The organism is Streptomyces diastaticus subsp. diastaticus (genome assembly GCF_011170125.1).
In the GTDB taxonomy this organism is placed as follows: domain Bacteria; phylum Actinomycetota; class Actinomycetes; order Streptomycetales; family Streptomycetaceae; genus Streptomyces; species Streptomyces diastaticus.
In genome coordinates, this window is sequence record NZ_BLLN01000005.1 from 2,071,560 (window position 1) to 2,128,350 (window position 56,791).

Annotated in this window: 48 protein-coding genes, 2 tRNA genes and 1 riboswitch; of the genes, 23 read left to right on the forward strand and 27 right to left on the reverse strand. The window is 72.2% G+C overall.

Annotated features, from left to right (window positions below; genetic code table 11):
• Positions 1-1,613: 1,613 nt before the first annotated feature.
• Positions 1,614-3,020, reverse strand: coding sequence for a family 2B encapsulin nanocompartment shell protein (locus Sdia_RS26270; RefSeq protein WP_189499793.1), 1,407 nt, complete (start codon positions 3,018-3,020; stop codon positions 1,614-1,616).
• Positions 3,021-3,208: 188 nt separating this feature from the next.
• Here Sdia_RS26270 and Sdia_RS26275 point away from each other — a divergent pair, with 188 nt between their 5' ends.
• From Sdia_RS26275 to Sdia_RS26295, 5 genes are all read left to right on the forward strand, one after another.
• A complete protein-coding gene (locus Sdia_RS26275) occupies positions 3,209-3,670 on the forward strand; it encodes an RrF2 family transcriptional regulator (RefSeq protein ID WP_100454731.1) in 462 nt (153 codons plus the stop codon).
• Positions 3,671-3,848: 178 nt separating this feature from the next.
• On the forward strand, positions 3,849-5,072 hold the full coding sequence (locus tag Sdia_RS26280; protein WP_100454729.1) for a globin domain-containing protein: 1,224 nt from the start codon (positions 3,849-3,851) through the stop codon (positions 5,070-5,072).
• A 173-nt stretch (positions 5,073-5,245) separates the two neighbouring features.
• Positions 5,246-5,476, forward strand: a complete 231-nt coding sequence (locus Sdia_RS26285) for a hypothetical protein (RefSeq protein WP_115068014.1) — start codon at positions 5,246-5,248, stop codon at positions 5,474-5,476.
• A 202-nt stretch (positions 5,477-5,678) separates the two neighbouring features.
• Positions 5,679-6,272, forward strand: coding sequence for an N-acetylmuramoyl-L-alanine amidase (locus Sdia_RS26290; RefSeq protein WP_100454725.1), 594 nt, complete (start codon positions 5,679-5,681; stop codon positions 6,270-6,272).
• A gap of 31 nt (positions 6,273-6,303) precedes the next feature.
• Positions 6,304-7,284, forward strand: a complete 981-nt coding sequence (locus Sdia_RS26295) for a 1-aminocyclopropane-1-carboxylate deaminase/D-cysteine desulfhydrase (protein WP_115068013.1) — start codon at positions 6,304-6,306, stop codon at positions 7,282-7,284.
• 12 nt (positions 7,285-7,296) lie between these two features.
• Here the strand turns inward: Sdia_RS26295 and Sdia_RS26300 are convergent, their stop codons facing one another.
• Entirely contained in the window at positions 7,297-8,892 is a 1,596-nt protein-coding gene (locus Sdia_RS26300) for a Na+/H+ antiporter (RefSeq protein WP_100454721.1), read from the reverse strand.
• 79 nt (positions 8,893-8,971) lie between these two features.
• On the opposite strand from Sdia_RS26300, the gene Sdia_RS26305 reads away from it, so the two are divergent.
• The 3 genes from Sdia_RS26305 (at position 8,972) to Sdia_RS26315 (ending at position 10,961) form a co-directional block, all read left to right on the forward strand.
• Positions 8,972-9,232: a UBP-type zinc finger domain-containing protein gene (locus Sdia_RS26305; protein WP_100454719.1), complete on the forward strand. Its 261-nt coding sequence runs from the start codon at positions 8,972-8,974 to the stop codon at positions 9,230-9,232.
• A 218-nt stretch (positions 9,233-9,450) separates the two neighbouring features.
• Positions 9,451-9,864 (forward strand): ATP-binding protein, encoded by a 414-nt coding sequence (locus Sdia_RS26310; RefSeq protein WP_003950781.1) that lies wholly within the window; start codon positions 9,451-9,453, stop codon positions 9,862-9,864.
• Complete coding sequence (locus tag Sdia_RS26315; RefSeq protein WP_229830094.1) at positions 9,861-10,961, forward strand: RNA polymerase sigma factor SigF; 1,101 nt, start codon at positions 9,861-9,863, stop codon at positions 10,959-10,961. The genes Sdia_RS26310 and Sdia_RS26315 overlap by 4 nt, the downstream gene beginning before the upstream one ends.
• Before the next feature lie 13 nt (positions 10,962-10,974).
• Here the strand turns inward: Sdia_RS26315 and Sdia_RS26320 are convergent, their stop codons facing one another.
• Entirely contained in the window at positions 10,975-11,400 is a 426-nt protein-coding gene (locus tag Sdia_RS26320) for a hypothetical protein (RefSeq protein ID WP_100454718.1), read from the reverse strand.
• A gap of 101 nt (positions 11,401-11,501) precedes the next feature.
• Between Sdia_RS26320 and Sdia_RS26325 the strand changes: the two genes are divergently transcribed.
• Together Sdia_RS26325 and Sdia_RS26330 are read left to right on the forward strand one after the other, a co-directional pair.
• On the forward strand, positions 11,502-12,470 hold the full coding sequence (locus Sdia_RS26325) for a diacylglycerol/lipid kinase family protein (RefSeq protein ID WP_100455126.1): 969 nt from the start codon (positions 11,502-11,504) through the stop codon (positions 12,468-12,470).
• A 318-nt stretch (positions 12,471-12,788) separates the two neighbouring features.
• The gene (locus tag Sdia_RS26330; protein ID WP_003950777.1) at positions 12,789-13,046 is read left to right on the forward strand and encodes a WhiB family transcriptional regulator; all 258 of its coding nucleotides are present in this window, start codon (positions 12,789-12,791) and stop codon (positions 13,044-13,046) included.
• Between the two features lie 200 nt (positions 13,047-13,246).
• Here the strand turns inward: Sdia_RS26330 and Sdia_RS26335 are convergent, their stop codons facing one another.
• On the reverse strand, positions 13,247-14,713 hold the full coding sequence (locus Sdia_RS26335; protein WP_100455125.1) for a sensor histidine kinase: 1,467 nt from the start codon (positions 14,711-14,713) through the stop codon (positions 13,247-13,249).
• Between the two features lie 609 nt (positions 14,714-15,322).
• Here Sdia_RS26335 and nagB point away from each other — a divergent pair.
• On the forward strand, positions 15,323-16,105 hold the full coding sequence (gene nagB, locus Sdia_RS26340) for a glucosamine-6-phosphate deaminase (protein ID WP_100454717.1): 783 nt from the start codon (positions 15,323-15,325) through the stop codon (positions 16,103-16,105).
• A gap of 172 nt (positions 16,106-16,277) precedes the next feature.
• On the opposite strand, the gene Sdia_RS26345 is transcribed toward nagB, so the two are convergent.
• From Sdia_RS26345 to Sdia_RS26360, 4 genes are all read right to left on the reverse strand, one after another.
• Positions 16,278-17,777 carry a glycoside hydrolase family 3 protein gene (locus Sdia_RS26345; protein ID WP_100454715.1) on the reverse strand — a complete coding sequence of 500 codons (1,500 nt, stop codon included), beginning with the start codon at positions 17,775-17,777 and terminating at the stop codon, positions 16,278-16,280.
• A 5-nt stretch (positions 17,778-17,782) separates the two neighbouring features.
• Positions 17,783-18,682, reverse strand: a complete 900-nt coding sequence (locus Sdia_RS26350) for a carbohydrate ABC transporter permease (protein ID WP_100454712.1) — start codon at positions 18,680-18,682, stop codon at positions 17,783-17,785.
• A complete protein-coding gene (locus Sdia_RS26355; protein ID WP_100454708.1) occupies positions 18,679-19,686 on the reverse strand; it encodes a carbohydrate ABC transporter permease in 1,008 nt (335 codons plus the stop codon). The genes Sdia_RS26350 and Sdia_RS26355 overlap by 4 nt, the downstream gene beginning before the upstream one ends.
• A gap of 91 nt (positions 19,687-19,777) precedes the next feature.
• Positions 19,778-21,076, reverse strand: coding sequence for a sugar ABC transporter substrate-binding protein (locus Sdia_RS26360; RefSeq protein WP_100454706.1), 1,299 nt, complete (start codon positions 21,074-21,076; stop codon positions 19,778-19,780).
• Between the two features lie 286 nt (positions 21,077-21,362).
• On the opposite strand from Sdia_RS26360, the gene Sdia_RS26365 reads away from it, so the two are divergent.
• From Sdia_RS26365 to Sdia_RS26385, 5 genes are all read left to right on the forward strand, one after another.
• Entirely contained in the window at positions 21,363-22,151 is a 789-nt protein-coding gene (locus Sdia_RS26365; RefSeq protein WP_181843958.1) for a GntR family transcriptional regulator, read from the forward strand.
• A 512-nt stretch (positions 22,152-22,663) separates the two neighbouring features.
• On the forward strand, positions 22,664-24,886 hold the full coding sequence (locus Sdia_RS26370; protein ID WP_100454703.1) for a carbon starvation CstA family protein: 2,223 nt from the start codon (positions 22,664-22,666) through the stop codon (positions 24,884-24,886).
• Complete coding sequence (locus tag Sdia_RS26375; protein ID WP_100454699.1) at positions 24,883-25,125, forward strand: YbdD/YjiX family protein; 243 nt, start codon at positions 24,883-24,885, stop codon at positions 25,123-25,125. Before Sdia_RS26370 ends, Sdia_RS26375 begins: the two co-directional genes overlap by 4 nt.
• A gap of 599 nt (positions 25,126-25,724) precedes the next feature.
• A riboswitch (cobalamin riboswitch) is annotated at positions 25,725-25,847 on the forward strand.
• A 139-nt stretch (positions 25,848-25,986) separates the two neighbouring features.
• Positions 25,987-28,356 carry a ribonucleoside-diphosphate reductase subunit alpha gene (locus Sdia_RS26380; protein ID WP_100454696.1) on the forward strand — a complete coding sequence of 790 codons (2,370 nt, stop codon included), beginning with the start codon at positions 25,987-25,989 and terminating at the stop codon, positions 28,354-28,356.
• A complete protein-coding gene (locus tag Sdia_RS26385; protein ID WP_100454693.1) occupies positions 28,356-29,408 on the forward strand; it encodes a ribonucleotide-diphosphate reductase subunit beta in 1,053 nt (350 codons plus the stop codon). Before Sdia_RS26380 ends, Sdia_RS26385 begins: the two co-directional genes overlap by 1 nt.
• Before the next feature lie 91 nt (positions 29,409-29,499).
• On the opposite strand, the gene Sdia_RS26390 is transcribed toward Sdia_RS26385, so the two are convergent.
• The 10 genes from Sdia_RS26390 to Sdia_RS26435 all read right to left on the reverse strand — a co-directional run bounded on the left by Sdia_RS26390 (position 29,500) and on the right by Sdia_RS26435 (position 39,227).
• Complete coding sequence (locus Sdia_RS26390; RefSeq protein WP_115068011.1) at positions 29,500-30,867, reverse strand: bifunctional albaflavenone monooxygenase/terpene synthase; 1,368 nt, start codon at positions 30,865-30,867, stop codon at positions 29,500-29,502.
• Positions 30,864-31,961 (reverse strand): terpene synthase family protein, encoded by a 1,098-nt coding sequence (locus Sdia_RS26395; RefSeq protein ID WP_409373631.1) that lies wholly within the window; start codon positions 31,959-31,961, stop codon positions 30,864-30,866. The genes Sdia_RS26390 and Sdia_RS26395 overlap by 4 nt, the downstream gene beginning before the upstream one ends.
• Before the next feature lie 298 nt (positions 31,962-32,259).
• The gene (def, locus tag Sdia_RS26400; protein ID WP_100454685.1) at positions 32,260-32,916 is read right to left on the reverse strand and encodes a peptide deformylase; all 657 of its coding nucleotides are present in this window, start codon (positions 32,914-32,916) and stop codon (positions 32,260-32,262) included.
• Positions 32,917-33,034: 118 nt separating this feature from the next.
• Complete coding sequence (locus Sdia_RS26405; protein ID WP_100454682.1) at positions 33,035-34,027, reverse strand: tetratricopeptide repeat protein; 993 nt, start codon at positions 34,025-34,027, stop codon at positions 33,035-33,037.
• A gap of 302 nt (positions 34,028-34,329) precedes the next feature.
• Positions 34,330-34,638 (reverse strand): mycothiol system anti-sigma-R factor, encoded by a 309-nt coding sequence (rsrA, locus tag Sdia_RS26410; protein WP_100454679.1) that lies wholly within the window; start codon positions 34,636-34,638, stop codon positions 34,330-34,332.
• Positions 34,635-35,312 (reverse strand): sigma-70 family RNA polymerase sigma factor, encoded by a 678-nt coding sequence (locus Sdia_RS26415; protein ID WP_189400099.1) that lies wholly within the window; start codon positions 35,310-35,312, stop codon positions 34,635-34,637. Before Sdia_RS26415 ends, rsrA begins: the two co-directional genes overlap by 4 nt.
• 269 nt (positions 35,313-35,581) lie before the next feature.
• Positions 35,582-36,268: an alpha/beta hydrolase family protein gene (locus Sdia_RS26420; RefSeq protein WP_371874298.1), complete on the reverse strand. Its 687-nt coding sequence runs from the start codon at positions 36,266-36,268 to the stop codon at positions 35,582-35,584.
• A 114-nt stretch (positions 36,269-36,382) separates the two neighbouring features.
• A complete protein-coding gene (locus Sdia_RS26425) occupies positions 36,383-37,246 on the reverse strand; it encodes an MBL fold metallo-hydrolase (protein WP_100454674.1) in 864 nt (287 codons plus the stop codon).
• A gap of 48 nt (positions 37,247-37,294) precedes the next feature.
• Positions 37,295-37,855 (reverse strand): TraR/DksA family transcriptional regulator, encoded by a 561-nt coding sequence (locus tag Sdia_RS29815; protein WP_229830097.1) that lies wholly within the window; start codon positions 37,853-37,855, stop codon positions 37,295-37,297.
• Positions 37,856-38,363: 508 nt separating this feature from the next.
• Positions 38,364-39,227, reverse strand: a complete 864-nt coding sequence (locus Sdia_RS26435) for an SOS response-associated peptidase (protein ID WP_100454669.1) — start codon at positions 39,225-39,227, stop codon at positions 38,364-38,366.
• A 90-nt stretch (positions 39,228-39,317) separates the two neighbouring features.
• On the opposite strand from Sdia_RS26435, the gene Sdia_RS26440 reads away from it, so the two are divergent.
• From Sdia_RS26440 to hisN, 5 genes are all read left to right on the forward strand, one after another.
• Entirely contained in the window at positions 39,318-40,043 is a 726-nt protein-coding gene (locus tag Sdia_RS26440; RefSeq protein WP_189499795.1) for a M50 family metallopeptidase, read from the forward strand.
• Between the two features lie 90 nt (positions 40,044-40,133).
• Positions 40,134-41,492 carry a 3-phosphoshikimate 1-carboxyvinyltransferase gene (gene aroA, locus Sdia_RS26445; RefSeq protein ID WP_100454663.1) on the forward strand — a complete coding sequence of 453 codons (1,359 nt, stop codon included), beginning with the start codon at positions 40,134-40,136 and terminating at the stop codon, positions 41,490-41,492.
• A 16-nt stretch (positions 41,493-41,508) separates the two neighbouring features.
• Positions 41,509-42,525 carry a ribosome small subunit-dependent GTPase A gene (gene rsgA / locus Sdia_RS26450; RefSeq protein WP_100454661.1) on the forward strand — a complete coding sequence of 339 codons (1,017 nt, stop codon included), beginning with the start codon at positions 41,509-41,511 and terminating at the stop codon, positions 42,523-42,525.
• 271 nt (positions 42,526-42,796) lie between these two features.
• Positions 42,797-43,120 (forward strand): DMT family transporter, encoded by a 324-nt coding sequence (locus tag Sdia_RS26455; RefSeq protein ID WP_100454659.1) that lies wholly within the window; start codon positions 42,797-42,799, stop codon positions 43,118-43,120.
• 565 nt (positions 43,121-43,685) lie between these two features.
• Complete coding sequence (hisN, locus tag Sdia_RS26460; protein ID WP_100454657.1) at positions 43,686-44,492, forward strand: histidinol-phosphatase; 807 nt, start codon at positions 43,686-43,688, stop codon at positions 44,490-44,492.
• Positions 44,493-44,561: 69 nt separating this feature from the next.
• Here hisN and Sdia_RS26465 read toward each other — a convergent pair whose 3' ends face one another.
• Complete coding sequence (locus Sdia_RS26465) at positions 44,562-46,013, reverse strand: catalase (protein WP_100454654.1); 1,452 nt, start codon at positions 46,011-46,013, stop codon at positions 44,562-44,564.
• Positions 46,014-46,157: 144 nt separating this feature from the next.
• Between Sdia_RS26465 and Sdia_RS26470 the strand changes: the two genes are divergently transcribed.
• The gene (locus Sdia_RS26470; RefSeq protein WP_100454651.1) at positions 46,158-46,574 is read left to right on the forward strand and encodes a Fur family transcriptional regulator; all 417 of its coding nucleotides are present in this window, start codon (positions 46,158-46,160) and stop codon (positions 46,572-46,574) included.
• Positions 46,575-46,732: 158 nt separating this feature from the next.
• On the opposite strand, the gene Sdia_RS26475 is transcribed toward Sdia_RS26470, so the two are convergent.
• The 4 genes from Sdia_RS26475 to Sdia_RS26490 all read right to left on the reverse strand — a co-directional run bounded on the left by Sdia_RS26475 (position 46,733) and on the right by Sdia_RS26490 (position 52,316).
• Positions 46,733-46,806, reverse strand: a tRNA-Met gene (locus Sdia_RS26475).
• A 287-nt stretch (positions 46,807-47,093) separates the two neighbouring features.
• Positions 47,094-48,875, reverse strand: a complete 1,782-nt coding sequence (locus Sdia_RS26480) for a tetratricopeptide repeat protein (RefSeq protein WP_189499796.1) — start codon at positions 48,873-48,875, stop codon at positions 47,094-47,096.
• Positions 48,876-49,216: 341 nt separating this feature from the next.
• Positions 49,217-49,290 (reverse strand) — tRNA-Met (locus tag Sdia_RS26485).
• 41 nt (positions 49,291-49,331) lie between these two features.
• Entirely contained in the window at positions 49,332-52,316 is a 2,985-nt protein-coding gene (locus Sdia_RS26490; protein WP_100454649.1) for a UPF0182 family membrane protein, read from the reverse strand.
• 180 nt (positions 52,317-52,496) lie between these two features.
• Here Sdia_RS26490 and Sdia_RS26495 point away from each other — a divergent pair, with 180 nt between their 5' ends.
• A complete protein-coding gene (locus Sdia_RS26495) occupies positions 52,497-53,057 on the forward strand; it encodes a PPA1309 family protein (protein ID WP_100454647.1) in 561 nt (186 codons plus the stop codon).
• 89 nt (positions 53,058-53,146) lie between these two features.
• Here Sdia_RS26495 and Sdia_RS26500 read toward each other — a convergent pair whose 3' ends face one another.
• The 4 genes from Sdia_RS26500 to Sdia_RS26515 all read right to left on the reverse strand — a co-directional run bounded on the left by Sdia_RS26500 (position 53,147) and on the right by Sdia_RS26515 (position 56,604).
• A complete protein-coding gene (locus Sdia_RS26500) occupies positions 53,147-54,247 on the reverse strand; it encodes a YlbL family protein (RefSeq protein ID WP_100454645.1) in 1,101 nt (366 codons plus the stop codon).
• A gap of 25 nt (positions 54,248-54,272) precedes the next feature.
• On the reverse strand, positions 54,273-54,530 hold the full coding sequence (locus tag Sdia_RS26505) for a hypothetical protein (RefSeq protein ID WP_100454643.1): 258 nt from the start codon (positions 54,528-54,530) through the stop codon (positions 54,273-54,275).
• Positions 54,531-54,742: 212 nt separating this feature from the next.
• The gene (locus Sdia_RS26510; RefSeq protein ID WP_185393403.1) at positions 54,743-55,237 is read right to left on the reverse strand and encodes a molybdenum cofactor biosynthesis protein MoaE; all 495 of its coding nucleotides are present in this window, start codon (positions 55,235-55,237) and stop codon (positions 54,743-54,745) included.
• Between the two features lie 104 nt (positions 55,238-55,341).
• Positions 55,342-56,604, reverse strand: a complete 1,263-nt coding sequence (locus tag Sdia_RS26515; protein WP_370464550.1) for an SDR family oxidoreductase — start codon at positions 56,602-56,604, stop codon at positions 55,342-55,344.
• Positions 56,605-56,791: the final 187 nt, after the last annotated feature.

Sequence of the window (56,791 nt, forward strand, 5' to 3'; positions counted from 1 at the left end):
CCGCCGTCGAACTGCCCCTGCTGCTCCCAGGTCGCCGCACCGGCGACCGCCTCACACCCCTCCCGCTCCGGAATCCACCGGCACCGCCCGCCCCCGCCGGCCCCGGGCCGGGCGGCCGCAAGGGGCTCCCCTGCCGTACGCCCCGGCGTCCCGTGGCACGGACCGCGCGGTCCGCCCCGGAATCGAGGGCAGCCCCCACGTCCCCCGGCTCGGGGCGCGGAGCCGAGGCCGGGCCGGTGCCGTCCCGTTCCTGCCCATGAACAGCGCTCCTTACGTCCGGCCACCGCGACCCACCTTCGAGCGGGCCCTACCCCCGCTCCCGGCAGGAGCCGCGCGGCGTCGCGCCCGGCCTCCGCCGGCGCCCCGGTCCTGCCCCTGCCACCGGCACGGGTCGTGACCCCCGTTTCTCGACGGGGAGCCTGCCCTCCTCCCCCTCCCGCCGATCCACCGATCCACCGATCCACCGATCCACCGATCCACCGATCCACCGATCCACCGATCCGCCGATGCACCGATCCGCCGATCCGCCGATCCGCCGATCCGCCGGAAGATCTTCTCCGGGGCGATCGTCTTCCCCAGGTGATCGTTCTCTCCGGACGATCCCGGCCGGGGTCCGCGCCCCCCCCCGATCCCCGGACCACTCCCGCCTCCGTCTCACGGGCACTTCCGGAAACCGCCCACCACTCCACCCCTCGCCCGGTCCTCACCCCCCGCACTGGCGTACGGGCTCGCCCGGCCCGAGGGCATCCCGGCGCCCTTACCCACTCCCCGCACTTCGTCCGCACGGAGGCTGCCAGGACACTCCGGTCCGTCCTCACCCGCGCACGGCACGCGCCCTGCGCGCCCGGCCCCCACGCTCGCCCGAGGGCGTGTCTTCGAAGTCCCGTGCGGTGCCCGCTGTGGCCGGTGCGTGCTCTCGGCCTGCCGGACGAAGGGCTTGGCAGCGGAGCCACTCCGGCCTGGCCGGTGCGGCGGGAGGGCGTGCCGGGCGCCGTCGGTGCCGTGCCGGACTGTGAGTACACCCCCGTCCGCCCGCACCGCTTTCCCCCGCAGGACAGGACGGCCACGCGCGTCGGGCCCTCGGCCCGGCTCACGCGCGGCCGCCCAGCACTACCCTCGGCTCAGCCACCCCCCGCCGGAGTGCCGGCCCCCCCCCAGGGACCTGTCCGGCACGGGCCGACTCCTCTCACCTGCGGCCCAGCCTTCGCGGAGCGGGTGGCGGCCGGTGCGGGCAGCGGGCGACGCGGGGCACGTGCGGCATGGCGCAGTACGGCGAGGGGGCCGGTCTCCGCCGCGCGGAGGGCGAGGCGGAGCGTCGGCTCTTCTCCGGAGCTGACCCCCGGGGAGCGGGCAGGTCCCCGGGCCACATGCCCCCGGCGCCCCCCTCCTCCCGGCCCCCGCCCGCACGGGAGCCGGGCAGGAGGCGGGTGAGGGTGGTGCAGAGCAGCCGCAGCGGGGCGGTGAACGCCCACCTCCCGGCCCGCAGGACGGTGGCCCTGATCCCACCGCCCGGCGGGCCGGGGGTGGCGGGTGGTGCCGAGGCCCCGGGCCCGCCGCCCTGGGCGGACGGCCGGCCGGGTGGACCGTGGTGGGTGCGGTTCATCAGCGACCGCTCACTGCCAGCGGCCGATCTCGACGTTCTCCAGGACACCGAGGGCGTCCGGGACGAGGACGGCCGCCGAGTAGTAGGTCGTCACCAGGTAGGAGATGATCGCCTGCTCGCTGATGCCCATGAAGCGGACCGAGAGACTGGGCTCGATCTCGTCGGGGATGCCGCTCTGCCGCAGGCCGATGACGCCCTGGTCCTCCTCGCCCGTACGCATGCAGAGGATGGAGCTGGTGCGGGCCTCGGTGACCGGGATCTTGTTGCACGGGTAGATCGGCACGCCGCGCCAGGCCGGCAGGCGGTTCCCGGCGATCTCCACCGACTCCGGGTAGATCCCGCGCCTGCTGCACTCCCGGCCGAAGGCGGCGATGGCGCGCGGGTGGGCGAGGAAGAGCTTCGATCCCCGGCGGCGGCTGAGGAGTTCGTCCATGTCGTCGGGGCCGGGCACGCCGGCGTGCGGCTGGAGCCGCTGGTCGTACTCGCAGTTGTTGAGCAGGCCGAACTCGCGGTTGTTGATCAGCTCGTGCTCCTGGCGCTCCTTGAGCGCCTCGACGGTCAGCCGGAGCTGGTGCTCCGTCTGGTTCATCGGCTGGTTGTAGAGGTCGGCGACGCGGCTGTGGATGCGCAGGACGGTCTGGGCGACGCTCAGCTCGTACTCGCGGGGCGAGGCCTCGTAGTCGACGTAGGTGCCGGGGAGGACGGCCTCGCCGACGTGGCCGGCCGAGAGGTCGATGGGGGCTTCGCCGTACTTGTTGGTCCGCTGTTGCGGCAGGCTGCGAAGCTGCCGCAGGTGGGCGGCGAGCGGCTCGGCACGCTCGGCGACCTGCGCGACCTGGTCGCCGGGCAGGACGAGGACGGTGCAGTGGGTGGCGGCGCGTGCCGTGTACTCCCAGATGGCCTCCGGGTCGGTGAGGGCCTGCTCGCCGAAGTACGCCCCGTCGGCGAGGACGCCGAGGACGGAGTCGTCACCGTAAGGGCCCGTGCCGATCTTCTCGACGCGGCCGTGCGCCAGGAGGAAGACGGCGTCGGTACGGCTGCCGAAGGAGGCGAGCGTCTCCCCAGCCTCGAATTCGCGCTGCTCGCAGCGGGAGGCCAGCTCGGTGAGGACGTCGTGCTCCTCGAAGTCCCGCAGCGCGGGCAGTTCGCCCAGCTCGGCGGGGATGACCTGGACGCGGTCCCCGGTCTTCACGAAGGTGACCCGGCCGTCACCGACCGAGTAGCTGAGCCTGCGGTTGACCCGGTACGTACCGCCCTGCACGTCCACCCAGGGCAGCGTGCGCAGCAGCCAGCGCGAGCTGATCTCCTGCATCTGCGGCACGGATTTGGTGGTGGTGGCCAGGTTCCGCGCGGCGGAGGTGGCCAGACTCTGCTGGGGTGTGGCCTGCTCCGCGCGGATCTCTTCGCCTACCGACATGAAAATTGTCCTCCCGATCAAGCACTGAACTCGACGATCAGACTTCCATCACGCAGAGCGGCGGCGCCATTACACAAACGAGTGGGAATGATCGACTCCCCGGCGGGGGAGCTTGCTGTTTCTTTTCGAACATTCCCCTACAGGAGCCTTAAGTTGCATCACATATGCAAGTTTTCTAGGCTGTGGCCATGCGGCTCACGCGCTTCACCGATCTGGCCCTGCGCGTCCTCATGCGGCTCGCCGTCGAGGACCCGAAGGCCACCGACGACCTCCCCACCACCCGGGAGGTGGCCGCCGGTATGCGCGTTCCGTACACCCACACCGCCAAGGCGGTCGCGCGCCTCCAGCGCCTCGGCCTCATCGAGGCGCGCCGGGGCCGAGGCGGCGGGCTCGCCCTCACCGAGGCCGGGCGGTCAGCCTCCGTCGGCACCCTGGTGCGCGAACTGGAGGGCGTCGGGGACGTCGTGGAGTGCGAGGGCGCGGAGCCGTGCCCCCTGCTCTCCGCCTGCCGCCTGCGCGGAGCCCTCCGCCAGGCGCAGGAGTCCTTCTTCGCCACCCTCGACCCGTTGACCGTGGGCGGCCTCGCGGCCGCCCCGGCCGGCCCCGTCCTGCTGGACATCGCCCGGAGCCGGTCACCGGACGACACCTGACGCTCCCCCGCGACACCCGCCGCACCGCGCCGGGCGCCCGTAGACCCCTCACCCCGCCCGGCAGGACCGACCCTGCCCCGCGCACGGCGTCAAATTGGAGTCCCACATGCCAATTAAGACGCCCTCGCCAGTCACCACCAGTCACCTTCTCCACCTCGCTCCACCCGAAGGAGTCCTCATGCTCACCGAGCGATCGGCCGCCACTGTCCGCGCCACCCTGCCCGCCGTCGGCGCGGCGATCGGCGAGATCACCGGGCAGTTCTACGACCGGCTCTTCGCCGACCGCCCCGAACTGCTGCGGGACCTGTTCAACCGCGGCAACCAGGCCGCGGGCACCCAGCGGCAGGCTCTCGCCGGGTCCATAGCCGCCTTCGCCGGCCACCTGCTCGACCAGCCGGACAGCCGCCCCGACGCCATGCTCGCCCGGATCGCCCACAAGCACGCCTCACTCGGCGTCACCCGCGACCAGTACGCCCTGGTCCACCGGCACCTCTTCGCCGCCATCGCGGACGTGCTCGGCGAGGCCGCCACCCCGGAGGTCGCCGAGGCCTGGGACGAGGTGTACTGGCTGATGGCCAACGCCCTGGCCACGCACGAGGAACGCCTCATGGCCGAGCAGAACGTCCTGGCCGGCGGGACCTGGCGCCCCTGGGAGGTCGTGGCACGCCACGACGACACCGCGGAGGTCGCCGTCCTGCGGCTGCGCCCCGCCGACGGCCGCCCGGCCGCCCCCTATCGGGCCGGGCAGTACGTCTCCGTACAGGCCGAGTTGCCCGACGGCGCGCGGCAGATCCGCCAGTACTCGCTCACCGGCGCCCCCGAGGGCGACGAGCGGACCATCGCCGTCAAGCGTGTGTCCGGCGGGCCGGGCCCGGAGGGCGAGGTCTCCGGCCACCTGCACGCCCGCACCCGCGTCGGTGACGTCCTGGACCTCTCCGCGCCCTACGGCGACCTGGTCCTCGACCGCACCCCCGGCGCGGACGGCCGTCCGGCCCCGCTCCTGCTCGCCTCCGCCGGCATCGGCTGCACCCCGGTCGTCGCCATGCTCCGCGAACTGGCCGACAGCGCCTACGCGGGCCCTGTCACCGTCGTGCACGGCGACCGCACCCCCGCCACCCACCCGCTGCGCGCCCCGCACACCGAGCTGACCGGCCGCCTCGCCGACGCCGAGGCCCACTTCTGGTACGAGGAACACACCGCCGGGCCCGGCGCGCTCACCGGCCGCGTCGACCTCAAGGCCGTCCCGGTGGCCCCCGGCACCCGCGCCTACCTCTGCGGCCCGCTGCCGTTCATGCGGTCGGTCCGCGAGCAGCTCCTGGAGCAGGGAGTGCGCCCCGCCGACATCCACTACGAGGTCTTCGGGCCGGACCTGTGGCTGGCCTCGGCCCAGCCGGCCGCCTGAACCCCCTTCCCCGCCACCGGACACGCCGGGCGAACCACCGGGAACCACCCGTGCGCGCGGGCCGTTGAGCCGGACGGAAGCCGCGTCCGGCCCTCAGGCCGGGCGGCGGCCCCGCGCCTCGCCGGCACCGGGGCCCCGGGCTCGGGGCGCCCAGGACAGAAGGAGTACGGACCATGGCTGGATTCCTCGACCGCGCCAAGGAGCAGGCCCAGCGCGGCCTCGCCCAGGGCAAGCAGAAGCTCGACGAGGTGCAGGTGCAGCGGGCCGGCGCCGACCTGCTGAGGAAGCTGGGCTCCGCGTACTACGCCGAGCAGCGGCGGGGCGGCGACCCGCGCGCCACCCAGGACGCCCTGCGCGCCCTGGAGCAGCACATCGCCACCCACGGGGAGCAGGGCCTGCGCTGACGAAGGGGCGGGGCGGGGCGCCGCCCCGCCCGCGTGCCTTCAAGGGGACCGGCCGCCCGGCCGTCCGGCTGGCCGGATCGCGTCGTACACCCGTCCCGCGGACCTTTCGCGGTCTTGACGGGCCGTGATTGCGGGTACAAAGCGATCCACACGAGGTGCCCGCGCACCGGCCGGGCGCCGCTTCGCACCCGAAGGAGGCGGCATGGCCCCACCCATGTCAGCGGACAGATTCCTCAAGGCCCTCAAGGACGAGGGGGTCACCGTCGTCGAGGTGGGCAGCTGGCGCAGCCACAACCGCAACAGCAAGGGCGCCTGGGGACCGGTGAACGGCGTGATGATCCATCACACCGTCACCTCCGGCAGCGACCGCACGGTCGAGATCTGCCGGAAGGGCCACGCCTCGCTCCCCGGCCCCCTCTGCCACGGCGTCATCACCAAGGACGGCCGCGTCCACCTGGTCGGCTACGGCCGTGCCAACCACGCCGGGCTGGGCGACGACGACGTCCTGGCGGCGGTCATCGCCGAACGCGCCGGCTACCCCCCGGTCAACGAGGCCAACACCGACGGGAACGCCCGCTTCTACGGCTTCGAGTGCGAGAACCTGGGCGACGGAAAGGACCCGTGGCCCAGCGCCCAGCTCGACGCGATCGAGCGGGTCTCGGCCGCCGTCTGCCGGGTGCACGGCTGGAACGAGCGGTCCGTCATCGGCCACCTGGAGTGGCAGCCGGGCAAGGTGGACCCGCGCGGTTTCACCATGGCCTCGATGCGCGAACGCATCCGGGGCCGCCTCAAGTGAGGCCCGTACCGGCGGGGCCGACAATGGAGGGGTGAGCATCCGCCGAGATCCCGTACCGCCGTCCCCCGGGGCGTCCGAGCCCCGTGCCCGCGACGGGCGCCCGGGGCACGAGCCGGCGCGGCCCCTGCTCCCCTCTCCGGTGCGGGAACTGCGCGAACCGGCCTTCGAGCGGTACGGGGTCCGGCTGCTGCTGAAGCGGGACGACCTCATCCATCCGGACATCCCGGGGAACAAGTGGCGCAAACTCGCGCCCGTCCTCGACACGGCCGACGGCCGGACGGTGGTGACGTTCGGCGGGGCGTGGTCCAACCACCTGCGGGCGACGGCGGCGGCCGGACGGCTCCTCGGCTTCCCCACCATCGGCGTCGTCCGGGGGGAGGAACTGGCCGGCCGTCCGCTCAACGCCTCCCTCGCGCGCTGCCGCGCCGACGGCATGAGGCTGGCCTTCGTCAGCCGCGCCCGGTACCGGCGGAAGGACGACCCGGCGGTCCGGGACGAACTGGTGGCCGAGGCCGCCGGGGCGGGACAGGCGGTGCGCGTGGTGCCCGAGGGCGGTTCGGACGCCGCCGCGGTCCGGGCGTGCGCCGTGCTCGGCGGGGAACTGGCCGCGCTGCGGGAGGACGCGCCGGTGGCGGGGGTCGCCTGCGGCACCGGCGGCACCCTGGCCGGGCTGGCGGCGGGGCTCGCGCCCGAGCAGCGGGCGGTGGGCGTGGCCGTGCTGAAGGGCGGCTTCCTCGGGGCCGAGGTGGCGGCGCACCAGCGGGCGGCGTTCGGCGGGCAGCGTGGCCGGTGGAGCGTCGAGGACGGCTTCCACCACGGCGGTTACGCCCGCAGCAGCCCGGAGCTGGAGCGCTTCGCCACCGCGTTCGAGCAGCGCCACGGCCTGCCCGTGGAACGCGCCTACGTCGCCAAGCTGCTGCACGGCCTGGCCGCGCTGGCGGCGGACGGCCGCTTCCGCCGGGGCACGGCGGTGGCCGCGGTGGTCACCGGGCCGCCCTTCCCGCGGGCGTAGCGCGGCCGCGGCTCACTCGTCCTCCCGGTAGGCCGCCGCCTCCTCCAGATCGAGGCGGCGCAGCAGGTCGCGGAGCATCTCGTCGTCGATGTGGCGCTGGTCGCGCAGGGCGACGAAGACCTCCCGTTCGGAGGCGATCACGGTGCGGGCCAGCCGCCGGTAGGTGTCGTCGACGCTCTCGCCCGTCTCCGGATTGACCGTGCCGAGGCGTTCCCAGACGGCGTTGCGGCGGCGCTCCAGCACGGCCCGCAGCCGGTCGGCGAGCGGCTCCGGCAGGGCGTTGCGCGGGTCGGTGAGCAGAGCGTCGAGCCGGTGTTCGGCCGCCTCGGACGCCGCGTTCTGCGCCTGCGCCTCCAGCAGCGTCTCGGCGCGCGCGTCGCGGCCGGGCAGGCGCAGCAGCCGGATGAGGGCGGGCAGGGTCAGGCCCTGCACGACCAGGGTGCCGATGACGGTGGTGAAGGTCAGGAAGAGGATCAGGTTCCGGTACGGGAACGAGCCGCCCTCGTGGACGCCGTGCGGGATGGAGAAGGCGACGGCGAGCGAGACGACGCCGCGCATCCCGGCCCAGGCGACGACGAAGGGACCCTTCCAGGTGGGGTCGGGCTCGCGGGCGCGGACGCGGCGGGACAGCAGCCGGGGCAGGTGGACGGCCGGGTAGGTCCAGACGAACCGGGTGGCGACGACCAGCAGGAAGACGGCGAGGGCGTACCAGAGGACCTGGCCCGCGTGGTATTCGCCCAGCCCTCCGACGACGAGTGGCAGTTGGAGTCCGATCAGGGCGAAGACGGCGGACTCCAGGACGAAGGCGACCATCTTCCAGACGGCGTCCTCCTGGAGCCGGGTGGCGAAGTCGACCTGCCAGGAGTGGTGGCCGAGGTAGAGGGCGACGACCACCACGGCGAGCACCCCGGAGGCATGGGCGTACTCGGCGAGGGCGTAGGCGGCGAACGGGATGAGCAGCGAGAGGGTGTTCTGGAGCAGGGGCTCGCGCAGGTGGGTGCGGAGCCAGTGGAGCGGCACCATGAGGACCAGGCCGACCGCGACGCCGCCGAGCGAGGCGACCAGGAACTCCGCCCCGGCGTGCAGCGGCCCGGCGGACTCGCCGACGGCCGCGGCGACCGCGACCCGGTAGGCGGTGATGGCGGTGGCGTCGTTCACCAGGGACTCGCCCTGCAGGATCGTGGTGATCCGGGAGGGCAGCCCGACCCGCCGGGCCACGGCGGTGGCGGCGACCGCGTCCGGCGGCGCCACGACCGCGCCGAGGACCAGGGCGGCGGTGAGCGGCAGGTCGGGCACGACCAGGTGGACGGCCCAGCCGACGGCGAGGGTCGCGAAGAGCGTGTAGCCGACCGAGAGCAGGGCGACGGACCGGACCTGGGCGCGCAGGTCCAGGTAGGAGCTGTCCATGGCGGCCGTGTAGAGCAGCGGCGGCAGCACCATGGGCAGCACGATCTCCGGGTCGAGCGTGTAGTGCGGGACGCCGGGCACGTACGACACGAGCAGCCCCGCGGTGACCAGGAGCAGCGGGGCGGGAACGGGCGTACGCCGGGCCGCCCCGGCGACGGCGGTGCTGCCCGCGACCAGGAGCAGCAGCGGCAGTACGTCCATGGCGGGTGGTCCCGTCCTTCCCCTTCGGTGGGCGGCACACCATGACAGAAGGCACAGGAGCCGCGTTAACCTGCCCATCATGAACAAATGCGCCCATGTCGCCGAGCTGCCGCACCCCGAGCCCGCCCCGTCGGCGGACACCTGCGAGGAGTGCCTGGAGGCCGGGACGCACCCGGTCCAGTTGCGGAAGTGCCTGCACTGCGGCCACGTGGCGTGCTGCGACTCCTCCCCGCACCGGCACGCGACGGCCCACTTCGAGCGGAGCGGCCACCCGGTGATGCGCAGCGCGGAGCCGGGCGAGTCGTGGCGCTGGTGCTACGCGGACGGTTCGATCGTCTGAGCGCTGGGTACGTCAACCCGGCGCCCGGACTTTCCAATTGAGCTCCGCAGACCCCTAGCCACCCTGCGTATAAGTATGCTTACTATGAGTAAGGCACAGGGGCGGGGGTCCTGGGACACGGACCTCGACGGCGCGGTAGCGTCACGGCTGGAACGTGGCGCGTCCCGGGGACTCCTCCCCGGAGCCCCGAAAGTGCTTGTACCACCTTGGAGGTGAGGGTGTCCCCTATCGCAGGCGAGCCCGGGACCCAGGACTTCGTGGAAGTCCGGCTGCCGGCAGCGGGTGCCTACCTGTCGGTGCTGCGGACGGCCACGGCCGGCCTCGCGGCGCGTTTGGACTTCACCCTCGACGAGATCGAGGACCTGCGCATCGCCGTGGACGAGGCGTGCGCGATTCTGCTCCAGCAGGCCGTGCCGGGCTCAGTCCTCGGCTGCGTCTTCCGGCTGATCGACGACTCACTGGAGGTGACGGTGTCGGCACCCACCACCGACGGCAAGGCCCCCGAGCGGGACACGTTCGCCTGGACGGTGCTCTCCGCGCTCGCGGGCAAGGTCGACTCCTCGGTCGCCGAGGACAACACCGTCTCGATCAGCCTGCACAAGCAACGCGGCGCGGGCCCCGGTCCGGCGTGAGGGACGGGGAACCGGTGCCTGAGGAGACGCACAGCACCTGGAGTCCCCCCGCGACCGGCGGCGGGGACCGACCGGCCGCCGGCCCGGCCGCCGGCCCGGGGAACCTCCCGGGGCAGCAGCGGGCCCGGCAGCACCCCGAGGGCGCGGAGCGGGCGCCGCTCCGCGCCGGGGGCGGGAAGGACGGACGGGCTGCGCACGGCCCCTGGGAGCGGGCGGGACGGATGACCGAGGACAAGCACCAGGACGAGCGGGAAGGCCCGCGGCCGGGCGGGCAGGACGAGCAGCCGGAACACCAGCGGGACCAGTCGCCGGCGGCGGGCGCCCCCGTGGACCGCCCCGACCCGCACGACCGCAGCGGCGCCCGGGCCCTCTTCATCGAGTTGCGGACCCTGCCGGCCGGCGGCCCCGAGTACGCGGAGCTGCGCAACCGGCTGGTCCGGATGCACCTGCCGCTGGTCGAGCACCTGGCCCGCCGCTTCCGCAACCGCGGCGAGCCGCTCGACGACCTCACGCAGGTCGCCACGATCGGCCTGATCAAGTCGGTCGACCGGTTCGACCCGGAGCGCGGCGTGGAGTTCTCCACGTACGCCACTCCCACGGTGGTCGGCGAGATCAAGCGGCACTTCCGCGACAAGGGATGGGCGGTGCGCGTGCCGCGCCGCCTCCAGGAGCTGCGGCTCTCGCTCACCTCGGCCACCGCCGAGCTCTCCCAGCGGCACGGGCGCTCGCCGACCGTGCACGAGCTGGCCGAGAAGCTGGGCATCTCCGAGGAGGAGGTGCTGGAGGGCCTGGAGTCGGCCAACGCCTACTCGACGCTCTCCCTGGACGTCCCCGACACCGACGACGAGTCCCCCGCCGTGGCCGACACCCTCGGCTCGGAGGACGAGGCGCTGGAGGGCGTGGAGTACCGGGAGTCCCTCAAGCCGCTCCTCGAGGACCTGCCGCCGCGCGAGAAGCGCATCCTGCTGCTCCGCTTCTTCGGCAACATGACCCAGTCGCAGATCGCCCAGGAGGTCGGCATCTCGCAGATGCACGTCTCCCGGCTGCTCGCCAGAACGCTCGCGCAGTTGCGCGAGAAGCTCCTGGTGGAGGAGTAGGCGGAAGGAGGGGTCAGCGCTCGGCGCCGGGCGGCCGGATGCCGAGGTCGATGGTGGTCGCCGGGTTGACCAGCAGCACCAGCGCGCTGATCGCGACGGCGGCCAGCACGACGCCGCCGGGGATGAGGACGCTGTCGGCCTGGAGGAACTGCCAGGCCACCGGGAGCGCCAGGATCTGGGTGATGATCGCGGGGCCCCGGCTCCAGCTACGGCGGGCCAGCAGTCCGCGGGCGGCGGCGAGCGGGATGACGCCGAGCGCCACCAGGGTGAGGCCGCCGGTCAGGGCCGAGCGCAGCTCCCCGTCGCCGAGCAGGGCACGGACGGCGAGGACGAGGCCGACGACGACCAGCGCCAGACCCTCCACCGCCGCGAGGGCGGCGGCCACGGTGAGCCGGGTGGGCCTCGGGCCCGGGTCGGTGGGGGTCTGCTCAGTACTCACCCCAGCAGGGTAGCCCCGTCCCGCCGGCGGGCGGTTCCCCGGGGCCCCGCCCCGGCGGACCGGGATGAGCCCCTGCCCCGTCCATGGGTACGCTGCAACGCATGCGCGCACTCCTCGTGGTCAACCCGGCAGCCACCACCACAAGTGCCCGTACGCGGGACGTGCTGATCCACGCGCTGGCCAGCGAGGTCAAGCTGGAGGCGGTGACGACCGAGTACCGCGGACACGCCCGGGACATCGGACGGCTCGCCGCGGCCAGCGCCGATGTCGACATGGTGGTCGCCCTCGGCGGTGACGGCACCGTCAACGAGGTCGTCAACGGCCTCCTGCACGACGGCCCCGACCCCGGGCGGCTGCCCGGCCTCGCCGTGGTTCCCGGCGGCTCGACCAACGTCTTCGCCCGCGCGCTCGGCCTGCCCAACGATCCGGTGGAGGCGACCGGCGCCCTGCTGGACGCCCTGCGCACCGGCAGCGAGCGCACGGTGAGCCTGGGCCTGGCGAGCGGCACCCCCGGCTCCGAGGACGAGGCTGTCCCGGGCCGCTGGTTCACCTTCACCGCCGGCATGGGGTTCGACGCCGGGGTGATCGGCCGGGTCGAACAGCACCGCGAGCGCGGCCGCCGTTCCACCCACCCGCTCTACGTCCGCCAGGTGCTGCGCCAGTTCGTCGGCGAACCGCACCGCCGGCGCGGCCTGATCACCCTGGAGCAGCCGGGCCGGGAACCCGTCGACGACCTGGTCCTCTCGGTGGTCTGCAACACCGCGCCCTGGACCTACCTGGGCAACCGCCCGATATACGCCTCGCCCCGCGCCTCCTTCGACACGGGTTTGGACATCTTCGGCCTGAGCAGGCTCTCCACCATGGCGGTGGCCCGCTACGGCACACAATTGCTGGCATCGAGCCCCGAGCGCGGACCTCGCGGTCGTCACGCCCTGTCGCGGCACGACCTGACCGAGTTCACCTTGCATTCGAAGGCTCCGCTGCCCTTTCAGATGGACGGCGACCACCTGGGACTGCGTACCAGCGTGACGTTCACAGGCGTTCGCCGTGCACTGCGTGTGATTGTGTGAGTGGAAGGGGCTAAAGTCCTTTCACTCGAACGTTTAGGCCAGGATCCACCCCATAGAAGTACGGCTGTGACCTAGCCGACACCGAGGAATCCAAAAAAAGTTTCCGGAAGGGGTTGTATCCGCTGCCGAGGTTTGGGAATCTCTACATGGCACTCGGGACGGCCCGCGACACCGGCCTCCACTGAGAGCCCGAATCCCTCCTTCAAAGTCTGGACCACACCAGTCCCTCTGGTCGTCGGCCTTCACTTGTTGAGGGTTTCGTGAAAGCGTTCACATTCACAAGCAACTTGCATGTAACACCACGGAGAGGTAGCAGCCATGGACTGGCGTCACAACGCCGTTTGCCGCGAGGAAGACCCCGAGCTCTTCTTCCCCATCGGCAACACCGGTCCTGCGCTGCTGCAGATCGAGGAAGCCAAGGCCGTCTGCCGTCGCTGCCCCGTCGCTGAGCAGTGCCTGCAGTGGGCGCTCGAGTCCGGTCAGGACTCCGGCGTCTGGGGTGGCCTCAGCGAGGACGAGCGCCGCGCGATGAAGCGCCGCGCCGCCCGCAACCGGGCGCGCAACGCGAGCGCCTGACACCCAGAGCCTGGCCGGCGGCGCGTACGACGTGTACGCACATCCCGCCCTTGAAACGCAGCGCGCAGTACCCCCGGATGCGCTCGAAGACTGAAACGAGCCCCCGGACCCCACCAGGGTCCGGGGGCTCGGCGCATGTCGGGCCGCGCGACGACCGGGCGCCGCGCGGCCGTTGCGCGCCTCACGCCCCGCGCCCGCGCTCAGAGGTCGCCGCGCACCGGGATGTCCAGCAGCACGCGCGTGCCGCCCCCGGGGGCGCCGCTCATGTCGAAGGTGCCGCCCAACTCGCCCTCGACCAGGGTCCGGACGATCTGGAGGCCCAGGTTGCCCGCGGTGTGCGCGTCGAAGTCCTCGGGCAGGCCGACCCCGTTGTCCTGCACGGTGATGAGCAGCCGGGCGTCCTTGCGGGTGCCGCCGCGGACCGCCGAGACCTCGACCTCGCCGGTCTCCCCGGGCCCGAAGCCGTGCTCCAGGGCGTTCTGGAGGACTTCGGTGAGGACCATGGAGAGCGGGGTCGCCACCTCGGCGTCGAGGATGCCGAACCGGCCGGTGCGCCGGCCCTCCACCCGCCCGGGTGAGATCTCGGCGACCATCGCGAGGACCCGGTCGGCGATCTCGTCGAACTCCACGCGCTCGTCGAGGTTCTGCGAGAGCGTCTCGTGGACGATGGCGATCGAGCCGACCCGGCGGACCGCCTCGACCAGCGCCTCCCGGCCACGTTCGGACTCGATACGGCGGGCCTGGAGCCGCAGCAGTGCGGCCACTGTCTGGAGGTTGTTCTTCACCCGGTGGTGGATCTCCCGGATGGTGGCGTCCTTGGTCATCAACTCGCGCTCACGACGGCGCAGTTCCGTGACGTCCCGGAGCAGGACCAGCGAGCCGATGTGCGCGCCCTTGGGCCGCAGCGGGATGGCCCGGAGCTGGATGACGCCGCCGTTCCCCTCGACCTCCGCCTCCCGCGGCGCGTAGCCGCTGGCCAGCTTCACCATCGCCTCGTCGACCGCGCCCCGGGCCGGCGCCAGCTCCGTCGTGGTCTGGCCGAGGTGGTGCCCGACCAGGTCGGCGGCGAGCCCGAGCCGGTGGTACGCGGAGAGCGCGTTCGGGGAGGCGTACTGGACGATGCCGTCGGCGTCCAGGCGGATCAGGCCGTCCCCGGCGCGCGGGGAGACGTCGGTGTCGCCCTGCTGGTCGGCGAAGGGGAAGGCGCCCGTGGCGATCATCTGCGCCAGGTCCGAGGCGCTCTGGAGATAGGTCAGCTCCAGGCGGCTCGGGGTGCGCACGGTCAGCAGGTTGGTGTTGCGGGCGATGACGCCGAGGATGCGGTCCTCGCGGCAGACCGGGATCGACTCGACCCGGACCGGCACCTCCTCGCGCCACTCCGGGTCGCCCTCCCGCACGATGCGTCCCTCGTCGAGCGCCAGGTCGAGCATGGGGCGCCGCCCGCGCGGCACGAGGTGGCCGACCATGTCGTCCTGGTAGGAGGTGGGGCCGGTGTTGGGGCGCATCTGGGCGACCGAGACGTAGCGGGTGCCGTCCCGGGTGGGGACCCACAGGATCAGGTCGGCGAAGGAGAGGTCGGAGAGGAGCTGCCACTCCGAGACCAGCAGGTGGAGCCATTCCAGGTCGGTGTCACCTAGAGCGGTGTGCTGGCGGACGAGTTCGTTCATGGAGGGCACACCGGCGAGCGTACCCGGCACAGGCCGGGGACCGGCCGGGGCGTGCACCGGTGCGGGGCCGCGCCGCCGCACGAGGGCCTCCGCACCGGCCGGGCCGGACGGCGGCCGGTCCGCGGGGGGCCCGGGACACCCGCGGGCCGCGGCGCCTGGGAGGGACCCTCAACCCGCCCGGCACCGCAGCCCGGAGCAACCACCGGCCGTCGGGTGTGCGGTCCCGCGGGCCGGTCAGGGGGAACCGGAACAGTCAGGGCAGAGAGTGCCGGGTCCCCGGTCCGCTCTTCTGTGCGGGAAGAGCGGAGGCTCGATGGCACCATTGTGGACTAGACCATTCTCCCTGTCCATGCGCGCGGCCAAGGTTTTGCTCCGCGCCGCGTGATCCGGGTGCCTCCGGCGCCCACTCTGCCGCCTCTCCCCTCAACACGGGCCCCGCGCGGGGGTGGTTCACCCTCCCGGGACCGGGCCCGACGCGTGTGCGGACCGGCCACGCCGGGCACCGGAGGGGCGGTCGGCCCGGGGCGCGATTCGCATCCCGGAAAGATCGCCCCCTCTGTTAGATTGGTCTATACCAGTTCTGTCCCACCTCAGATCGGCAGGCCACGCGTGGAAGTTGTCATCGTTCCGGACGCCAGGGCGGGCGGCGAGCTGATCGCCGACGCCATCGCCGTCCTGCTGCGGCAGAAGCCCGACGCCCTGCTCGGGGTGGCCACGGGCTCGACCCCGCTGCCCATCTACCAGGCGCTCGCGGCCAGGGTCTCCGACGGGGCCGTGGACGCCTCGCGGGCCCGGATCTGCCAGCTCGACGAGTACGTGGGACTGCCGCCCGGGCACCCGGAGTCCTACCGCTCGGTCGTGCTGCGTGAGGTCGTCGAGCCGCTGGGGCTGCCGGCCTCGTCCTTCATGGGGCCCGACGGTTCCGCCGAGGACGTCCAGGCCGCCTGTGAGGCGTACGACGCGGCGCTCGGCGCGGCCGGGGGCGTCGACCTGCAGTTGCTGGGGATCGGCACCGACGGGCACATCGGGTTCAACGAGCCGTGCTCCTCGCTCGCCTCGCGCACCCGGATCAAGACGCTGACCGAGCAGACCCGGCGGGACAACGCCCGGTTCTTCGACAGTGTCGACGAGGTCCCCCACCACGTCATCACCCAGGGCATCGGCACCATCCTGGACGCCCGACACCTGGTGCTGCTCGCCACCGGCGAGGGCAAGGCGCAGGCCGTGGCCGACACGGTGGAGGGCCCGGTCGCCTCCGTGGTGCCCGCCTCGGCGCTCCAGCTGCACCCGCACGCCACCGTGGTCGTGGACGAGGCGGCCGCCTCCAAGCTGCGCCTCGCCCCGTACTTCCGGAACACCTACGCCACCAAGCCGGAGTGGCAGGGCCTTTAGGGGCGTCGTGGCGGTACCGAGGAGAGCCCGGCCGGAGCGTTCCCGCCGGGCTCTCTCCTCGTCCCCCGGCGCCGTCCGGCCCTGAGGGGACGGCGGCGCCCGCCCCCTCAGGTGGTGGGGGCGGGCGCCGTCGTGCCGGGGCCGGGCGCGCAGTCGGCGGCCCGGCCCGGGGTCAGGTGGTGACCGCCTCGGCGGCGGCCTGGCCGCAGACCCGGGAGGCACCGTGCGTGGCGACGTACAGCGAGCCGCGCGGGGCGGACTGCGGGATGCCCATCTCCACCACCACCGTGTCCGGCCGGGCGGCGAGGAGCGCGTCCAGCGCCCGCGCCATCCACGGGTGCCGGTGCTCGTCGCGGACGACGACGACCAGCCGCCGCCCGTCGGCCTCGGCGAGGACCCGGCCCGCCAGCTCCCCGTCGCCCGCCTCGGGCCGGGCGTACGTGGCGGAGGTGGTGCCGGGCAGCCGGACGGCCAGTTCGGCGGCGACACCCCAGGGGGTCTCGTCGCCGACGGCGATGTTGGCGACCGGGGCGAGGGAGACCACGTGCGGGGTGCCGGTCAGCGCCCGGTGCTCCCCGGTGCGGGTGATCTCCAGCGCCCGGCGCGCGGCGACCAGGCCGATGTCCGGGGTGCGCCGGCCCGTCGCGCGGGGTGTGGCGGTGGTCCAGGCGGCGAGCGCGCGGACTCGGGCGGCGGCGTCGGCCAGCCGCTCCTCGGCCAGTTCGCCCGAGCGCACGGCCGCGACCAGGGCGTCCCTGAGCCTGATCACCGTCTGCTCGTCGGCGAGGCCGCCGCCGACGCAGATCGCGTCGGCGCCCGCGGCGATGGCCAGCACGCTGCCCCGCTCGATGCCGTAGGTGGCGGAGATGGCCTGCATCTCCATGCCGTCGGTGACGATCAGTCCCTCGTAGCCGAGTTCCTCGCGGAGCAGGCCGGTGAGGATGCGGCGGCTGAGGGTGGCCGGGTTGTCCGGGTCCAGGGCGGGCACCAGGATGTGCGCGCTCATGACCGCCTTGGACCCGGCCGCGATGGCGGCCCGGAACGGCGTGAGGTCCCGGTCGGCCAGCACGTCCGCGGCGACCTCGATGGTCGGCAGGGCGTGGTGCGAGTCGACCGCGGTGTCGCCGTGCCCCGGGAAGTGCTTGGTGCAGGCGGCGACGCCGGCGGACTGCATACCCTCGACGTAGGCGGCGGTGTGCCGGGCGACCAGTTCCGGATCGGAGCCGAAGGAGCGGACGCCGATGACCGGGTTGTCCGGGTCGGAGTTGACGTCGGCCGACGGCGCCCAGTTGAGGTGTACGCCGCAGTCGGCGAGCCGGCGGGCCAGCTCGTGGGCGACAGCGCGGGTGAGGTCGGGGTCGTCGACCGCGCCGAGGGCGTGGTTGCCGGGGACGGAGGAACCGTCGACGACCTCCAGGCGGGTCACGTCGCCGCCCTCCTCGTCGATGGCGACGAGGATGTCCTCGCGCTCGGCCCGCAACTGCGCGGTGAGCGCGGCGAGCTGGCCGGGCGAGGTGATGTTGCGGCCGAAGAGGCCGACGGAGGCGAGGCCGTCGCGGATCTGCCGCAGCAGCCACTCGGGGGCCTCGGTGCCGGTGAAGCCGGGCTGGAGGACGGCGAGGGCGTCGCGGGTGAGCTGGTCGCCGGAGACGGTGGTGGGCTGGGCGCTCATCGTGCTCATCCCTTCACGGCGCCGGAGGTGAGGCCGGCCGCCATCTTGGACTGGATGATCATGAAGAAGATGACGACCGGGAGGGCGATCATCGTGGAGGCGGCCATCAGCGCGCCGTAGTCGGTTCCGCGCTCGGTGGTGAAGGTCATCAGCCACACGTTGAGCGTGTACTTGGAGTTGTCGTTGATCAGGATGTAGGCGAAGAGGTACTCATTCCAGGCGTTGACCAGCGCGAAGATCGACGCGGCGGCGAGGCCGGGGGCGAGCAGCGGGAAGATGACCCGGCGGAAGGCGCCCATCCGGGTGCACCCGTCCACCATCGCGGACTCCTCCAGCTCGACGGGGATGTTGACCACGAAGCCGCGGATCATCACCACGGCGAAGGGCAGCGTGGAGACCAGGTAGACGACGATCAGGCCCCAGTACTCGTCCAGTCCCCCCATGGCGTTGAGCTGGGCGTAGATGGGGATGAGCATGGCGGTCGGCGGCAGCATCTGGACCAGGATGAGGACCATCAGCAGGGCACGGCGGCCGAAGAAGCGGAAGCGGCCGATGGCCAGTGCCGCCAGGGTGGCGATGATCATGCCGCCGACGACGGCGGTGATCGAGACGATGAGGCTGGACTGGATCGCGGTGGCGAAGTTGTCCTGCTTCACCGCGCGGGCGAAGTTGTCGAAGGTCAGCGAGGAGGGCCACAGGGTCTGGTCGTAGGACCGGATCTCGTGGTTGGGGCGCAGGGCGCTGACGATCAGCCAGTAGACCGGGAAGGCCATCACGGCCGCGGTGACCAGCGCGATGATGTTGTAGCCGAGCCGGGTCCTCTTCCGGTCCGGGCGGAGGACCTGGGGCTCGGGGGCCTCGGCCGCGGGGGCCCCGGTCCGGGGTGTCTGGGTCGCGGTGCTCATTCGACCTCTCCCGTCTTCATCAGCTGGCGCAGGTAGTAGACGGCCACGCCGGACAGCAGCACGACCGTGATGAGGGCGATGGCGGTGCCCTGGCTGAACGAGGTGGAGGAGAACGCCTTGGAGAAGGAGTAGAGGCCGAGGGTCTCGTACTCGGGCTCCGGCTTGTTGCCCCGCAGCAGCCAGATCTGGCCGAAGACGTTGAAGTCCCAGATCACCGAGAGGGTGGTGACCATGACGAAGACCGGCTTGATGACCGGCCAGGTGACGAAACGGAAGATGCCGCCGGCGCTGGCGCCGTCGAGGGCCGCGGCCTCCTCGAGTTCCTTGGGGACCTGGGTGAGGGCGGCGTAGAGGGTGACCACCACGAAGGGGATGGCGCCCCAGACGACGAGGGCGGTGATGACGCCGAAGCCCTGCCAGGGGTTGAGGAACCAGTTGTGACCGAGGAAGTCCTCGCCGACGACCTTGGCGATCAGCGTGTTGATCAGGCCGTAGTCGGAGTCGGAGAGCCACCGGAAGATGGAGGCGGCGACCATCAGCGGCATCGACCAGGCGGCGATCAGCGCCACGGTGAGCACGATCCGCACCCAGGTGGTCAGCCGCATCATCAGCAGGGCGAGCAGCAGGCCGATCGCCATGGTGAGGACGACGCAGACGGTCATGAAGAGCACGGTCCGGCCGACGACGTACCAGAACTCGCTGTCGCCGAGGATGCTCGTGTACTGGTCGAAGCCGACCCACGGCGGGGTGTTCCCGGACCAGAGTTCACGGCGGCCCATGTCCTGGAAGGACATGATGACCGACTTGACGAGCGGGAAGGCGTACACGGCCGCCACGGCGATGATCGCCGGGAGGATCAGGAAGTAGGGCAGCAGCGCGCCCTTCTTCCGTCTCGGCGGCCCGGAGTTCGACGGGGTGCCCGCCGGGGGTGGGGTCCCCTTGTCGAGGGGAGCGCTCGGTATCGCGGCCGGCGGGTCGGCGGCCTGAGTCTCGGCGGCAGTCACGTGGCTGACCTTCCGTTTCCTGTTCTGCACCGCAAGGGGGCGGACGGGGCCCGCGCGAGGCGGGTCCCGTCCGCTGGTGATCCGGGGCCCGTCAGCCCTTGTTGATCAGCTCGTCGATCTTCGCGTCGGCGGCCTTGGTGGCCTTCTCCACGGAGTCGCCCTTGATGATCTGGAGCAGCATGTTCTTCAGGACCTCCTCCTTCTCGATGGAGGTCCAGCCCGGGGCGATCGGGGTGAACCAGGCGTCGGGCACCGCGTTGGCGACGGCGGCCGTCTCCGGCTTCTCCTTCAGCGGCTCGAGCTGCTTGGTGTTGTTGGGCAGGATGTTCTTGCTCGCCAGGACCTCCATGGACTTCTCGTTGGTGAAGAGGGAGACCCACTCCTCCGCGAGGTCCTTGGCCTTGGACTTCTCGACGATGCCGAGGTCCGAGCCGCCGATGAAGGAAGGCAGCGCCTTGCCCTCGGGGCCGGGCATGCCCGCCGTGGCGATCTTGCCCTCGAGCTTCGGGTTGCCGTTGTTCTCGCCGTCGACGACGGAGCCGGCCTCCCAGCCGTTGCCGTAGATGACGCCGGCCTTCTCGTTGGCCATGACGTTGGCGTGGTCCTGCTCGTCCTTGGTCAGGTCCGCCTTGTTGTACTTCTTGACCAGGTCGACGAAGTGCTGGACGCCCTTCTGCGCCTCGGGGGCGGAGAGGGTGCCCTTCCACTCCTTGGAGCCCTCGTCGTACTCGGCGATCTGGCCGCCGTACGCCGCGACGTAGGACATCGCCGCGTACCAGTAGCGGCCCGGGAGGTAGAGGGAGGAGAAGCGCTTGTCCTTCTCGCCGTACTGCTTGGAGACCTTGTCCATGGCCTTGAGGAACTCGTCCTCGGTCTCCGGCAGGGTGTCGGTGCCGGCGGCCTTCTTCAGCATCTCCTGGTTGTAGACCGCGACGCGGGCACCCGCGTAGTAGGGCACGCAGTACTGCTTGCCCTCGAAGGTGCAGGTGTCGGTCAGCCCCTGGATCCAGCTGTCCGAGTTCTCGTACTTCTTCGGGTCGATCTCCGCGAGGGCGCCGTTGAGGATGTACTGCATCGTCTCGGTGTTGCCGAGCTCGACGACGTCCGGGAACTTGTCCCCGCCGAGGGCGGTGTCGAGCTTCTTGGCCTTGTCGGCCCAGCCCTGGTACTGGACGTTCACCTTGACGTTGGGGTACTTCTTCTTGAACTGGGCGTTGACGTCCTTGACCAGCTCGGGCCAGGTGCTCTGGGCGTCGACCATCAGCCAGACGGTCAGGTTTTCCTTGCGGTCCTCGGGCTTGGCGTTGCTCGCCGTCTCCGAGTCCCCGCACGCCGCGAGACCGGCCATCATGCCAGCGACACCGATGGCCGCAATGAGCTTGCGCTTCACGTCACCCTCCTCAGGGAACCCTTTACCCCCCACCCGCAGCGATGACATCGAAGACGAGTTACTGCCCGTGGGACTGGGATCTGGTCTTTAATGGTGTAGACCAGTAAGCGGAGCTTGGCCTAGACCTTTAGGGGTGTCAAGGGTGTATAAGAAGGGCAGTCGCGTCCGTTATCGGACCGACACCTGAGGGAGTCCGGACCGGCGATCACCGGCCGTGCCACGATGTGATCCGCGACAGACGGAGGAGCCGGTGACGGCAGCAGCACAGGAGCCGGAGGGGCGGAGTATGACGACGGACGCGGGCGGAACGAGGACCCGGACGGCCGGCGGACCCGCCACGGAGCCCACCAGTCCGGTACGGGCCACGCGCGTGCCCAAGTACTACCGCCTCAAGCGGCACCTGCTCGACATGACGCAGACGCTGCCCCCGGGCACCTCCGTACCTCCCGAGCGTACGCTCGCCGCCGAGTTCGACACCTCGCGGACCACGGTGCGCCAGGCACTCCAGGAGCTGGTCGTCGAGGGCCGGCTCGAACGCATCCAGGGCAAGGGCACCTTCGTGGCCAAGCCCAAGGTCTCCCAGGCACTCCAGCTCACCTCCTACACCGAGGACATGCGCGCCCAGGGCCTGGAGCCCACCTCGCAGCTCCTGGAGGTCGGCTACATCACCGCCGACGACTCGCTCGCCGCCCTGCTCGACATCACCGCGGGCAGCCGGGTGCTGCGGATCGAGCGGCTGCGACTGGCCAGCGGCGAGCCGATGGCGATCGAGACGACACACCTGTCGGCCAAGCGCTTCCCCGCCCTGCGCCGCTCCCTGGTCAAGTACACCTCCCTCTACACGGCCCTGTACGAGGTGTACGGCGTGCGCCCGGCCGAGGCCGAGGAGACCATCGAGACCTCGCTCGCCACCCCGCGCGAGGCGGCCCTGCTCGCCACCGACGTGGGCCTGCCGATGCTCATGCTCTCGCGCCACTCCCGCGACGAGACGGGGGCGCCCGTCGAGTGGGTGCGCTCGGTCTACCGGGGCGACCGGTACAAGTTCCTGGCCCGGCTGAAGCGGCCGGTGGAGTAGGCGCGGGCGACCGCCCGGAAGGGCCGGCCACCGCGGGTACGGACGGAAGGGCGGCACCCCTCGGCGAGGGGTGCCGCCCTTCGCCGTGCCCGGCGGGCGAGCGGCGCCGCGCCTGGCGCGAATTCGCCCGTCGCTCTCCCACCACCCGAGGGAGACCCCTCGCCCCGCACGGCCCTCTCCGGCCGATTCGCTCGTACGTGTGTGCTCTTTCGTGCATGACCCACGGGTGGCGGCGGGTACGCACCCACCACCCGAGGAGCACGGCAGGGGGCGGTCGAGGAAGGGTCGCGAGGGGCGGGAGCAGCGCCTCGCGGAGGACAAATACGCGGCGAGGCGTGCTTAAGGGACGCGGACGCGGCGGTCCCGGCGGAAGGTTGTGCCGGATCCGGAGTCGTTGCCGTTCCGATACGCGGACAGGGGGTGCCAAAGCCCGGACCGGTCGCCTACATTTCCGACGCATTGCAGGAGTTCAGCGCAGGTGGGTCCACCTGCGCTCATGTGAGGGGACCATCATGGCCGAGCCGGCTCCACCCGCCTCCGGAAACCGGAAGCTGTCCGCCAAGTCCATCGCCGTCTGGACGCTGGTCGCCGTGGTCGGCGCCATCGCCTGGAGCGTGCTGGCGCTCTCCCGGGGCGAGGAGATCTCCGCCATCTGGATGCTGGCGGCGGCCCTCGGCTCCTACGCCATCGCGTACCGCTTCTACGCGCGCTTCATCGCCAACAAGGTCCTGAAGGTCGACAAGGACCGGGCCACGCCGGCGGAGCGCCTGGACAACGGGGTCGATTTCCAGCCGACCGACCGCCGGGTGCTCTTCGGCCACCACTTCGCGGCCATCGCCGGAGCGGGTCCGCTCGTCGGCCCGATCCTGGCGGCACAGATGGGGTACCTGCCGGGCACCATCTGGATCGTGGCGGGCGTGATCTTCGCCGGCGCCGTCCAGGACATGGTCACCCTCTTCTTCTCCACCCGCCGCAACGGCCGTTCGCTCGGCCAGATGGCCCGGGACGAGATCGGCCCGGTCGGCGGTGTCGCCGCCCTGATCGCGGTCTTCATGATCATGATCATCCTGCTGGCGGTGCTGGCCCTCGTCATCGTCAACGCGCTGGCCGGTTCGCCGTGGGGGGTCTTCTCCATCGGCATGACCATCCCGATCGCCCTCTTCATGGGCGTCTACCTGCGCACGATGCGCCCGGGCAAGGTCACCGAGGTCTCCGTCCTCGGCGTCGCCCTCCTGCTGCTGGCGATCGTGGGCGGCGGCTGGGTCGCGGAGTCCTCCATGGCGGACTTCTTCACCCTGGAGCCGGGCACCCTGGTCATCTGGATGGTGGTCTACGGCTTCTTCGCCTCGGTGCTGCCGGTCTGGATGCTGCTCGCCCCGCGTGACTACCTCTCCACCTTCATGAAGGTCGGCACCATCGTGCTGATGGCGGTCTGCGTCGTCATCGCGATGCCGACGCTGAAGATGGACGGCGTCACCTCCTTCGCGACCAGCGGCGCGGGCCCGGTCTTCTCCGGCTCGCTCTTCCCGTTCGTCTTCATCACCATCGCCTGCGGCGCGCTCTCCGGCTTCCACTCCCTGGTCTCCTCGGGCACCACCCCGAAGATGGTCCAGAAGGAGACCCAGATCCGGATGATCGGCTACGGCGCGATGCTCACCGAGTCCTTCGTCGCCATCATGGCGATGATCGCCGCCTGCATCATCGACCCGGGCCTCTACTTCGCCATCAACTCCCCGGCCGGTGTCCTCGGCGACACGGTCAACAGCGCCTCGGAGGCGGTCGCCAACCTCGGCTTCACCATCAGCCCGGACCAACTGGCCCAGGCGGCGAAGGACGTCGAGGAGGCCTCCCTGCTGTCCCGCACCGGTGGCGCGCCGACCTTCGCCCTGGGCATGGCGGAGATCTTCGCGTCGGCACTCGGCGGCGCCGGGATGAAGGCGTTCTGGTACCACTTCGCGATCATGTTCGAGGCGCTCTTCATCCTCACCACCGTCGACGCCGGGACGCGGGTCGGCCGCTTCATGCTCCAGGACACCCTGGGCAACGTCTGGAAGCCGATGCGCCGCGTCAGCTGGTGGCCGGGCGTCTGGCTGACCTCGGCGGTCGTGGTCGGCTGCTGGGGCTACTTCCTCTGGGTCGGCGTGCACGACCCGCTGGGCGGCATCAACCAGCTCTTCCCGCTCTTCGGTATCGCCAACCAGTTGCTGGCCGCCGTCGCGCTCGCCGTCTGCACCACGCTGCTGATCAAGTCGGGCCGCCTCAAGTGGGCCTGGGTGACGGGTGTCCCGCTCGTCTGGGACGTGGCGGTCACGCTCACCGCGAGCTGGCAGAAGGTCTTCTCGGACAACCCGGCCATCGGCTTCTTCGCCCAGCGCGCCAAGTACCAGGACGGCATCGACGCGGGCGAGGTGCTGGCTCCGGCCAAGTCGATGAGCGACATGCACACCGTGGTGACCAACTCCACCGTGGACGGAGTCCTGTCGATCGTCTTCGCGGTGCTGATCATCATCGTCCTGGTCGACGCGGGCCGCGTCAGCTACAACGCGATCCGCAGGCCCGAGTCGGTCAAGATGGCCGAGGCGCCCTTCGAGCAGTCGAAGATCGTCGCCCCGGCGGGGATGTTCCCCACCGCCGAGGAGAAGGCCGAACTGGCCCTGGTCGGCGCCGGGGCCCCCGTCTCGGCCGACGACGGCGCCGGCGACGCCCCCGCCGGGCAGGGCGGCGGCAAGGCATGAGCGGCGAGGCGGCCCACCGCCCCGGCCGCCTTGGCGTCCTGGCGCACCGCCTGCGCGCCGGCGCGCGCTGGATCGGCTGGTACGTCCGGGAGGTGTCGGGCGAGACGGCGTACGAGAAGTACGCCGCGCACCTCCGGCGCCACGACCCGGACGCCGAGGTGATGACCCGCAGGCAGTTCGAACGCAGCCGCATGGACGCCCGCGAGGCGGATCCACGGGACGGATTCCGCTGCTGCTGACCGCACGGCGAAGCCGCCGGCCCTCCCGGGGTCGGCGGCTTCGCCGTTTCCCGGCCTGACCGGGGCGGTACGCGCGAAGGCCCGGCGGACGGTCCGGCCGGTCTCCGGCGAGGGGGCACGGCCTCGGGCCCGGACCGGGGCGGGCCCTTTCGACGGCACCGGGCCGGCTCCCCTCGTCTGGGCCGGCTCACGCCCCCGGCCAGGACCGTGCCGCACCGCCGGCGCCCCACGTCCACCGCCCGAACCGAGTCGTCCCCTCGTCCAGCCCGGACCGCGTCGCACCGCCCTGTCGCCGGCCTCGCCCTCGGGTACCGTCACGCGGCCCCTGGCACCCGGGCCCGGAGCCCGTGCGCGTACGCTCTCCGAGGCCGTCGCGCCGCTTCACGCGCTTCCGGGAGGCGTCCCGCGCGGGCTCTACCGGAAGGCGCCGCCCAGGGCCTTCCCGGTGCTGCTCCCGGGCCCTTCCGGCGGGCGTCCGGGCCCTGTCCGAGGGGTCCTCCGCCCGGTTCGGGCATCCGGTACGGGTGGGTCGAATGGCCCACCTCACGGCACACCCGACACAAGATATGGGGCCGCTTCCCGAGCGCGGCACAAGATGTATGCTCATGCTCGCTGTCGCCGCAGGGGAATCCGGTGGAAGTCCGGAACTGTCCCGCAACGGTGTGTTGGTGCGCTTCTGCGCGCCCGCGAGTCCGAGGACCTGCCGACGGCGCACCCCGGCCGTCCGGCCCGGGTGCCGATGTCGTCCGGGCCTCGTGGAATGGGCTCGCGGACGCGTGCGGAGCCGTGTGCCCCAGAGCCCGGCCGCCCGTCGTATCCGCTGCCCTCCGCGTGGCTCCGTGCCGAGCGAGGGAGAGCTTCATGACCATCGCGCCAGCCGATCCGTCGACGGCCGAGGTGCGGGCCGAGGAGATCCAGGGCCCCGGGGGCGCGCTGCTGCGTACCCTCACCGACCTCACCGCGGATCTCCCCGACACCGACCCCGGCCGGGTCGCCGCCGCCGCGCTCCGGGGCCGCAACGCCGCCTCGGACGAGGCCGAGCTGCGGTCCCTCGCGACGGAGGCCGCCGCCGGTCTGATCTCCGAGGACCCCGCCTACTCGCGGCTCGCCGCCCGCCTGCTGACCCGCACCATCGCCGAGGAGGCCGCGGGCCAGGGCGTCACCGCCTTCACCGAGTCGGTCGCCACCGGCCACCGCGAGGGCCTGATCGCGGACCGCACCGCCGCTTTCGTGACCGCGCACGCCGAGCGGCTCGACGCCCTGGTCGATCCGGCGGCCGACGACCGCTTCGGCTACTTCGGCCTGCGCACCGTGCACAGCCGCTACCTGCTGCGCCACCCGCACACCCGCCAGGTCATCGAGACACCCCAGCACTTCATGCTGCGCGTCGCCTGCGGACTCGCCGCGGACGAGTCGGTCCAGGCCCTCGACGAGGTCGCCTCGCTCTACCGGCTGATGAGTGCCCTCTCCTACCTGCCCTCCTCCCCCACCCTCTTCAACTCCGGCACCCGGCACCCGCAGATGTCCTCCTGCTACCTGCTGGACTCCCCCAAGGACGAGCTGGAGTCGATCTACGACCGGTACCACCAGGTCGCCCGGCTCTCCAAGCACGCCGGCGGCATCGGCCTGGCCTACTCCCGCATCCGCGCCCGGGGTTCGCTGATCCGCGGTACCAACGGGCACTCCAACGGCATCGTGCCGTTCCTCAACACGCTCGACGCCTCGGTGGCCGCCGTCAACCAGGGCGGCCGGCGCAAGGGCGCGGCCGCGGTCTACCTGGAGACCTGGCACGCCGACATCGAGGAGTTCCTGGAGCTGCGCGACAACACCGGGGAGGACGCCCGGCGCACCCACAACCTCAACCTCGCGCACTGGATCCCCGACGAGTTCATGCGCCGGGTCGACGCCGACGCCGACTGGTCGCTCTTCTCCCCCTCGGACGTCCCCGAGCTGACCGACCTGTGGGGGGCGGCCTTCGACGCGGCCTACCGCGCGGCCGAGGCCGCGGGACTCGCCAAGCGGACCATCCCGGCGCGTGAGCTGTACGGCCGGATGATGCGCACCCTCGCCCAGACCGGCAACGGCTGGATGACCTTCAAGGACGCCTCCAACCGCACCGCCAACCAGACGGCGCTGCCCGGCCACACCGTGCACTCCTCGAACCTCTGCACCGAGATCCTGGAGGTCACCGACGACGGTGAGACGGCCGTCTGCAACCTCGGCTCGGTCAACCTCGGCGCCTTCGTCACCGGCGGCGCCCTCGACTGGGAGCGGCTGGACGAGGCGGTGCGCACCGCCGTGGTCTTCCTCGACCGCGTGGTCGACATCAACTTCTACCCGACCGAGCAGGCCGAGCGCTCCAACTCCCGCTGGCGGCCGGTGGGCCTGGGAGCCATGGGCCTCCAGGACGTCTTCTTCCAGCTCCGGCTCCCCTTCGACTCCCCCGAGGCCCGCCGGCTCTCCACCCGGATCGCCGAGCGCATCATGCTCACCGCGTACGAGACCTCCTGCGAACTCGCCGAGAGGAACGGGCCGCTGCCCAACTGGGACCGCACCCGCACCGCTCAGGGTGTGCTCCATCCGGACCACTACGACACCGACCTGGCCTGGCCACAGCGGTGGGAGGCGCTGCGCGCCCGGGTCGCGCGGAGCGGCATGCGCAACGCGCTGCTCCTCGCGATCGCCCCGACGGCCACCATCGCCTCGATCGCCGGTGTCTACGAGTGCATCGAGCCGCAGGTCTCCAACCTCTTCAAGCGCGAGACCCTCAGCGGCGAGTTCCTCCAGGTCAACTCCTACCTGGTCGAGGACCTGAAGCGGCTCGGCGTCTGGGACGCGCGGACCCGCGAGGCGCTGCGCGAGGCCAGCGGTTCGGTGCAGGGCTTCGCCTGGGTGCCCGAGGAGCTGCGTGCGCTGTACCGCACCGCGTGGGAACTGCCGCAGCGCGGCCTGATCGACATGGCGGCCGCCCGGACCCCGTTCCTGGACCAGAGCCAGTCGCTGAACCTGTTCATGGAGACGCCCACCATCGGCAAGCTCAGCTCGATGTACGCGTACGCCTGGAAGAAGGGGCTGAAGACCACGTACTACCTGCGGTCCCGTCCGGCCACGCGGATCGCCCGCGCCGCCGGCGGCTCCGCCACCGCCACCGTCCCGGCGCAGGCGGCCCCCGAAGCGGATGCCGTCGCCTGCTCCCTGGAGAACCCCGAGTCCTGCGAGGCATGCCAGTAATGACCACCCCCGACACCACCCCGGCAGCGAACGCGCACACCGTGGGCACGGCGAAGAACCTGCTCGACCCCGGCTTCGAGCTGACCCTGCGTCCCATGCGGTACCCCGACTTCTACGAACGCTACCGGGACGCGATCAAGAACACCTGGACCGTCGAGGAGGTCGACCTCCACTCCGACGTGGCCGACCTGGCGAAGCTCTCCCCGGGGGAGCAGCACCTGATCGGGCGGCTGGTCGCGTTCTTCGCCACGGGTGACTCGATCGTCGCCAACAACCTCGTGCTCACCCTGTACAAGCACATCAACTCCCCCGAGGCGCGGCTCTACCTGAGCCGGCAGCTCTTCGAGGAGGCCGTGCACGTCCAGTTCTACCTGACGCTGCTCGACACCTACCTGCCCGACCCGGCGGACCGCGCGGACGCCTTCGCGGCGGTGGAGAACATCCCCTCGATCCGCGAGAAGGCGGAGTTCTGCTTCCGCTGGATGGACTCGGTGGACAAGCTGGACCAGCTGGAGAGCCAGGCGGACCGCCGCAAGTTCCTGCTCAACCTGATCTGCTTCGCCGCCTGCATCGAGGGGCTGTTCTTCTACGGGGCGTTCGCCTACGTGTACTGGTTCCGCTCGCGCGGGCTGCTGCACGGGCTGGCGACCGGCACCAACTGGGTCTTCCGCGACGAGACGATGCACATGAGCTTCGCCTTCGACGTGGTCGACACGGTCCGCAAGGAGGAGCCGGAGCTGTTCGACGACAGGCTCCAGGAGCAGGTCGTCGCGATGCTGAAGGAGGCGGTCGAGGCGGAGCTCCAGTTCGCCCGCGACCTGTGCGGCGAGGGCCTGCCCGGCATGAACACCGAGTCGATGCGCGAGTACCTGGAGTGCGTCGCCGACCAGCGGCTCACCCGGCTGGGCTTCGCCCCGGTGTACGGCTCGCAGAACCCGTTCTCCTTCATGGAGCTCCAGGGTGTGCAGGAGCTGACCAACTTCTTCGAGCGCCGTGTCTCGGCCTACCAGGTCGCGGTCGAGGGCACCGTCTCCTTCGACGACGACTTCTGACCGGGCCCGCCCGGGCGGACGCCCGACGCCCGACGCCCGGCCCCTCCCGGGGGCCGGGCGGCGGGCGTCGGTGTCCGCGGCGCGCCCCGGGTCAGCGGCGCTCGACCCGGAAGACGGCGCGCTTGGGCTGGAGGGTGATCCCGATGCGGGGCGCCGGGTCGGTCTCGGGGACGGGGACCAGTCGCCAGCGGGGCACCACGGTGGCGAGCATCAGCGTGGCCTCCACCATGCTGAAGTGGTCGCCGGGGCATTTCCGGTTGCCCGTGCTGAACGGCATCATCGCGTACTGCGGTACCTTTTCGGCCCGTTCAGGAATCCAGCGGTCCGGGTCGAAGACGTCCGGCCGGTCGAATGAGCGCGGATCGTGCTGCATCGCATACGCGCTGTAGATGATGTCCGCACCGGCTGGAATGCGATAGCCACCGAGTTCCGTGTCCGCGACGGCGCGGCGCGTGAATATCCACGCCGCGGGGCGTATGCGCATCGATTCGACGATGGCATTGCGGGTGTGCTCCAGGGAGCCCAGATCGCCGAAATCCACCGGTCGGCCCGGCGCCACGGATAGTGCCTCCTCGGCCACCCGCTGTTCCTCCGCGGGGTGTTCGGTGAGGAGCTGGAAGCACCAGGCGAGTGTCGAGGCGACATTCTCGGCCCCCGCGACGATCAAGGAGACGAGATGGTCGTGAATCTCCTGATCGCTGAGGGGCCGGCCCTCGCCGTCCTCGGCGGTCAGCAGAATGTCGAGGAGGTCGTCGGGCCCCTTGCCCTCCGCGTGGCGTTCGGCGATCACCTCGTCGACGAGCTGGTGGAGGTCGGCCAGCGCCCGTTCGAAGCGGCGGTTGGCGGGGGTGGGCAGCCGGTGCAGCGGCCCGAAGGAGAGGATCATCCGCCGGTACAGGCCGCTGAAGACGGTGTGCAGGGAGGAGCTGATCCGGTCGGCCTTGGCGCCGATCGAGTCCACCTCCAGCAGCGAACGGGCGACCACCCGCACCGCGCAGCTGAACGTCTCGGCGCCTATGTCGACCACCTGCCCGTCGCGCCAGCGGTCGGCCATCGCCCGCGACTCCTCCTCCATCACGGTCGCGTACGAGGCGATCCGCTCGGGCCGGAAGGCGGGCTGCATCATGCGCCGCTGGCGGCGGTGGTCGGCCCCGTTGCTGGTGGCCACCCCCTTGCCGAGCAGGACCTCCAGGTTCTCCCAGAGCGGCCCGCCGACCACGAACTCCTGGGAGTTGCGCAGCAGCGCCCCGACCAGCTCCGGCGCGCACACCGCGTACGCCGTCTTCGGGCCGAGCTTCACGCGGACCAGGTCACCGTGGTCGCGCAGCCCGGTGAGGAAGGCGAGCGGGTCGCGGACCAGGCTCGGGGCGTGGCCGAGCACGGGCACGCTGCCGGCCACCAGGGGCGCGGTGCGCGGGCCCGGGGCGGCGGGGCGCTCGATGACGGGTTCGGTGCTCACGCGTCACCTGCCAGGTCGCTGACGTACGGCGGGGTGCTCCGGTCGTCCCAGCTGTCGACGCGGTAGCGGCCGGACTCGTGGTGGAACCAGTAGACCGAGGAGAACCAGTTGCGCATGTTGAAGACGGCGGACCCCACCGCCTCCGCGACGGACCGTGCCTCTTCCGAAGCGGCCGCGCCGGGCAGCGCGGCGAGATGTCCGTCGAGGAGTTCCCGCAATTCCTTCTCCGCCACCTCGAATTCCGTGACGCAGTTCTCCACGCGTTTCCTCACCTCCGTCACCGCCTCTTCGAGCGACAGACCCTCATGACGTATGAGGCTGATTCCCAGATTGTGCTGGTCGTCGCCGGCGAGTTCTTTCGGGAGTGAGCAGAGGTCGTTGTACCAGGCGGAGAAATCCTGGCAGTGACGGGCCGCCGCCATGAACGGCCCGCTCGTGCGCAGGGATTCGGGAATTTCACGCCCCGCCGTCGGTTCGAGGAGGTCGATCCAGACGGAATGACCGAAGGTGTGACGCCGCAGTTCGATGTAATCGGCCACGCTCGGGGTGACCTTGGTGACGCGGTTCTCGAATTCCTGGTCGTAGGCACCGACGATGGCGTGGAAGTTCCGGGCGAACCGGCGGTTCCAGTCGGCGCTGAGGAAGCCGCCCAGCCGGTGGACGGTCTCGGCGAAGGCCGCCACCAGCGGCTCCGGGTGGGCCAGGTGGTCGCCGGGGGCGTCCAGCGCGGTGTGCAGGTCGGCGCTCAGCCGGTACCAGGAATCGCGCCGCCCGTGGACGGCGTCCCGGTCGTGCTGGTCGTCCCAGACGAAGAACCAGGTGCTGAAGTCGGATATCGCCGAGATGACCTCCCTCGGCGCGCCGACGTAGTAGCCGGCGATGAGGTCGGTGTAGCGGAGCTCGTCCGCATAGCGGGTGACCTTGTCGGCGGGCATCAGACGTTTTTCGAGCAGCCAGGCACGGGACTCCACCTGAAGCTTTGGCCAATACTCATGGCGATGTCGCGGAAACGCTTGTTCGATCACGGGCAACGCCAGCGCCTCGGGCACCGAAGTCGTCTGCGCCCGTGCGGCACTGTGTGGGAAAGCAGGCACGAACAAACCCCTTTCATCCGCTTTCTGCCGGTGCCCCACTCGGCGTGGGGACCGCGCGGTGGTGTGTCCCCCCGCCCTTTCCATTGAGCACTACAACTGACCAATCAGGGAACAGATTTGCTTCATTCGCCACCCCTGGCCGACTCGAAGATCGCCATGAGTGTCCGAAAATTGATCATGGGGCCGCTCCAGCGGCCGGAACAGCACAGCACCCCGCCACGGCACACCACCGCCCCGCCTCCCGTACGGGGAGAGCGGGGCGGGGCGGCGTGCGGCGGGGTGCCGGAGGGGACGCGCCTCAGTCGTTGGGCACCGTCTCGTAGCGCGGGGTGCCCTCGGCCATCTGCCGCAGGGCCTCCTTGCGCTCGCGCTTGGAGAGCCGGTCGATGTAGAGGTACCCGTACAGGTGGTCGGTCTCGTGCTGGAGGCAGCGGGCGAAGTAGCCGGTGCCGCGCACCACGATCGGGTTGCCCTTCTCGTCCTGACCGCGCACCACCGCGTGGTCGGGGCGGGCCAGCTCCGCGTAGGCGGTGGGGACCGACAGGCACCCCTCGTTGGAGTCGTCGAGCACACGGCGCTCGGCCGGCAGCTCGTCGAGGACCGGGTTGCAGACCACGCCGACGTGGCGCACGCCCTCGTCGTCCGGGCAGTCGTAGACGAAGACCTTCTTGTCCACGCCGATCTGGTTGGCGGCCAGGCCCACGCCCTCCGCCGCCCGCTGGCTGGCGAACATGTCGTCCACCAGCTCGGCCAGCTCCGCGTCGAAGACCGTCACGTCCTTCGTCTCGCGATGCAGCACCGGGTTGCCCACCACGGTGATCGGACGCGCGGTGCCCCGGGCGCGGTAGGCCGCCTCACGCTCCTCGGTGTCCTCGGTGTCGATGACGAACCCCTCGTCGTCGACCGGCAGCACACCGCCCGCCACCGCCTGCTGCTCCGTGTCCTGCTGCGCCATGTCCGCTTCCGCGCCTTCCTGGGAACCCGTTGTCCGTGCCCGTACAGCCTACGCGGGGACGGGGGCACCGAGGGCCGCGCGGAGCGGACCGGCGGGCGCCGGGGCGGCCGGAGGCGGATCAGCAGACCTCTTCCAGGTCCCGCCAGGAGCGGCTGTCCGGGCTGTCGGCGACCCAGCCGTCGAGCAGGCCGCGCACCAGGGCGGGCGGAGCGGCGATGCCGCACTCGCGCTCGGGCACCCACAGGTCGCCCTCGCCGCCGGTGTCCCGGTGGCCGAGCGGCCCGGGCTGGCCGGGCTCGCTGTGGTCGTGCGGGTCGACGTGGCGCTCGCCGCCGCCCTCGTCGCTCGGCATCCGGCTCTCCGAGCAGGTCCGGCAGAGCAGCCGTACCGACGACGACCAGTCCTCGGCGGCGAAACCGGCGTCCGCGGCCAGCAGCTCCAGCGCGTCCCTGTCGGCCGGCTCCTGCGCCTCCAGCAGCACCACCCAGGTCGGCACCGGAGAGGGCGCCCACAGCTCGATCTCGTCGAAGACCGGGTACGTGTCCCCCGAGGCGGTGGTCCGTTCGCCGTGCGGGACCCCGTCGTGCAGGATCACCTCGCCCCAGCGGCGCCCCGAGGAGGGCAGCGGGATCGACTGCACCTCGATGCGGGCGGGATCCAGCCGCCGGCCCCAGACCACCTCGGCCTCCCCCTCGGGGGAGATGCGCACGGCGGCGCTGCCCAGCCCCATCCCGGACGGCTCGCCGGAGGCGGCCGCCTCACCGGGGATCTTCAGGCCGTACGCCTGCCAGGCGCGGCGGGCCAGCGGCCAGTCCTGGAGGGCGGTGGCGGCGATACCGACGTTCCACCAGTCGGGGGCGCCGGTGTCCCGGTCCAACAGGGCGACGGCGCGCAGGCCCGCGGTGCGGGCCTGTTCCCAGTCGTGGCGGAACTTGTGGAGCAGGGCGAGGTTGAACCAGGACTCGGAGAGCCAGGGTTCCAGGTCGGCGGCGCGCGTGAGCAGTGCGCCCGCGTCCTCGTAGCGGCCGTCGCCGATCAAGGTGAACGCTCGGTCGGTCGCCTGCCGCCAGGAGGCGGAGGGGCGGTGCCGTCCCTTGCCGAAGATCCTCACGATTCCCGCCTGCCGGTGTCCGGTCCCTTCGGGTCCCTCACCCGGGCGCCGGCGCTGGGCCGGGACGGGCGGGGGGCCTCTTCGCATCCAACCACGGACGGTTGGGGCGTCGCTCATTACCCATGGGTTACCCACTGGTGTGAGGTGCAGACCCTCCTCGGCGGGGTCGCTCTATCGAGTGACTTGCCTGTGGGCCGCCCGGGCTGTACCCGCCCGGTCGCCCTCCGCCGGGGACGGGGGCCCGGGGGCACGCGCGGGGGGCCGTACCGGAGTACGGCCCCCGCTCCCGCGTCAGCCGGTGGTCAGGGGCTGTCCGCCGCTTCCGTGGAGACGATGTCGTGCTGCGGGACGGTCTGGCCCGCACGGATCATGTCCAGCCGGCTGATCACCTTGTCACGCAGGTCCGCGGGGACGTCGTCCTGCCCGCAGCAGCGCTTGACCAGCTTCTTGACGGCCTGCTCCAGCCCGTACTTCTCCAGGCAGGGGGAGCACTCGTCGAAGTGCGTGCGGATCTTGTTGGAGTCACTGTCGGGCATCTCGTGGTCGAGGAACTCGTAGAGATGGTCGAGGACTTCCGAGCAATCCGTCTCGTGCGGCTCTCCGCAGCTCATGAGCCCGCGCCTTTCCGGTCGTTCGGTTCCGCCGCGCTCGCCCCGGAACCGGCGGGGACCAGCCCGCGCTCGCGGGCGTAGTCCTCCAACATGCCGCGCAACTGGCGGCGGCCGCGGTGCAGGCGGGACATCACCGTCCCGATGGGTGTACCCATGATGTCCGCGATCTCCTTGTAGGCAAAGCCCTCTACATCGGCCAGATACACGGCGATGCGGAACTCCTCGGGGATCGCCTGGAGGGCGGACTTCACGTCGGAGTCGGGAAGGTGGTCCAGCGCCTGCGACTCCGCCGAGCGCAGACCGGTCGACATGTGCGACTCGGCTCGCGCGAGCTGCCAGTCCTCGATCTCCTCGGCGGCGCTGCGCTGGGGCTCACGCTGCTTCTTGCGGTACGAGTTGATGAAGGTGTTGGTGAGAATCCGGTAGAGCCACGCCTTGAGGTTGGTGCCCTCACGGAACTGGTGGAAGGACGCGTACGCCTTGGCGTAGGTCTCCTGGACCAGGTCCTCGGCGTCGGCCGGGTTGCGGGTCATCCGCAGGGCCGCCGAGTACATCTGGTCGAGGAAGGCGAGCGCGTCCCGCTCGAACCGCGCGGTCCGCTCCGCCGAGGTCTCCTCGGGCTTCTCCGGCACGTCGTCCTTGCTTCCCGCGTCGGTCCCCGTGACCGGACCCACCTCCTTCAGCGCTGTGGCGGGTCCGCCGTCCGGACCGCCCGAATCGGAGGATAGACCACGCTCCTGGACTTCCCGGCGATCGCGGCCGGAGCCGGTGCGCGCGGGCACGTGCAGCACCGACCACTCCAGGTCGGTGGCGCGCTCGCGGCTCGGGCAGACGGTCGAACCCATGCGGCGGACTTCCTCTCGTGATCAACGCTGTCGCAGGACCTTCGTCCCGCACAACAGCCGTCGCCCGCTCGGCATTCCCGGCGCCGGCCGGCCCCGCCTCAGGCCAGGGGCAGCCGCTCCAGCCACTCCCCCACCGCCTCGGTGATCACGGCGAGCGTCTCCTCCCCGGTGACCGGCGCCTTCCTCGGTACGGCGAAACCGTGGTCGCCGTGGGGCACCTCGGCCAGGTCGTGGCTCCCCGCCGGGAACTCCTCGGGCCGGCCGAACGGATCCCGCCCGCCCTGCACCACGAGGGTCGGCAGGCCGGTCCCGAGCAGCTCCTCGGCGCGGCTGCGCTCCGGGCGCCCCGGCGGGTGCAGCGGAAAGCTGAGCGCCAGTACGCCGCACGCCCCCAGACCGGCGCCCGTACGGCAGGCCACTCGCGCCCCCGCGCTCCGCCCGCCGGCGACGACCGGCAGCCCCTGCGCCGCCAGCTTTGGCCACACCGCCCGCCAGGCCACGTCGAGGGTCTTCGGCGCGGGCGCCACCTTCCGCCCGGCGACCCGCCACGGCTGCTCCACCAGCGCCACACTCACCCCGTGCCCGGGCAGCGCACGGGCCAGCGCCACCAGGTCCCGGGCCTCGATGCCGCCGCCGGCCCCGTGCCCGAGCGCCAGCACGGCCCGTGGACGCCGGGCCCGGAACCAGGTGACGCGGGCGTCCCCGCCGGGCGTGGGGACGGTGACCGCCTCGCCCGAGGGCAGTGGGGCGGAGGTGACGTCGGTCTCAGGCGTCGGTGCGTTCATCCGGCCATCCTGCACCGGCCGGGCGAGGCCGGCTCGCAGCGGACGGCACCGGGCGGGACACCGGGGAGGAGGGCCCGGTGCCGGCGGCCTCCGCTCAGACCGCTCCCGGTCCCGTCACCGCTCGCCCCGGAGCGGCCCGCCGATGGCCACGGCGCCGTTCGGGCCGACCGCCACCCGTTCCCCGCGGCGGCATCGCACGACCCGGTCGCCGAGACCCTCGCGCTCGGTGGCGGCCAGGAAGTCGGCCAGCGGCGAGCGCATCACGCCGTACTCCTCGTAGTGCACGGGCAGGACCTCGGGCAGTTCCAGGGCGCGCATCATCTCCACGCCCTGGCGCGCGTCCATCGTGACCAGCAGGCCGCCGGGCAGCGTCGTTCCGCCGAGGTGGAGCACGGCGAGCTGGACGTCGGGGCAGCGCCGGGCGATCTCGTGCACACCGGGGAACATGACGGTGTCCCCGGTGACGTAGAGGCGTACCTCCGGCTCCGCTCCGGCCGCCCCGAACTCCCAGAGGCTGCCCATGACCGGTGGCAGCAGCCGGTGCGCCAGGGCCGGGCCGTGGCGGCCGGGCAGGGCCGTCACCCGCACCTGGCGGCCTTCGCGGACCAGCGTCTCGGACTGCCAGGTGGGCAGACCGACCGCCCGGGAGAAGCCGTGCAGTCCTTGCAGGCGCCGCGAGGCGTGCGGCGTGGTGAGGATCGGCAGGTCCTTCGCCAGTCCCCGACGTGCCCGCCGGTCCCAGTGGTCGCCGTGCAGGTGGGAGAGGACCACCGCGTCCAGGCCGGGCAGCTCGCTCAGCTCCAGGGCGGGATCGAGCAGCCTGGCGGAGGAGAGCCCGTTGCCCAGGTAGGCCCGCTCCCCCCGGTGCAGGAAGTTCGGGTCGGTGAGGAGCGTCAGGGGCCCGTACTCGATGAGCAGCGTCGCATTCCCGATGAAGGTGATCCGCGCCGGTCCGCGGTCCTGCGGGTGGCCGGTCATACGCTTCGCCTCGCTTCCTCGCACCTCGGCGGCGGGTGTGCCCCGGCCTCAGCCGTCCTCCGCCTCGTCGTCCCTGTCCCCCTCCGCCTGGGAGGGGGTCGTCCGCGCGGGCTGCTCGCGCGCCTCCCGGCCCGGCTCCTCCTCGTCGCGCTCGCCCTCGGCCTGACCGGGAGTGGTGTCACTCATGGAGGTCCCTCCTGGCTCCGGCGCCCGCCGCGCCTCTCCTTCCACCGTGCGCCCGGAACGGCCACGGCGCGAGCGGGCACCGGTGGGGTCCTGCTGAGCGGCCCCGCGCGGCAGCCCCCGGCCACCCGCGCCGCTGCACGGCGCGCACAGCTCGGTGTGCGGCAGGGCCGCCAGCCGCTCCGGGCCGACGGCCGCGCCGCAGGACACGCAGCGCCCGAAGGCGCCCTCGTCGAGACGGCGCAGGGCCGCCTCCGCCCGCTGGACCGCGCTCCGCGCCTCGTCGGCCCGACGCCGCTCCTCCTCGACGGCGGTGCGCCGGGAGCCCGCGTCCCCGACGTCGAGTTCGCAGTCGTCCCCCAGGCGCAGCGCGGCCTCCTCGGCGGCGCCCGCCTGCTTCCGCGCCCGCGCCAGCCGCTCCGTCAAGGCCCGGCGCACAGACTCCCGGCCGCCCCGGGCCGCTCCCTCGCCGTCACCGTCATCGCCACCGGGCTGAACCGGAGGATTCGGCACCACCTCACGCCTCCTGACCTCTGCGAGGGCGCCCCGTTCCCTCCAGGCTACGGACCCCGCCGCCGGCCGGCCCGGCGGAAGCGGGCCTCGGGGGGCTTCACCTCCGGTGCGGTCTCCGCGGTGGTCGCTGCGTGGTCTCGGTGTGCCGGCCGAAGGCCCTCGTGGCGAAGCTGCCTGGGCCTCCGGCCGGGGCGTCGGGAGTATGTGCCGGGCGCCGTGCGCGCCGTGCGGGGGGTGGGACGCCCACCAGGACCTGTCCGGCGGATCCTCGTGGGCCCGCGATGCCCGCGACGCCTGGCACGCACTCTGGCCGCACGCGCGAATCACCCGAGTACGTCCGGTACGAGGGGAGATCCGGGCGCATGGCGAGAGCACGCACCGGACGCCGCGGGCTGTGCCACGAGGATCCGCCGGGCAGGCCCTAGAAGAGGGTGCCCACCTCGGGTCCCTCCAGCTCGGTGACGAGCCCGGGCCCGTTGTTGCGCACGTTGCTCACCGCGGTGGCCACGGGATAGGCCCGCATCAGCCCTTCCGGCGGCGCCGCCAGCAGCTCCCGCAGCTCCGCCACGTCCGTCCGCGACGGGTCGAGCCAGGCGTCCCACCGGTCCGGCGGCAGCATCAACGGCATCCGGGGGTGGATGTCGGCCAGCGCCCGCGGTCCCTCCTCGGGCCCCACGGCGAGCGGTGCCGTCTCCGCCTCGGTGGTGATCACCGAACACGTCACCCACCAGGCGCGCGGGTGGTCCCCGGGCAGGGAGGGGTCGCGCCAGAACTCGTACAGCCCGGCCATCGCGAAGACCGACCCGTCGGCGGGGGTGACGAAGTAGGGCTGCTTGCGGGGCCGCTTCCGCTTCCCCTCCTCCTCCAGCTTCCGCTCCTCGGGGGCGGTCACCCACTCGTAATAGCCGTCGGCGGGCAGGATGCAGCGGCGTGCGGCGAACGCCCGGCGGTAGGCGGGCTTCTCGTGGACGGTCTCGGCCCGCGCGTTGATCATCCGGGCGCCGCCGTCGGGCGACTTGGCCCAGGAGGGGACGAGACCCCAGGTCAGGGTCCGCAACTGCCGTACGGGGCGCGGGTCGTCGCTCCCCTTGACCGGCCGGTCGAGGATCGCGGGAACCTCCTTGGTGGGCGCCACGTTCCAGTCGGGGACGAGGGTCTCGGAGGGCGAGGGGGCCTCCCCCGTCTCCTGGCCGTCCGCCGCCGCCTCGCTCAGCTCGGCCTTCTCGACGCCGAAGATCTCACTGAGGTCCTCAGGGCTCCGGGTGGCCGCGTACCGTCCGCACATACGTGCCAGACTGCCAGGCCCGGCCGTCCGGCCGCCACCACGTGGGGCCCGGCGGACGCGCGCCCCACCGCTGCGAGGAGCCGCCCGAGTATGCAGAGCACCACCACCGCACCCGCCGCCGATCTGTGGGACCGCGTCACCGGGACGCAGACCGCCCCCGAGTTCTGGCTGGTCGTGGCGACCGGCGTGGCGGCCCTCGCCGTGGTCCTGTGGGGCCCGGCCTGGCGCCCGGCGCGGAACGCCGTCACCATCGCCCACGAGGGCGGCCACGGCCTGGTCGCTCTGGTCACCGGCCGCAAGCTGGAGGGGATACGCCTCCACTCGGACACCTCCGGGCTGACCGTGAGCCGGGGCCGGCCGACCGGGCCGGGCATGATCCTCACCACCCTCGCCGGGTACACCGCCCCCTCGCTCCTCGGGCTGGGCGGCGCGTGGCTGCTGGCCGCCGGGCACATCACGGCGCTGCTGTGGGCGGCGACGGCGCTGCTGCTCGCCCTGCTGGTGATGGTCCGCAACGCCTACGGGGTGCTGACCGTGCTGATCACCGGCGGCCTCTTCGTCGCGGTCTCCTGGCTCGCCGATTCCCAGGTGCAGGCGGTCTTCGCCTACGCGGCGGTCTGGTTCCTGCTGCTGGGCGGGGTGCGGCCGGTGTTCGAGCTCCAGTCGAAGCGGCGGCGCGGCGGTGCGCCGGACTCCGACGCCGACCAGCTCGCCCGCCTGACCCACGCCCCGGCGGCGGTCTGGCTCTTCTTCTTCCACGCGGTCGCGCTCTGCTCCCTGATCGGCGGCGGCGGCCGGCTGCTGGGCCGGTCGTGACCGTTCCGGGCCGCCGCCGCCCGTCTCCGTGAGGGGTGGCGGCGCTCCCGTGCGCCGGTCCGGCGACCTCGGCGCACTAAAGTGGCGGTCATGACCCTGAACCCGGTTTCCACTCCCCTCTGGCCTGCCCCGTACGCGACCGGAGCCGTCGAGGCGACGGTCCAGGTACCGGGGTCCAAGTCGGTCACCAACCGAGCCCTGGTCCTGGCGGCGCTCGCGGCCGAGCCGGGGTGGCTGCGCCGCCCGCTGCGCTCGCGCGACACCGTGCTGATGGCGGACGCGCTGCGCACCCTCGGCGTGGGCATCGAGGAGACCGTCTCGTCGGACTCGGCCGCACCGGGCAGCGCCGTGCCGCGCGGCGGGGGCGGCGAGGCGTGGCGGATCATCCCGTCGGGCCTGCGCGGCCCGGCCACCGTCGACGTGGGCAACGCGGGCACGGTGATGCGCTTCCTGCCGCCGCTCGCCACCCTCGCCGACGGCGACATCCGCTTCGACGGCGACCCGCGCTCCTACGAGCGTCCGCTGCACGGCGTGATCGACGCGCTGCGCGCGCTCGGCGCCCGGATCGACGACGACGACCGGGGCAGCCTGCCGCTGACGGTGCACGGCACGGGCTCACTGGACGGCGGCACGGTCGAGATCGACGCCTCCTCGTCCTCCCAGTTCGTCAGCGCCCTGCTGCTGTCGGCGCCCCGTTTCAACCAGGGCGTGGAGGTCCGTCATATCGGCCCCAGGCTGCCCTCGATGCCGCACATCCGGATGACCGTCGACATGCTGCGCCGGGTCGGCGCCCAGGTCGACGAGCCCGAGTCGGGCGGCGAGCCGAACGTCTGGCGGGTCACCCCGGGCGCGCTGCTCGGCCGGGACCTCACCGTCGAGCCGGACCTGTCGAACGCCCAGCCGTTCCTGGCGGCGGCGCTGGTCACCGGTGGCCGCGTGGTGATCCCGGACTGGCCGGCCCGCACCACGCAGCCGGGTGACCGCCTGCGGGAGATCTTCACCACGATGGGTGGTTCCTGCGAACTCACCGAGGCCGGCCTGGTCTTCACCGGCTCGGGCCGCGTCCACGGCATCGACGTGGACCTCGGTGAGGTCGGCGAGCTGACCCCGGGGATCGCGGCCGTCGCTGCGCTGGCCGACGGCGAGTCCGTCCTGCGCGGCGTGGCGCACCTGCGGCTGCACGAGACGGACCGGCTTGCGGCGCTCACCAAGGAGATCAACGAGCTGGGAGGCGACGTCACGGAGACCGCCGACGGCCTGCGCATCCGTCCCCGTCCGCTGCACGGCGGTGTCTTCCGCACCTACGACGACCACCGGATGGCGACCGCCGGCGCGGTCCTGGGACTGGCGGTGAAGGACGTCGAGATCGAGAACGTCGCCACCACCGCGAAGACCCTGCCCGACTTCCCCGACCTGTGGACCGCCATGCTCGACGGGTCCGGCCAGTGACGGCCGGGAGCTGACGATGCGCCGTTACGGAAAGAACCCCGACGAGGACGACATCCGCGTCCGCCCCAGCCGCCGGGGCAGCCGCCCCCGCACCCACACCCGCCCCAAGCACGAGGACGCCGCCGAGGGCACGGTCCTCACCGTGGACCGGGGCCGGATCACCTGCCTGGTCGAGGGCCGTACGGTGACCGCGATGAAGGCCCGCGAGCTGGGCCGCAAGGCGGCGGTGGTGGGCGACCGGGTGGCGGTGGTCGGGGATCTCTCCGGAGAGAAGGACACCCTGGCGCGCATCGTGCGGATCGAGGAGCGCGCCTCGGTGCTGCGCCGCACGGCCGACGACGACGACCCCTACGAGCGCGTCGTCGTCGCCAACGCCGACCGGCTCGCCGTCGTCACGGCGCTGGCCGACCCGGAGCCGAGGCCCCGGATGATCGACCGCTGCCTGGTCGCCGCGTACGACGGCGGTCTGGAGCCGGTGCTGGTGCTGACCAAGTCGGACCTGGCCGACCCCGACTCCCTGCTGGACACCTACCGGGCGCTGGGCGTCCCGTACGTGGTGACCAGCCGCGAGGAGTTGGAGGACGGCTCGGCCGTGGAGCGGGTCCGGGAGCTGCTGGACGGCCATGTGACGGCGTTCGTGGGCCATTCGGGCGTCGGCAAGACGACGCTGGTGAACGCGCTGGTCCCCGAGGAGCAGCGGCGGATCACCGGCCACGTCAACGCGGTGACCGGCCGGGGCCGGCACACCACGGTGTCTGCGCTGGCGCTGCCGCTGGCGGACGCGGCCCCCGGTAGCTGGGTGATCGACACACCGGGCGTGCGGTCGTTCGGGCTGCACCACGTCGACCCCTCGCGGGTCATCCACGCCTTCCCCGACCTGGAGCCGGGGACGGAGGAGTGCCCGCGCGGGTGCAGCCACGACGAGCCGGAGTGCGCGCTCGACCAGTGGGTGGCCGACGGCCGCGCGGACCCGGCCCGCCTCAACTCGCTGCGGCGGCTGCTGGCGACGCGGGAGCGGCGCGAGGGCGACTGACCTCGGGTACGACGGCGGCGCGACGGGCCGCGCCGGGTCGCGGACCGCACCGCACCACGCGGGCATAATCGCCCGAAGCGGTACAAAGCGCGCGGCGGGGTTCCCTGGCGGCCCGTTCTCCGGACGGCCCACGGGTCCCGCCGCGCCGTGCCGCTCGTCGTGGACCGGACGGTGCGCGCGGGATCGTTTCGTCGGACCGGGCCGGGCCGGGGCGTGCCCATGTGCGCCGGACGCGCCCGCGCCGTACCGCCCCGAGGGGAAAGGCACATTCATGGCATGGCTGCTGGTCATCGTCGCGGGGCTGCTGGAGACGGGGTTCGCCGTCTGCCTCAAGCTCTCCCACGGCTTCACCCGGCTGTGGCCGACGATCGCCTTCGCCGCGTTCGCCCTCGGCAGCTTCGGTCTGCTGACGCTCGCCCTGAAGCGTCTGGACGTGGGCCCGGCGTACGCGGTGTGGACCGGCATCGGCGCGGCCGGCACCGCGATCTACGGCATGGTCTTCCTCGGTGACGTCGTCTCGACGCTCAAGATCATCTCGATCACCCTGGTCATCTGCGGCGTCATCGGCCTCCAGCTCTCCGGGTCGGCCCAGTGACACTCCCCCGCCGCCCCGCCGGTGGGACCGCGTCCCCCGACCGCGCCGGTGCCGCCGTCCGGGACAGCGCGGCCGCACTCGCACTCCCGGGGCGGTCCGCGCGGGGCGGTGGCGGCGGAGCGCGCCGGGGCCGGGCGCGGGGGGCGGAGGCGGGCAGCGGGTCGCCCCGGCAGCCGGTCAGCGGAGCGGCGGCCTCGTTCCGGTCGGCGGTGGATCGCACCGGGTCGCGGGTCGGGCGAGGGTGCGTCCGGTCCCGCTGAGGTGGCCGTCGGCGGCCCGCCGCACCAGGGCGCGCGCCGGCCTCTCCTTGCCGCCGACCTGGTTGTGGGCGTCTGCCGGGTGACGCCGGCGGCGGCCGTGGCGTCCCGCTTCCCCACCGTGCGGTCCGGGCGGGGCTCGGCAGGGCCGCACGGGGGCCGGTACGAGCGCTTCCCGACCCCATCCCGTGCGGGAGAGCACGGGGTGGGGTCGGGAAGTGTCAAGGAGGTGTGCGCGTGTGTGGGGGCGCCGCGCCCGCCGGTGACCGGATGGCCCGGCGCGGCGCGAGATCGATACTGTTTCGTCCATGGCCGACTATCACGATGATCTGCGTCTCGCCCATGTGCTTGCGGACGCCGCCGACGCGACCACGATGGAGCGGTTCAAGGCCCTCGACCTGAAGGTCGAGACGAAGCCGGACCTCACCCCGGTCACGGAGGCCGACAAGGCGGCGGAGGAGCTGATCCGCGGTCACCTCGCCCGGGCCAGGCCGCGCGACGCGATCCTCGGCGAGGAGTACGGGGTGGAGGGCACCGGCTCCCGCCGCTGGGTGATCGACCCGATCGACGGCACCAAGAACTACGTGCGCGGGGTGCCGGTCTGGGCGACGCTGATCTCGCTCATGGAGGCCGACCCCCAGGGCGGCGGTTTCCGGCCGGTGGTCGGCCTGGTGTCGGCCCCCGCGCTGGGCCGGCGCTGGTGGGCGGCGAAGGGCGCGGGCGCCTACACCGGGCGGAGCCTCACCTCCGCGAGCCGCCTGAAGGTCTCGGCGGTGGACCGGGTGGAGAACGCCTCGTTCGCCTACTCCTCGCTCTCCGGCTGGGAGGAGCGGGGGCGGCTGGACGGCTTCCTCGACCTGACGCGCACCTGCTGGCGCACCAGGGGCTACGGCGACTTCTGGCCGTACATGATGGTCGCCGAGGGCAGTGTCGACATCTGCGCGGAGCCGGAGCTGTCGCTGTGGGACATGGCGGCCAACGCGGTCATCGTGGAGGAGGCGGGCGGCACCTTCACCTCGCTGGAGGGAGCCCCCGGCCCTTCGGGCGAGAACGCCGCGGCCTCCAACGGCCTGCTCCACGACGAGCTGCTGGGGTACCTGAACCAGCGTTACTGAGCACCCGCGCACAGCACGGCGGGCCGGAACCCCGAGGGGTTCCGGCCCGCCGCCCGCGACAAGCGTCCGTCAGCCGCGCAGGGCCTGGACCGCGGCCTCCAGCCGCTTGCCGAAGTCCTCGTCCGCCTGGCGGAAGTTGTTGATGGCCCGCTCGGCGATGTCGTCGCGCGAGACACCGGCGATGTTCTGCGAGAGGTTCTCGATCAGGCGGGTCTTCTCGTCCTCCGACATCAGCCGGTAGAGGTTCCCGGCCTGCACGAAGTCGTTGTCCTCGGCGTGGCTGGGCGCCTCGGTGTCACCGGTCTCACCGGTGACGGGCAGGGGCTGCCAGAGCGCCCGGCCGGTCTCGGCGGGGCCGCCGAAGCTGTTGGGCTCGTAGTTCTTCGCACCCTTGTGGCGGCCGTCGTAGAGGAAGCCGTCACGGGAGTTGGTGCGCGCCTCGGTGGCGTGCGGACGGTTGACCGGCAGGTGGTCGGCGTTGATGCCGACGCGGTAGCGGTGCGCGTCGCCGTAGGCGAAGAGGCGGCCCTGGAGCATCTTGTCGGGCGAGGGCCCGATGCCCGGCACGAAGTGTGCGGGGCTGAAGATGGACTGCTCGACCTCGGCGAAGATGTTCTCCGGGTTGCGGTTGAGCTCCAGCTTGCCGATCTCGATCGGCGGGTAGTCCTCGTGCGGCCACACCTTGGTGAGGTCGAACGGGTTGAAGCGGTAGGTGGCCGCGTCGGCCGCCGGCATGATCTGCACCTGCACGGTCCAGGACGGGTAGTCACCGCGCTCGATGGCCTCGCGCAGGTCCCGCTGGTGGCTGTCGGGGTCGAGCCCGGAGGTCTCGGCCGCCTCGGAGGTGGTGAGGTTCTTGATGCCCTGGTCGGTCTTGAAGTGGTACTTGACCCAGAAGACCTCGCCGGCCTCGTTGTTCCACTGGTAGGTGTGCGAGCCGTAGCCGTTCATGTGGCGGTACGAGGCGGGGATGCCGCGGTCGCCGAAGAGCCAGGTCACCTGGTGGGTGGATTCGGGGCTGAGTCCCCAGAAGTCCCAGACGTTGTCCGCCTCCTGGGAGCCGGTGTACGGGTCGCGCTTCTGGGTGTGGATGAAGTCCGGGAACTTGATGGCGTCCTTGACGAAGAACACCGGGGTGTTGTTCCCGACGAGGTCGTAGTTGCCGTCCTCGGTGTAGAACTTCAGCGAGAAGCCGCGCGGGTCGCGAACGGCGTCGGCCGCGCCAAGGTTGCCCGCCACCGTGGAGAAGCGCAGGAAGGTCTCGGTCTGCTTGCCGACCTCGGAGAGGAACTTGGCACGCGTCCACTGCGTGACGTCCGCGGTCACCGTGAAGGTGCCGTAGGCGCCGGCGCCGCGGGCGTGCACCACGCGCTCCGGGATGCGCTCGCGGTTGAAGTGGGCGAGCTTCTCCAGCAGCAGCTGGTCCTGGACCAGCACCGGACCTCCGACGCCCGCCGTCTCGCTGTTCTGGTTGTCGGCGACCGGAGCCCCGGCCTCGGTCGTGAGCGGTCCCTGCGTCACGTGCGCCTCCTGCGATGAATCCTGCACAAACCTGTCCCTTGGCGAATGCCGTAACCGATCCTACAATGGACAATGTCTAAGTCAAGTGATCATCCAAGATCACACCAGTTCGGGACTAGCTCCCCTCCCTGTTAGGCTGACTCCATGAGTGACCTGCTGGAACGACTTCGCGGACGCGGCTGGCGGATGACCGCCCAGCGGCGCGTCGTGGCCGAGGTCCTCGACGGGGACCACGTGCACCTGACCGCTGACGAGGTGCACGCGAAAGCCGCCGCGAAGCTGCCGGAGATCTCCCGCGCGACGGTCTACAACACGCTCGGCGAGATGGTGACACTCGGCGAGGTCATCGAGGTGGCCACGGACGGCCGCGCCAAGCGGTACGACCCGAACGCGCACCGCCCCCACCACCACCTGGTCTGCGCCCGGTGCGGCGCCATCCGGGACGTGCACCCCACGGGAAACCCGCTGGCGGACCTGCCCGACCAGGAGCGCTTCGGCTTCACCGTCTCCGAGGTCGAGGTCACCTACCGGGGCGTCTGCCCCCACTGCGCCGCCGCCTGAGCCCACCCGCTCCCCCCTTCCGGGCCCCGGACGCGCCCCCAGGCCGCCGGGATCCCGCCGTCCCGTGATCTCTCCCTGTCCACCGGACGACCCCGCCAACCCCGAACACGACGAAGGCCCGGATTCTCCAGAAGAGAATCCGGGCCTTCGCCCTTCAGTAGCGGGGACAGGATTTGAACCTGCGACCTCTGGGTTATGAGCCCAGCGAGCTACCGAGCTGCTCCACCCCGCGTCGACTCGATCCACCTTACGCGCCCCCACCCACCAGCGCAAACCGCCCCCTGCGGCCACTCTCCGGCCCGTCGCCCCTCCGGCCCCGGCCGTCCCCCCACGCGGCACGCGCTTGCGGCCACCCCTCAAGCCCGGCCGACGCCCGAGGCCACCGGCGACCCGTGCCCGCGAGCGGCGAGCACCCCGCCACAACCGGCCCGGCCGGCGCCTGAGGCCAATCAGTGACCGTGCCCCCGGCCGACGCACGCCACCCGGGCCGGGCCGCGGCCCGGCCCGGCCCCCCGGCCGTCAGGCCGTGAGCTCCTGCTGAAGCTGATCCCGCAGCCGCCCCGCACGGGCGGCCACCTCCTCGGGCCCCAGCTCCACGGCCCGCCCACACCACCGGTCGGACTCGGCCAGCTCCCCGCGACGGGCGTGCAGCAGCGCCAGCCGGAGCGCGGCCCGCCCGTGCCCGGCGTCGGCGGCCTGCGTCCACCAGACGGCGGCCTCGGGCTCGCTCCCTTCGCGGGCCAGCAGCAGCCCGAGGTTGAAGGCGCCGTTCCGGCTGCCGGCCTCGGCCGCCGTGCGGTACCACCGCGCGGCCTCGACCACGTCACCGCGCGCAGCGGCGATCATCCCGATACGGACCTGCGCGCGCCGGTGCCCCAGGTGCGCGGCACGCTCGTACCACTCCTCGCTCTCGGTCCGCTCCAGGGCGGGCATCCCGAGGGCGGGCTGCTCCCCGTGCGGGGCACGGGCGTCGAGGAGGGAGGCGAGGTAGTAGGCGCCGTCGGCGCTGCCGCCGCCCGCCGCGCACCGCAGGTGGCGCTCGGCACCGCGCTCGTCGCCGTCGCGGAGCAGGGCGATCCCGGCCTGGAAGGCCGCCTCGGTGTGCCCGGCCGCGGCGGCCCTCTCGTACCACCGCTGGGCGCCGCGCTGGTCGCCGCGCCCGGCGTGCAGGATGCCGAGGTTGAACGCGGCATCGACGCTGCCGAGTTCGGCGGCCTTGGAGAACCAGGGCTCGGCGCCGTCCGCGTCGTTCTCCTGGAGGAGGAGGACGGCGAGGGCGTTGGCGGCCTCGCGGTGGCCCGCGTAGGCGGCCCGGCGGTACCACTGGTCGGCCTGGGCGGTGCGGTTCTGCGCGGCGCAGAGCAGGCCGAGGTTGTAGGCGCCGTTGACGTCACCGGCGTCCAGGGCCGCGCGGTACCAGCGCTCGGCGGTCTGGGTCTCGCCCCGCTCGGCGTGGAGCGCGCCGAGGGCGTTGGCGGCGTTGCCGTCCCCCTCCTTGGCGGCCTTGAGCCACCACAGGGCGGCGTTCTCCTCGTCCCCGGCGTCCCGCAGCAGGAAGCCGAGCGCGCAGGCCGCCTCCGGCTCGCCCTCCTTGGCGGAGGTGAGGTACCAGCGGCCGGCCTCCTTCAGCTTGCCGCGGCCCTCCAGGATGGTGCCGAGCCGGAGCGCGGCGCGCCGATGCCCGCGGGCTGCGGCCTGGCGGTACCACTGTTCGGCCTCGTGCGCGGCGTCCTCGCTGGTGGCGCCGCGTTCGTCGAGGATGCGGGCGAGCCGATGCGCGGCCTCGCGGTGGCCCCGCTCGGCGGCGGCCCGCATCCACCGCTCGGCGCCCTCCTCGCGGCGGTGCTCCAGCAGGTCGGCGAGGGCGTAGGCGCCGAGGGCGTGGCCCTGCTCGGCGGACTGGCGCAGCCAGTACTCGGCGGCGGGCTCGTCGCCACGCTCGCGGTGGTGGCGGCCGAGGGCGTGGGCGGCGGCGGGCGACCCGGCGACGGCGGCCACCTTCCACCACCCGGCGGCCTCTTCGGCGTAGCCCCGCTGGTGGAGGAGGACGCCGAGGTTGTTGGCGGCGGCGCGGTCACCCTCGGCGGTGGCGGCGCGCAGCAGCGGTTCGGCGCCGTCGAGATCGCCCCGGCGCAGCAGTTCGGCGCCGATCACGCTCATCGAGGCGGTATCACCCGCGCCCGTCACGCCGAGTCGGCGCACCTCGTCCTCGGCCGTACCGGTGTCGGTGTCCTCCCGGTCGGCCGGCTCCACAAACCGGGCCATGTTCAACAGAGTCGCCTTGTCCCCCATAACGTCCATCGTTGCACCATCCGCAACCTTCGTACATCGGGAATCCCGCCGCCCGAAGGTCACTTCGGCGTTTTGTCGACATGCCCACAGGGAGACAAGTCAAACACATCTCGACCCCGCGGCGTCACCGTCCGCCTACCCTGCCAACGCCCTTTGACGTCGGGCGCCTTCACACCTTTCGTACAGTGACGCAGGGCACACCGGGAGCCGGTGGCGTGTCATGGCTGTGGAGAGTTGGGGGAGAAGCCTCCGCAGCCGTGCCACGGTGGCACGGTTTGCACACCTTCGAGGGACCCCGGACATGACGAAGGCCCGGATTCCGATGAGGAATCCGGGCCTTCGCCCTGTAGTAGCGGGGACAGGATTTGAACCTGCGACCTCTGGGTTATGAGCCCAGCGAGCTACCGAGCTGCTCCACCCCGCGCCGTTGTGCGACAACCGTACCACGGCGCGGGGTGGGCCCGGTCAGCTCCGGTCGGCCGCCTGTTCCGCCGGCTTCTTGCCGCCGTCCTTCTCGTCCTTCTCGTCCTTGGCCGCGTCCTCGGAACCGGCGGAGCCGCCGGGGTCCTTGTCGGCGTTCTTGCCGGCACCCGCCTCGGCGTCGGCCTTCTCCATGGCTTCGAGCGCCTTCTCCAGCTCGGCCTGGGCCTTGCCGTACGCCTCCCAGTCGCCTTCCTTCAGCGCGGCCTGCCCGTCGTCGAACGCCTTCTGGGCGTCCTTCAGGGCCTCCTCCACCGCGTTGCCGCCGGTCGGCGGCTCGGTCGGCTTCTCGGGCTGCTCGCCCGGCGGCTGCTCGCCCTCGGCTCCGAAGATCTTGTCCAGCGCCTCGCCGAGGGTGTCCTCGAAGGCGGTGGCGCCACCGTAGGTGACCAGGACCTTGCGGAGCAGCGGGTACTTGAGGCCGCCGCCTCGGACGTAGACCGGCTCGACGTAGAGCAGACCGCCGTCGAGGGGCACCGTCAGCAGGTTTCCGTACTCGACCTCGGAGTCGCCGCCGCGCAGCAGGCGGATGGACTCGGCGATGTCCTGTTCGGAGTTGAACTGGCTCTGCACCTGCTTGGGGCCGCTGACCGTGGTGCTGGCCGGGAGTTTCAGGACTCTGATCTTCCCGTAGTCGTCCGCGTCCGCCTCCGCGTTGACCGCCATGAAGGCGCTCAGGTTGTCGCGGTTGTTGGGCGTGAACGTCGTGGTCAGCGAGAACGCCTGCTGCTCCTGGTCCGGCATCCGCATGCTGAGGTAGTAGGCGGGGACCGATTCGCCCGACTTGTTGGTCGGGTCGTCCGGAACCTGCCAGACCTGGCTGCCGGAGAGGAAGGTGTTGGCGTTGTCCACGTGGTAGCGGGTGAGCAGCTCACGCTGGACCTTGAAGAGGTCCTGCGGGTACCGCAGGTGGTCCATCAGCTCCTCGGAGATGTCGCTCCGCGGCTCGACCGTGCCGGGGAAGGACTTCATCCAGGTCTTGAGGACCGGGTCCTTGGTGTCCCACTCGTAGAGCTTCACCGTGCCGTCGTAGGCGTCGACGGTGGCCTTGACGGAGTTGCGGATGTAGTTGACCTGGTTCTCCTGGGCCACCACCGCCCGCTGCTGGTTCTCCGCGGTCAGCGAGTCCGCCGTGGTGTCGCCGAGGGTGGTGCGCGAGGAGTACGGGTAGCCGTTGCTCGTCGTGTACGCGTCGACGATCCACTGGATCTTGCCGTCGACCACGGCCGGGTAGGCGTCGCCGTCGATGGTCAGCCAGGGGGCGACCGCCTCGACGCGGTCCTTCGGGGTGCGGTTGTACAGGACCTGCGAGCCCTCACCGATCGCTCCCGAGTAGAGGATCTGCGGCTCGCCGAAGGCGACGGCGTAGGCGGCGCGGTTCACCGGGTTGGAGAGGTCGACCCCGCCCTTGCCGGAGAAGCTCGTCGTCTTCTCACCGTCGTCGTCGGAGTAGTCGATCTCCTTCTGGGGACCGCCGACGATCGAGTACTGCTCGGTGCGCTCGCCGTAGTAGATCCGCTGCTCGTACTTGTTCTTCACCAGGTCGCCCTTGGAGGGCAGGTCCGATTCGGTGAAGACCGGGCGGCCCTCGCCGTCGGCCGTGGTGCCCTCGGCGGCGACCACGCCGAACCCGTGGGTGTAGCGGAAGTGGTCGTTGATCCAGTTGTTCTTCGGGATGCCGTTGAGATTCAGCTCCCGCAGGCCGATGACGGTGTCCTTGGTGTTGCCGTCGGCGTCCTTGTAGCGGTCCACGTCCAGGTTCTGCGGGAAGGCGTAGTAGCCCTTCATCTGCTGAAGCTGCTGGAAGGTGGGCGAGACGATGTTCGGGTCGAGGAGGCGGATGCTGGCCGCCTTGGCGACCTCGCCGCGCAGCTCGGTGCGGTCCTCCGTCTCGGCCTTGCCCGAGTACTCGGTGACCTGCGCGTCGTCGATCCCGTAGGCCTTCTTGGTGGCCTTGAGGTTCTGCTCGACGTAGGGGGCTTCCTTGGCCTGCTCGTTCGGGTCGACCTGGAACTTCTGGACGATGGCCGGGTAGAGACCGCCGATGAGGATGGCGGAGAGGACCATGAGGCCGAAGCCGATCACCGGCAACTGCCAGGTGCGGCGCCACAGCGTCGCGAAGAACAGCAGGGCGCAGATCACGGCGATGCAGAAGAGGATCGTCTTCGCCGGGAGGTAGGCGTTGGCGTCGACGTACCTGAGGCCGGTCCAGTTGCCCGCGGCCTTGAAGTCACTGGACTTCACCGCGAGGCCGTACCGGTCCAGCCAGTAGGCGACCGCCTTGAGGGCGACGAAGAGGCCGAGCAGCACCGAGAGGTGGCCGGTGGCCGCACCGGTGGCGCGGGCACCGGGGCTGGTGACGCGCAGTCCGCCGTAGAGGTAGTGGACCAGGGCGGCGGCGATCAGCGAGAGCACCACCGCGGCGAAGCCGAAGCCCAGCAGGAAGCGGTACCACGGCAGGTCGAAGGCGTAGAACGAGACGTCCTTGCCGAACTGCGGGTCCTTCTCACCGAAGGAGACGCCGTTGATCCACAGCAGCCAGGTCCGCCACTGCCCGGCCGCCGAGGCGCCGGAGATGAGTCCGATCACGGCGGTGACGCCGACGAGCATCCACTTCTTGTACGGCGCGATGCTCATCCGGTAGCGGTCGAGGCTCTGCTGCTCCAGCGACATGGCGCTGAGCGGTGGGCGCAGCCGGTGTGCCAGCCAGACGTTCACCCCCACCGCGAGCGCCATCAGGAGTCCGAAGACGAAGAACAGGCCGATCTTGGTCCACAGCGTGGTGGTGAAGACGGAGGAGAAGTCGACCGCCCGGTACCAGAGCCAGTCCGTCCAGAATCCGGCGAACATGACGAAGAGCATGGCCAGTACGGCCAGCACGCCCAACGTCATGAGCAGGGTCCTGGAGCGCCGGGACGGTCGGCCGACTCTGATCCGCGGCCCCGTGGGGCCTCCGCCGCGGTCCGGCATCTGGAAAGCCAAGGTGCGCACCTCAGAAATTCGCGGGTGGTTGTTTCACGTCGTTTTGTCGCGTTGTCGATCGCTTTTGTCGATCGGTTCGGGCCCCGCGATCCTAGGGCCCACTGATGCAACTTACGGAAGCTTTACTCAGTTCCCGATTCCGGGGGTCCAGGAGGCAGGATGTTGCGCATGTCCAATCTCTCCCCCTCCGGCCCTCCGATGGCCGGCTCTCCCCTCACCCGCGCCGTGCTGGAGATCGACGAGTACGTCGCCGGTCTCGGCTGGGACCGTCCCGCCCTGCTCTTCGCCCTGGTCGACACCGGACGCCTGCGTTCCGAGGAGCCCGGTCTCGCCGACCGCCTCGGTATCGGCGAGGACGTGCCCGACGCCGCTCCTCTGACCCCGGTCGAACAGGAGGAGATCCCGGCCGGGAAGCCGCTGGACGAGTTCCTCGCCACCATCGCCTGGCCGGACGCGGTGGCCGGCTGCGCCATCGCCGTGGAGCGGCTGATGCTGCCGCCGTCGGCCGAGGCCCAGGTCCCCGACGGGCTCGGCGACGCCGCGCTGGCGAAGTGGGTCGCCGCCCACCCGGACCGCCAGGAGGTCCGGATGACGGTCGGCGTGCTCCGCGACGGCACCCGCGACTCCGCGCTGCGGCTGCGGGAGAAGGACGCCTCGACCGAGGTGCTGACCGGCGCGGACCTGGTCCCGGGACTGGCCGAGGCGCTGGCGGCGACCTTCGAGGAGTAGCCCGCCGGACGTACTCGGGGGCCCGTCCGCGCCGGTGCGCGGGCGGGCCCCCGGGGTGGGCGCGACGGTTTCTCGCGGTCCGCGACGCGTCAGCCCGTCGTGCAGGCGGGCAGCGCGCCGGTGCGGTCCTCGCGGATCTTCTTCAGGGAGTCGAGCGCGTCGTCGATGGTGTCGACCTTGACGAGGGTGAGGCCGTCGGGGATGTCCCGGGCGGCGGTGGCGCAGTTGTCGGCCGGGGTGAGGAAGAACCGCGCGCCTTTGGCGCGGGCCCCGACGGTCTTCATGCTGATACCGCCGATGGGGCCGACCGTCCCCTCCTCGTCGATGGTGCCGGTGCCGGCGATGAACTTGCCGCCGGTCAGGTCGTCGGGGCTGAGCTTGTCGACGATGCCGAGGGCGAACATCAGCCCCGCGCTCGGGCCGCCGACGTCGGCCAGCTTGATGTCGACGGTGAACGGGAAGGTGTGGTCGGTGCCGGCCTGGATGCCGACGATGGCCCGCTCGGCCTCGGCGCCGCTCTTGCCGGCGCGTGCGGTGGTGACGGTGACCCGCTCGGTGGAGGCGGGCTCCTCGCCGGCCTTCTCGGCGGCGGCCGCGTCGGCGGCGGGGACGATGGTGAAGACGACCGGCTCGCCCGGCTCGTGCTTGGTCACCAGTTTCGCGACGTCGCCGGGCTTGCGGACCGGGGAGCCGTCCACGCTCTTGATGACGTCCCCGGCGTGCAGCTTGCCCTCGGCCGGGTTGCCCTTGACGACGGTGGCGACGACGACCCGGGTGGAGACCGGGATGTCCAGCTCGCGCAGGGCGGCGACCTTGGCGCTCTCCTGCGACTGGGAGAACTCCTCGGCGTTCTCCTGCGTGGACTGCTCCTCGGTCTTGCCGTCGGGGTAGAGCGTCTCGTGCGGCACCACCACGTTGTCGTGGGCGAGCCAGCCGGCGACGGCCTGGAAGAGGTTCATCCGGTAGTCGGGGCTGGTGACCCGGACCGTGGTCATGTTGAGGTGGCCGTCGGTCGGATAGGTCTTGTGGCCCTTGATGTCGAGGACGGGCTCCCCGTCGTGGTCGCCGAGGGTGTTGACGGTCGGCCCGGGCGTCATCTCCGCGTACGGCACCTTGATGAGCACTCCCGCGCAGAGCAGCGCGATCAGCAGCAAGGTGGACGTCAGCATCGTCGCGGTACGGCGTGGCATGGCACGACAGTACGGGACCAGGCTGTCAGCGCACCGCCGGGGCCGGTCCGTCCGAGGGCTGCGGCTCCTGCTTCGGGGCGTCCGCCGCCGTCGCTTCGGCGGGCAGGCCGGAGTCCGCCTCGGCCGTCTCGCCGTGCGCCTTCTCCATGGCGGCGCGGAACCGCGCGTAGCCCGCCAGCTCGGGTCCGTCGTTCCTGCCCGGGTTGCGGGCCGCCCAGCTCCCCCAGAGGGCCGCGCCTATCGCGGCCATGAACGGAATGAGCAGCCAGGCGAGCGCCGCCATGCGTACCTCCACGGAGCCGTGTCGAACTGGCCGATCAGCAGATGAAAGGTCTGCACGCCCAACGCTCGGCCTCCGGACAAAGTTCCGCAACCGGAACGATTCTGCCCAGGGATGGCGGGCCCACCGCCGGCCGCGTGGACACGGCAGCGACCCGCTCACCGCGCGTTGCGGCGAACGGGTCAGCCGGGCGTCCCGCAGGACCCGCCCGCGACTCAGCAGGCGCCGACCCACTCCTCGGTGCCGTCGCCGAAGGTCTGGTGCTTCCAGAGCGGCACCTCGTGCTTGAGGTCGTCGATGAGCATCCGGCAGGCGGCGAACGCCTCGGCGCGGTGCGGGCAGGAGACGGCGGCGATCACCGCGATCTCGCCGACCTTGAGGTCGCCGGTGCGGTGGACGGCGGCGAGCGCCCGCACCGGGTGGGCGGCGACGACCCGCTCGGCGACGCGGCGCAGCTCCGCCTCGGCCGTGGGGTGGGCGGAGTAGCCGAGCCGGGCCACCTCGGCGCCGCCGTCGTGGTTGCGCACGGTGCCGACGAAGAGGGCGGTGCCGCCCGCCGCGTCCTCGCCGACCGCCTTGAACACCTCGTCCAGCGAGAGCGGGGTGTCGCGCACGGCCAGCAACGCGATCGGGTCGGCGGCGGCCCGCTCCCCCGGGTGGTCCGCACGCTCCGGGTGCTCGGGCTGGGGGGACGCCTGGGTGGATGCCATACCGCCATCGTGCCCCACCGGGCGCCCCACGGGGAACAGTGGTTCCCACCGGCCGGGGGCGTGCCGTGCTGGAGTGTCCTCCAAGCCGGTCGCCCCCGGCGCGCTCAGATCCGGCGCCGCGCCTTCCGGGCCCGGCGCACGATGGCGGCCGTGCCGAGCAGGGCGACGGTGGCTCCGGCGGCTCCCGCGGCGGTGGCGTCCTTGCGGCCCAGGCGCCGCCCGGCGACGGTGTGGCGTCCGGCGACCTCCGCCAGCAGTTCCCCGAGGACCTCCTCGTTGGTCCACCGCGGCCGCCATCCTGCGTGGTGCAGCCTGCTGCCGCTGACCACCCAGGGGTACATCGTGTACGCCAGGTCACCGGCGGGGGACGGGGTGAGGCCGATCCGGTGGAGGCGCGCGGCGGCGCCCAGCGCCACGGCGGAGGGCAGCTCCATGCGGCGGATGCCGCTCAGCTCCTCGACCTCCTCCTGCTCCAGCCAGCCGTCGCACCCGACGGCGAGGTCGCCCTCGACCCGCTCCAGCACCGCGTACTCCAGGGCTGCGCACAGGTCCTCGATGTGGCAGAACTGCCAGGCGGGCCGCGAGTCGGCGACGACCAGCAGCCGGGGCGACTCGAAGTACCTGGTCAGCGCGGTGTCGGTGCCGCCGCCGACCAGCACGGCGGGGCGCACCACGGTGACGTTGAGTCCGGGGTGGGTGCGTGGGGCGCGTCTGGCGAGCCGCTCGATCTCCAGGAGGTCGCCGACGCCGGTCGCCTCGGCGGTGGCGCGCAGTTCGGCGTCCTCCGAGAGCGGCAGGTCGTTGTCGGGGAGCGCGCCGTAGACCATGGCCGAGGTGCAGAGCACCACGCGGTGCACACCGGCGGCCGGGGCGGCGGTCAGCACGGTCTGGGTGCCGCGGACGTTGAAGGCCGTCCGGGCGGCCGGGTCGGACTCCAGGTCGAGGTCGAGGGCGAGGTGGACGACGACGTCGACGCCGCGCAGCTTCTCGGCGAGCGCCGGGTCCCGTACGTCGAGGATCTGCCACTCGGCGCCTTCGCACTCCCCGCGCCGCTCGTCGATCGCGATGACCCGCTTGATCTCCTCGGAGGCGGCGAGCCGCTCGGTCAGCAGGGCGCCGACGCCGTCGGCGGCGCCGGTGACCGCGACCACGGGGCCGCGGACGGGACGGGCTGCCCGCTCCGTAGCGGGTTCGGGCGTGTCGGAGCTCCCGAAGGCCCCTTCGGGCGGGTTCCGGCTCTCGGAGAGGGGGTCGGTGGGGCCGGACGTTTCGGTCACATGCGTGCGGTCCGCATCGGCCGCGCTCGGTTCGGACGAGAGGTCGGCCGGGTTTCGCGCTGCGCGAACCTGCGGATCTGGGGAACTCACCAGGTGTCTCCAGCGGTTGTCTTCAGTACGTACCCGAAAGACACGTACGTACCAGGTGGCGTCCATCCTGCCGCAGCCCGCGCCCCGGCGGAGCACCGCGCCCCGACGGGCTCCCGGTGTCTACGCTGGGAAGTGATGTCGGGCAAGCCGCCGCCGGACGCGCACCGGTGGCCCTACCAGCCGAGGA

Excerpts from the sequence above, each read along its gene's own strand:
- Sdia_RS26275 (WP_100454731.1), top strand. The coding sequence starts at position 3,209 with ATGCGGCTCACGCGCTTCACCGATCTGGCCCTGCGCGTCCTCATGCGG.
- Sdia_RS26300 (WP_100454721.1), bottom strand. The coding sequence starts at position 8,892 with ATGGACGTACTGCCGCTGCTGCTCCTGGTCGCGGGCAGCACCGCCGTC.
- aroA (WP_100454663.1), top strand. The coding sequence starts at position 40,134 with ATGACCCTGAACCCGGTTTCCACTCCCCTCTGGCCTGCCCCGTACGCG.
- Sdia_RS26505 (WP_100454643.1), bottom strand. The coding sequence starts at position 54,530 with ATGGCGGCGCTCGCCTGGCTGCTCATTCCGTTCATGGCCGCGATAGGC.
- Sdia_RS26380 (WP_100454696.1), top strand. The coding sequence starts at position 25,987 with ATGACCATCGCGCCAGCCGATCCGTCGACGGCCGAGGTGCGGGCCGAG.
- Sdia_RS26435 (WP_100454669.1), bottom strand. The coding sequence starts at position 39,227 with ATGTGCGGACGGTACGCGGCCACCCGGAGCCCTGAGGACCTCAGTGAG.
- Sdia_RS26420 (WP_371874298.1), bottom strand. The coding sequence starts at position 36,268 with ATGAACGCACCGACGCCTGAGACCGACGTCACCTCCGCCCCACTGCCC.
- Sdia_RS26480 (WP_189499796.1), bottom strand. The coding sequence starts at position 48,875 with ATGGACGTTATGGGGGACAAGGCGACTCTGTTGAACATGGCCCGGTTT.
- Sdia_RS26470 (WP_100454651.1), top strand. The coding sequence starts at position 46,158 with ATGAGTGACCTGCTGGAACGACTTCGCGGACGCGGCTGGCGGATGACC.
- Sdia_RS26325 (WP_100455126.1), top strand. The coding sequence starts at position 11,502 with ATGCGCGCACTCCTCGTGGTCAACCCGGCAGCCACCACCACAAGTGCC.
- Sdia_RS26305 (WP_100454719.1), top strand. The coding sequence starts at position 8,972 with ATGAACAAATGCGCCCATGTCGCCGAGCTGCCGCACCCCGAGCCCGCC.
- Sdia_RS26330 (WP_003950777.1), top strand. The coding sequence starts at position 12,789 with ATGGACTGGCGTCACAACGCCGTTTGCCGCGAGGAAGACCCCGAGCTC.
- Sdia_RS26285 (WP_115068014.1), top strand. The coding sequence starts at position 5,246 with ATGGCTGGATTCCTCGACCGCGCCAAGGAGCAGGCCCAGCGCGGCCTC.
- Sdia_RS26350 (WP_100454712.1), bottom strand. The coding sequence starts at position 18,682 with ATGAGCACCGCGACCCAGACACCCCGGACCGGGGCCCCCGCGGCCGAG.
- Sdia_RS26335 (WP_100455125.1), bottom strand. The coding sequence starts at position 14,713 with ATGAACGAACTCGTCCGCCAGCACACCGCTCTAGGTGACACCGACCTG.
- Sdia_RS26455 (WP_100454659.1), top strand. The coding sequence starts at position 42,797 with ATGGCATGGCTGCTGGTCATCGTCGCGGGGCTGCTGGAGACGGGGTTC.
- Sdia_RS26280 (WP_100454729.1), top strand. The coding sequence starts at position 3,849 with ATGCTCACCGAGCGATCGGCCGCCACTGTCCGCGCCACCCTGCCCGCC.
- Sdia_RS26290 (WP_100454725.1), top strand. The coding sequence starts at position 5,679 with ATGGCCCCACCCATGTCAGCGGACAGATTCCTCAAGGCCCTCAAGGAC.
- Sdia_RS26490 (WP_100454649.1), bottom strand. The coding sequence starts at position 52,316 with ATGCCGGACCGCGGCGGAGGCCCCACGGGGCCGCGGATCAGAGTCGGC.
- Sdia_RS26345 (WP_100454715.1), bottom strand. The coding sequence starts at position 17,777 with ATGAGCGCCCAGCCCACCACCGTCTCCGGCGACCAGCTCACCCGCGAC.
- Sdia_RS26365 (WP_181843958.1), top strand. The coding sequence starts at position 21,363 with ATGACGACGGACGCGGGCGGAACGAGGACCCGGACGGCCGGCGGACCC.
- Sdia_RS26425 (WP_100454674.1), bottom strand. The coding sequence starts at position 37,246 with ATGACCGGCCACCCGCAGGACCGCGGACCGGCGCGGATCACCTTCATC.
- hisN (WP_100454657.1), top strand. The coding sequence starts at position 43,686 with ATGGCCGACTATCACGATGATCTGCGTCTCGCCCATGTGCTTGCGGAC.
- Sdia_RS26385 (WP_100454693.1), top strand. The coding sequence starts at position 28,356 with ATGACCACCCCCGACACCACCCCGGCAGCGAACGCGCACACCGTGGGC.
- Sdia_RS26270 (WP_189499793.1), bottom strand. The coding sequence starts at position 3,020 with ATGTCGGTAGGCGAAGAGATCCGCGCGGAGCAGGCCACACCCCAGCAG.
- Sdia_RS26495 (WP_100454647.1), top strand. The coding sequence starts at position 52,497 with ATGTCCAATCTCTCCCCCTCCGGCCCTCCGATGGCCGGCTCTCCCCTC.
- Sdia_RS26370 (WP_100454703.1), top strand. The coding sequence starts at position 22,664 with ATGGCCGAGCCGGCTCCACCCGCCTCCGGAAACCGGAAGCTGTCCGCC.
- Sdia_RS26375 (WP_100454699.1), top strand. The coding sequence starts at position 24,883 with ATGAGCGGCGAGGCGGCCCACCGCCCCGGCCGCCTTGGCGTCCTGGCG.
- Sdia_RS26500 (WP_100454645.1), bottom strand. The coding sequence starts at position 54,247 with ATGCCACGCCGTACCGCGACGATGCTGACGTCCACCTTGCTGCTGATC.
- Sdia_RS26440 (WP_189499795.1), top strand. The coding sequence starts at position 39,318 with ATGCAGAGCACCACCACCGCACCCGCCGCCGATCTGTGGGACCGCGTC.
- rsgA (WP_100454661.1), top strand. The coding sequence starts at position 41,509 with ATGCGCCGTTACGGAAAGAACCCCGACGAGGACGACATCCGCGTCCGC.
- def (WP_100454685.1), bottom strand. The coding sequence starts at position 32,916 with ATGGCGCAGCAGGACACGGAGCAGCAGGCGGTGGCGGGCGGTGTGCTG.
- Sdia_RS26510 (WP_185393403.1), bottom strand. The coding sequence starts at position 55,237 with ATGGCATCCACCCAGGCGTCCCCCCAGCCCGAGCACCCGGAGCGTGCG.
- rsrA (WP_100454679.1), bottom strand. The coding sequence starts at position 34,638 with ATGAGCTGCGGAGAGCCGCACGAGACGGATTGCTCGGAAGTCCTCGAC.